The sequence below is a fragment of the Natrialba aegyptia DSM 13077 genome, assembly GCF_000337535.1.
GTDB classification, from domain to species: domain Archaea; phylum Halobacteriota; class Halobacteria; order Halobacteriales; family Natrialbaceae; genus Natrialba; species Natrialba aegyptia.
In genome coordinates this window covers 1-55551 of sequence record NZ_AOIP01000008.1, presented here as the reverse complement: position 1 = coordinate 55551, position 55551 = coordinate 1, and the positions used below count along the sequence as shown (strand labels likewise).

The window sequence follows — 55551 nt, the reverse complement described above, 5'->3', positions numbered from 1 at the left end:
ATCAATTACGCCCGTCCTTCGAGAGCACGTTGGAGACGATACGCTCCTCGAGTTCCCCGAAGGGCGATACTACATGGACGAACAGCTCCGGTTCACTGGATTCGAGAACGTCGGTTTCGTGGGGGAGGACGCGACGCTCGTTCCGGCAAACTATCACGAGTTCGACGGCCCACAATACCGACTATTCCGACTGGGAACACACGAGGTTCCCGGCAACGATCTTCGGTTCGAAGGGTTCGACGTCGACCAGACCGCATCGGAAACGGGTATTCGAGTTATCAACGCGGAGGTCGAGGACGGCCTTATCGTTCGAAACGTGACAATTGATGGCGTCCACGACAGCGGAACCTGGGGTCCGGGCCTGTTCAACGTGCTCGACCCCGATGGCGAGGGGCTCGTCAATTGTTTCCACGCGCCCGACGGGGCCGTCCACGTCGACGAGACGCCGAACGAGGGCAACATGTGGCGCGGCGCGACCGGCATCCACGTCAACGGGAACCACCGCGGGACGCTCGTGTTCGAGAACTGTATTCTGGGCGGCTTCCCGGATAACGGATTGTACTCTTCGAACCAGACGGGTCGAGTCGGCATCAGTGGCGGCTACTTCCGAAACAGCGGGACCGCCTCGATCCGGCTCAACGGCTCGACCGCGGCGGTCAGCGGCGCAACGGTCGTCGTCGACGACGACCCGCACGGCTCGGCGGGCCAACACGCGATTCGACTCGACGGCGGCGATCGGTTTACCATCGAAGACGCGACGATCGCCGTCCCGGAACCAAACGGCGACGCCATCAGAGTCATGAGCGACGTCGACGAAACGACCATTTCGAACACCGATATCAGCGTCGGTGCACAACCCGCAAACGGGATCCGACTCGATTCCGGCAACGGGCCGACGACCATCGAAAACGTCACCGTCGACATGGCCGGGAGTGCAAATGCCGTTCGCATCCTCGGCGAGGACGGCGGCGGCGTCGACCTGTCGAACGTCCGCGTCACCGGCGATGCACCCGGGACCACGCTTCGGCACGCAATCTTCTGCCAGCGCCACAATTGCCAGTTCACCGGGCTCGACATCGACCAACCCGGCGACACCAAACGGCGCGGCATCGAACTCCGCGGCGAGAACTACACCATCTCCGACAGCGAGTTCGAAACGCGAGACACCCCGATCGTCGTCAACGGCGCGGCCGACGTGACGATCGAAAACTCCGCCGCCCAGCCGATCGCGAACGCCAACTCGCTTCGCATCACGAGCGACTCCGGTGCCGTGGAGTTATCGGGCAACGAGTTCCCCGCCGGCGTTCGAGACGACCGGTAACCGGCCTTCGGAACTCGATTGACAGTCCGCTCGATTTTTTGAACTCGAAGTGAGTGGCGACAGCAGAACTATATTCTTGCGTGTCGCTGGTAGTGCGTTGAGCGCGATGCGGAATAGTGTGTCCGGGCTATCAACGTTGGCTCGTTCGCTCCGCTCGTTCACGGGCTGGGACTCGTCTCCGTCAACTCACGCCAGCCGCATCGCTCCTCGCGCGATTGCTCGGAGCAAAAGCGGGCCGGGCGCGATTTGAACACACGGTCGGACGTGCTCGCTCCGCTGGGCGCGACCTCCCTGCGATTCACATCACGCTAGTCGCGTTGCTCCTCGCGTGATTGCTCGGAGCAAAAGCGGGCCGGGCGCGATTTGAACACGCGACCGTCTGATTAAGAGTCAGACGCTCTGCCGGACTGAGCTACCGGCCCTTCACTCCCGAGTTTTTCTCGGCCGGTAAAATACGTTTCCCTTGAGGACCGTTATGACAGAGGGGCCCACGCACGTCCCACCACCGGTTGCTCGATAGCGGCCCACATCGTCTCGTCTCCACTCACACGAGTTCCACCCCCTCTGCTCCGAGCCGAAAACCAACCCGGAAACGCGTTCCGTCACACGCCACAGTCACGACACCCGCTACAATGCTATAACGAACACCAACTCACGATCGGAGAACTATCCACCGTACCATAACGTCACACTCTTCGGGAAGGTTAAGTGCGGTCGGTCCGACCACACGTTCACATGAGTACGGGGGTAACCATTTCATCGATCTCTGACTACGCTATCTTAGGCTGCGGGAGCGTCGGGTACGCCGTCGCAGAAGAACTCGTCGAACAGGGCAAGGACGTTCTGATCATCGACCGCGACGAAAGCCGCGTCGAATCCCTCCGCGATCAGGACTTAGACGCACGTACCGCCGACATCCGCGAACCCGAAGCCGCCGATCTCGTCGCCGATCGCGATGTCGTCCTCATCCTCGCGTCCAACGTCGAAGCGAACAAACAGGCCGTCGAACACATCCGCGCCAACAACGACAACCAGTTCCTCGTCGCCCGCGCGAGCGATCCCGTCTCCGGCGACGAACTCGCCGACCTCGGCGCTGACATCGTCATCAACCCCTCCTCCGTCATCGCCGAATCCGCACTCCGCGCTCTCGAGTCAGGTGAACTCGAGTACAACGCGGGCAAACTCGCCCAACTCGTCGAAGAAACCGGCACGCGGCTCGGGATCATCACCCAGGACAGCCCCGATCCGGACTCCATCGCGAGCGCCGCGGCATTACAGGCGATCGCCAGCCATCTCGGCGTCGAATCCGACATCATCTACCTGGGCGACGTCGGCCACCAGGAAAACCGCGCGTTCGTCAATCTCCTCGGCATCGACCTCGTCCAGTGGGACGAAATCGAGGACCACTCGGTCTACGACACCGTCGCGCTGGTCGACCGCGAAACGTCGACCGCACTCGATCTCTCCGTCGATGCCGTGATCGACCACCGCGAGGCCGAACAAGAGTTCGAGCCCGAGTTCGTCGACATCCGGCCGAACATGTCCTCGACCTCGACGATCATGACGAAGTACATCCAGGAATTCGATATGAACGTCTCCGAGGAGGTTGCGACGGCCCTGCTCTACGGCATCCGCGCGGAGACGCTGGATTTCAAACGCGACACAACCCCCGCCGATCTCACCGCTGCGGCCTATCTCTATCCGTTTGCCAATCACGACACCCTCGAACAGGTCGAATCACCGTCGATGTCCCCGGAGACGCTGGACGTGCTCGCCGAGGCGATCACCAACCGCGATGTCCAGGGGAGTCACCTCGTCTCTAACGCCGGTCTCGTCCGCGACCGTGAGGCGCTGACGCAGGCAGCGAGCCACCTACTGGATCTCGAGGGCGTCACGACGACGGCCGTCTTCGGCATCGCCGACGAGACGATCTTCCTCGCGGGCCGTTCGAAGGACATCCGGATCAACATCGGTAAGGTGTTAGACGACGCCTACGGCGAGATGGGTGAAACCGCCGGCCACTCGACCCAGGCCAGTGCGGAGATCCCGCTCGGCATCTTTACCGGCATCGAAATTTCGGAGGACACGCGGGATACGCTGCTCGAGTTGACCGAGGAAGCGGTCAAGCGAACGCTGTTCGATGCGATGGGCGTCGACGGAACGGAAGGATCGAACGGCAGCTAACGACCCAACTCATACGGATTGCTGTCACTGTTTCCCGGAGCGACCGCAGGACGGCTCCCGGTCGCTCCGAAAATGACTGACAGCAGTCCGTATCAGGCCACCAGTTCCGACTCCTCTTCGTCCGGGTCCCGAACGTGCTCGACAACTTCGTTGATGAGAATCACGTCACCGACCGCCCGAACCCACCGGTAGGGCACGATCACGCCCTGTCCAGTCGTCGACTCCTCGGCGAATAGCTCCGAGTTCAGGCTGCCGAGTGCAAGCCCGGTGACGGTCTGGCCGTCAACGTTCAGTTGCAGGTCTTCGACCTCGCCGACGAAGACGCCGCTGTTCGAGTAGACCTCGCGGCCGACGAGGGAGGTGATCTCCTGGGGTGTGTCGTCCATGTCTGGGTCCATGCGCGGCTAACTCTTAATTGTTGGTCAGACGCGACAGTCACTCGTTGACGGACTCGTGCTAGTGACCCACACTCGTCATTCCGGAGCGGGCGCTGATAGCGGTTGTGCCGCCTCTTGCATCGACGCGATCAACTCCCGAGCCCACGTACACGCCTCGTGAGTCGTCGCGACGAGCAAGCCCTCGAGTTCGGTGTCGGGGCAGACGAGGAGGATCACGAGTTCAGCGGCTGGCGACGGTGAGCGGGTGGCCGACGCCGGTGAGGAGGGGCCGCGAGCGGGGGACGGACTGCCGGCGGTCGGGTCGGTAGTTACGGATGTTTTGGATGTCTCGGGTGTCTCAGGGGTCTCGGATACCCCGGTGGCAGTCGCTGTCTCCCACGTGATGACGACCAGCCCGTACGGTGGTATCTGTGCTGAGTCGAGTTCGTGAAGGGAAAGGTCGCCCCTCGAAAGGGCGTCGGCGGTGGCTTCCCGGAACTCGGTGAGCAGGCCCTGGATGACTGCACTGGGGCCGATAATCTCGAATTCACGACGGGAGGGGTCAGCGTCGTCGGAAGCGGCTGCGTCCGGGGTCGGAGGAGCCGTGGCGCGGTAGGCGCTGGCGAGACAGGGCATGGGGCCGGGGACGAGCACCTGATGGTGTGGATTGCGTCCGAGGTCGAGCAGCGCTTCGAGCGTCCGGGTTGGAAGGTCGCTCTCAGTCGTGCTCTCTCCATCCGACTCGCCAGTACAATCAGCACGAGTTCGCAGCGTCTGCCGGTCGATTCCCGCCGGAAGCGACGCTGCAAGTCGTGCCGGATCGCGGGCGTTCGTGACGACGGTCGCCGCGTCGAGGAATTGCCACGGCAGCCGGCAACCGCCGTCAGTCGACAACGATGCGAGCAGGCCGCTCGCAGACGCCGTTCGCTCGAGTCGCGTCGAAAACTGGCCGAACTCTTCGAGTGCGAGTTCACCGGCGACGGTGAGGTGATACGAGTCCCGATCGGGGTCGCGTTCGACCAGGGTGGCGTCCTGGAGTTCCGAGAGGGCTCTGTCGACCGTCGAACGGGAACACTCGAGTGCAGCGGCGAGGTCGCTGGGGCGAGCGGGAGTGGTTGCGAGGTGGCGGAGTAGCGATTCGCGTCGGTCCACGAGGGCGAGCAATCGCGGCGCTCCGACCATAGGGAGTCGTCGGGTGACAGCGGTATAAGGCTGGTGACCGATTGCGGTCGGTGCTACCAGGCAATGTTTGAAGACGGCGGCGCAGTCGGGTGAATCGTGGTCCGCTGGAACGAGGTATCTGAACTCGAATCGCCTACTAGTATATAAACCACAGAAACAGTTAAGTTGAAGAAGAATGATCTGGGTCAGATTTCGACAGATGAAGGGATAAGAGTTCGAGGACAACGGTCAGTGCCGGGGTGCCTCTGACAAACCGGCAGATCCTGGCGTGTGGGCTGCCCGACGACGCGCCAGGGATTTTCCTCACAGGATGGCTTACATCGAGTCGAGTAGCGACGTAACTGTGGTGTGATCGGCGAGCAGCGTCTCCATCCGGTCGACCGTCGTGGCATCGCGGGTTCGACCGCTTCGGACGATATCTTCGGCGCGTTCGACGGTCGTGAGGGTGTCGGTCTGGACGGAGATGATCGGGATCTCTCGCTCGGTCGCCTCGCCGACGATAGCGCCGGATGGGCGGTGGCCGCCGGTCAGGATGAGACACTTGACGCCGGGTGCTTCGAGCGCCGCGGTGTGTATTTCGGCTCGGTCGCCGCCGGTGATGACGGCGGCGTCTTTCGTTCGCCGGAAGTATCGCAGGGCGCTGTCGGCACCCATCGCACCGACGGCGAAGCGCTCGACGTAGCTGTCGGTGCCGGCTTCGGCGACGAGTGTTCCACCGAGTTCGTCCGCGAGGTCGGCGACGGTGACGCCGGAGAGGGACCGTTCGCTGGGGATGATTCCGACGACGGGAACGCCGCGACCTTCGAGGAAGGGGACGACATCGGTTTCGAGTTGGTCGTAGGCAACGTCAGAGACGCGGTTGAAGACGACGCCGGCGAGGCGATCACCGAACGCGTCGGCGGCGGTAAGAACGGTGTCGATGTCGCCGGGTTTCTGGTAGGGAGAGACGAGGACGACGCGGGCGTCGAGGGTCGCCGAAATATCGGCATCGGTGAGATCGACGATTCCGCCGAGGTCGTACCGGCCGCCGCCCTCGAGAAACATGCGATCGCAGTCCGCGGCGAGTGTCTCGTAGGCTTCGACGACCCGCTCGCGCAATTCGGCGGGGTCCTCGCGTCCCCGAATGGCCTGCTCGATGAATGTCGGCGAGTAGACGACGGGTTCTAAGTCGTGCATCTCGGCGTCGATGTCGAGGAGTTCGCGCGCGAGTAACGGATCTTCGTCGAGGGTCTTGCCGACGTTGCTCTGCAGACGAGTGCCCTTCGGCTTCATGTAGCCGACCCGCTCGCCGCGATCCCGTGCGAGGCGGGCGAGGGCCAGCGTGATCGCGGTTTTGCCGGTGCTTTCCTCGAGCGAGGCGACGAGGAGCGTCTCGGTATCGGTCCCGGCTTCGGTCGTCGTGGCGTCCGTGTCGAGTTCGGTTTCAGTTCCGGTGTCGGTGCCGGATTGAGTGTCGGTATCAGTGTTGGTGTCGGTATCGGTATCAGTATCAGTCATCGGAGTTCCTCCGTGTCGACGGTCAATCGCAGGTCGATCGCCTGTACGCCGTCCGGGCCGGCGACGAGCGGGTTCACGTCGAGTTCGAGAATCGCCGGGAAGTCGGTCACCAGCTGGGAGAGTCGCTGGATCGTTTCGACGATGGCGTCGGTTGCTGCCGGCTCGCGACCGCGCGCCCCGCGCAACAGCGGGGCAGCCCGAATCTCGTCGATCATCTCGCGGGCCCCGCGCTCGCCGATCGGTGCGACGCGAACCGACGTATCCTCGAGAATTTCGACGAAGATGCCGCCGAGACCGAACAGCAAGAGCGGGCCGAACTGCGGATCGCGGTTCATCCCGACGATGGTTTCGGTCGTCTCCTCGAGATCGAGCATCGCCTGGACCTGCACGCCGAGGATCGTCGCATCGGGCTGGTAGTTGCGCGCTCTGGCGACCACGTCTTCGTAGGCGTCGTACACCTCGTCGTCGCTCACCCCGACTTTCACGCCGCCGATATCGGACTTGTGGGTGATGTCCGGGCTGACGATTTTCATGACGACATCGCCGTCGATGCCCTCGGCGACTTCGCGAGCGCGGGCCGGATCGTCGACGATCTCTCCCGGTGGCGTCGGGATGCCGTAGGCCTCGAGCAACTCCATCGATTCGATTCCGAGGCGGTTGTCGTCTCGCCGCTCGACTCGCTCTAAAATCTCTCGGGCTCGCTCGCGATCGACGTCGAACCGCTCGGGGTCGTCGGCCGTTCGGTCGCGAATATCCCGGTACCGCGCGAGCGCGTCGAGTCCGCCGACCGCCCGGGCCGGGTCGAAGTAGTTCGGAATCCCGAACTCGCGAAGCACCGACTCGGCGTTTCGGGCCCGTTCGCCGCCCATCATACAGGTAACGACGGGCTTGTCGAATTCCTCGCACTTCTCGATGACGACCTCGGCGAGTTCGTCGTACTCGATCACCGCCGTCGGTGCGCTGACGACGACCGCACTCCCGACGTTCGGATCGTCGAGCGCGAGTTCGAGCGCATCGCCGAAGCGGTCGGTGTCAGCATCCCCGATCGCGTCGATCGGGTTGTAGACGTTCGCCTCATCGGGCATCGCCTCGGTCAGCGCCGCGATCGTCTCGTCGCTGAACTCGGCCATCCCCAGCGTCGAGTCGCCGACTGCATCCGTGGTCAACACGCCCGGCCCGCCCGCGTTCGTCACGACGGCGACCCCGTCGGTGTCGGGCTCCGGCAGTCCCGAGAGCGCCCGCGCCGCATCGAACAGTTCCTGGACCGAGTTCGCTCGCAGGACGCCGGCCTGCTCCAACCCGGCCTCGTAGGCCCGCTCGCTCCCGGCGATCGCGCCCGTGTGCGAGGAGGCAGCCTGCGCCCCCGCATCGGTCCGACCCGACTTGACGAGCACGATCGGCGTGTCGTCGGTGACCTCGCGGGCCGTCCGGATGAACTCGTCGCCGGCGTCGATGTCTTCGAGATAGCCGATGACGACGTCCGTCTCCGGATCGTCGCCCCACTCGCGGACGAAATCCGTCTCGTCGAGCACCGTCTTGTTGCCGAGCGAGACGACGTCCTGAAAGCCGATCCCCTGCTCGTTCGCCCAGTCGAGGACGGCCGTGATGAACGCCCCCGACTGGCTCATAAACGAGATAGATCCGTCCAACGCGCCCTCCGGCCCGAACGTCGCGTTCAGGTCGATCGGCGTCGACATCACGCCGAGACTGTTCGGGCCGACGATATTGAGGTCGTACTCGGCGGCGATCTCGCGGAGTTCTCGCTCCCGGTCGGCTCCCTCGCCGCCCGTCTCGGCGAACCCCGCCGTGATGACGACGACGTGTTCGGTCCCCGACTCGCCGAGTTCACGAAGCGTCTCGAGGACGACGGGCGGCGGGACGACGACGACCGCGAGATCGAGTGCCGGCGCGCTCTTTACATCCGGATACGCGTCGATCCCGAGCACCGTGTCGTGGCTCGGATTGACCGGCACGACCTCGCCGCTGAACTCGTCGCGCAGGTTTTCGAGGATCGCGCGGCCGACTGCGCCCTCGCGGTCGGTTGCGCCGATCACGCCGACGGTATCGGGTGCGAACAGCTCGGATAACCGTCCCATCGTGAGTGAATTCGCCGAGAGTCGTGTTAAACGTAGGGTGACGTTCCCACGTGCTGGCGATGAACGATACCGAATTAGAAGACGACCATGGCTGCTGACGAGACGAACCGGTGGTGGATCGACGATCGTGCCGAGCGGGAAACGGAAGGAGGGCCGAGCGGTCAGTGAACCGACACCGCAGCTGCGGATTGGTCCGAAACGAGAACGGCGAGCAGGTAGGCGACGATTCCGACGACGACGATCGAGCCGCCGGCGGGAAGGCTCTGGGAGATCGAGAGCGCGAAGCCCCCGATGATCGAGACCTGACCGAAGAGGATCGAGAGATACAGCGTCTCGCGGAAACTGTGTGCGAGTTGCGTTGCGGCTGCGACGGGAATGACGAGCATCGCCGCGACGAGGATCACGCCGAGGACCTGCATCGCGCCGACGACGACGACGGCCGTCATCACGATCAACAGCGTGTTGTACCAGGTGACGTTCAGCCGGGCGACGCGAGCGGCCTGCTCGTCGAACGTGATAAAGAGCAGTTGCTTGTACGTCACCGCGACGACTGCCACGACGACGACGCTCAGAATTCCCATCAGCCGCGCTCCGGAGGGCGTGATCACGGAGAGATTGCCGAAAAGAAAGTTCTGGATGTTAAGCCCCGTGAGTCCGCGTCCGTAGCTGATGATGAGCGTGCCGACGGCGAAACTGCCGGTGAGCATGATCGCGATCGGCACGTCGCCGTACGTGTCCGTGCGTTCGGTGAGCCACTGCACGCCGAGTGCACCGAGGATTCCGACGACGAGCGCGACGAGCAAGAGCGAGCCGCTCCAGTCCGTCGTCGAACTGAACAACAGTCCGATCGCGACGCCGGCGAACGCCGTGTGCGCGAGCGTTTCGCCGATCAGTGCCATCTCGCGGTGGACGAGATAGGTCCCGACCAGCGGCCCGACGACGCCGATGAGAACACCCGTCGCCATCGACCGCCACAGGTAGGGGTGAGAGAAGACGTTCGTCCCGAGGTAGTAGTCCAGTAACCGTCCGGCGATCCGGAACTGCTCGTACAGCGCCGACGCGTACGGATACTCCTGTAGCCAATCGAGGGTGAGAAATCCGAGCATCGCGACGGCGAGCAAGCCGGTCAGCGCGATTCCGCCGAGTTCGAGTCGTCGTCTGGTGTCGTGCATCCGTGTGTGGTGTGTGTCAGTGGTGTTGGTGGTCGTGTCGGCGTCGGTGTCGGCGTTGGCATCGGCACTCGTCTCGGTGCCGATCTCGCTGCCAATGAGCGACGTGAGGTCCCGCATTCGTTCGACTAATGATGGTGTTCGACGACGTGTCCGGTCGTCCCGTAGGCCTCCGTGAGCGCGTCGCTCTCGACGAACGATTCGGTATCGCCGTGGTGGTATAGCTCCGTGTTGAGACAGGCGATACGATTTGCCCGGTCGGTGACGACGCCGATATCGTGTTCGATGAGGATGATCGTGATGCCCGAGTCGTTGAGCGAGTCGAGCAACTGGTAGAACTCGTCACGGGACTCAGCGTCGACGCCGACGGTTGGTTCGTCGAGCGCGAGCAGGTCGGCCTCGGAGGCGAGCGCGCGAGCGATGAACGCCCGCTGGCGCTGGCCGCCCGAGAGCTGCGTGACCTGTCGATCGGCGAGCGCGGTGATGCCGACCGTTTCGAGGGCGTCCGTGACGATGTCGTGATCTGCCTCGGTCAGCCGACCGTGGCCCACGTGGGCGAACCGGCCCATCGTCACGACCTCGCGAACGGTAACGGGCATCGTGCCGCCGCGGCTGGTCGCCTGCTGGGAAACGTAGCCGATCCGTTCGCCCTCGGAGAACGCCGAGGCGGGCTCGCCGAAGAGTTCGATCGAGCCGCTGTCGGGACTGTGCAGACCGAGCATGAGATGCAAGAGCGTCGTCTTTCCGGAGCCGTTCGGGCCAATAAGACCGAGAAAATCGCCCTGATCGACGGTAAGGGACACGTCGCGGACGGCCGGCTGCTCGCCGTAGGCGAACGTCACGTTCTCGAGAGAGACGACTGCAGTCACTAGTGATCCGCTCCAAGTGCTTCTCTGAACGCGGGAACGTTTAGCTCTTCCATTTGTTCGACGTACCCCCAGCCCGATTCTTGCCAGGCCCGGAGTGTCCCCTCCCCGGACGTGACCGGAACCGCGTTCGTCGCGGTGCTCTCCGCCAGGATCGTCTCGGCGAGCGGCGGGAGTTCATCCTCGGACGTGACCTCGAAGCGATCGTAGAGAATCGTGTCGATGTCGTGGTCCTCGATGCGGTCGATCGTCTCCGAAATATCGGTAATACTCGGTTCGTCCTGCGGTGACACGCCGGACGGCGTGTGCACCTCGATATCGTAGCGGTGTTCGAGGTACTGATAGGAGTTGTGTCCGGCGAGGATGGCGACATCGTGCTCGGCTTCCCCAGTGATGGTGCTGAACTCGTCGTCGAGTTCGGCGAGCCGGTCGGTGTACGTTTCGGCGTTCTCCCGGAACGTCTCTTCGTTGTCGGGGTCGGCGTCGGCGAGGCCATCCGCGATAGTCGTGACGATACGCTGGGCGAGGACCGGGTCGACCCAGGCGTGGGGATCGATAGCGCCGTGGTCGTGCCCATCGTGAGATCCTCCGTCGTCGTGGTCGTGGTCATTCTCAGCGTCGTCTCCCTCACCGGTAGCGTGGTCGTGGGAGTCCTCCTCGTGTTCATGGTCGTGATCGTGCCCGTCGTGTTCGTCGGAATCGTGTTCGTGATTCCACGCCAGTAACTCGTCGTCGAGTCCCTCGAGCGCATCGATTACGGCTACCGTCTCGTAGTCCGACTCGAGCGTCGCCGCCGCCTCCTGCGCCCAGGCGAACTCCGGCAGATCGAGGTAGACGAACGCGTCACTCTTTGCAATCTCCGCGAGCAAGTCCGCTTCGGGCTCCCAGCCGTGCCCAACCTCGCCGGTCCCGACCGGGTTTTCGAACGTCACCGAATCGCCACCAATGGTATCGGCCCAATCCCACAGCGCAAAAAATGCGGCATACCCCGACTCGATCCCATCGCTCCCGCGAGCCACGTCATCGAGACACCCCGCCAGTGCCCCGGCCGCGAGTGATCCTGAACTCGCCGCCAAAAACGTCCGTCGTTCGAGTTCCATATCCGAACCAATTGCCCGTCGACTAAATATGTTATTATACGGCACCTTGTTGTTAATAACTCAGCCATCACACAGCACGGTAGATTAATAACTACTCGGCGGTAGCTCACCAGGAGGCCCCATCGGTGACGACGAAAAACTGAACCGTCGCCTACTCACTAACAGCCACCGGCTCTGCATCTGCATACTGTTGCAACGCCGTCGGATCGATCGAAAACACCGCCTCCGGCGTCCCCGCAGCCGCCCAGACCGTCTCGAACGTGAGCAACGTCTCGTCAAGCACGACCGGGACCGTCCGCTCGTGACAGAACGGCGGCACACCGCCGATCGACCAGCCGAGTTCAGTTCGAATCCGCTCGGCATCGGCCATCGACACCGCGGCCGCCGACGCGTCGAAGACCTCGCCGAGCGCCGCCTCGCTGACGCGATTCGCGCCGCTCGTCACCGACACCACCAGCGAGCCGTCCACGTCGAAGACGAGCGAACTCGCGATCTGGGCTTTCCGACAGCCAACTGCCGCCGCTGCGTCTGCCGCCGTCTTCGTTCCCTCCGGGAACTCCTCGACCGTCGGCTCGAAACTGAACTCGTCGCGCGCCCGATCGGCGAACGCCCGTGCGCGTGGGTGCATGTTTGACATTCGATGGCATCTTTCGACTGCACCGTAAAAACGCTGACTCGTCTCCGACTTACTTTCCGTTGTGATCCGTTCAGTGTTCGAGCGAAACGTGCAGCCGAACGCCGTCTACGCGGTGGTACTCCGGTCGATGACCGGCACCGTCAGAGCGGACGATTTCGAAAACATCGAATCTGATGACGAGTCGCCCGGGATCGATCGTCGCCCGAAGGAGCGGCCCGCGACTCGTTACGACGACGTACGGCGCTGCAGGGACGGGGCTTGCCTGCAGGTCCGATGCTGTCGCATCGACGGCCGCTTCCAGGACCGCCGGAAGTCGATCGAAGATGCCTGCGGCCACGAGTTCGGCGCGCAGGGAGTCGACGAGTGCGTCGCGGTTCGTCGTTCGAGCGGTGTCCCAGGAGGTAGTGACGCGATCCGCACAGTCGTCGATCGCTGCGATAGTATCTGCGTGGTCGTCACAGAGCCGTCGCCTGGCGGCCCGTACTGGGTGAGACACGATGTGTGGGGTGTCGGCGGGGAGCGTAATAAGCGCTCTCGAGTACGACTCCCGTGTCCGGTCGCGCGGTCGCAGTCGTGGCCGCCGTCAGTCGCCTCGATCTTCGACGACACCGATACGGATGGTCTCGACGTGTGAGAGGGCCGTCTGGAACTGTTGTTTCCACGGCGGGTCCTCGTGCTGGTCGAGTTCGCGCTGGAGGGTCGCGGTCTCGTCTTCGAGATCGCGAGTGAGCGTTTCCAGGTGGGTGACGCGATCTTCGAGGCGGTATCGCCGTGCGCGCTGGGCGGCGAGGTCGTTTCGAAGTTGGTCGCGTTCGCGTTCGAGGCGGTCGATCCGATCGAGGAGACGGGTCCGGTCGCGCTGTGCGTCGTCGACGAAGGACGGACGGTCCGTTGCGGTAATCGACGTCTCCAGGACTGGATCGTCCGCGTCCGACTGGTCGAAGTGACCGCTTCTGACGGCATTGACGACGGCACCGACGAGCAAGATGAGTCCGCCGAAGTAAAGCCAGGTGAGCAAGAGCAAGATCGCACCCACCGGGCCTGCAGAATCCGAACTCCCCGCGAACGAGACGTAGACCTGAAAGAGCGACTGGAGCACCGTCCAGCCGACCGCCGCGACGACGACGCCGGGAAGCACCTGGCGGGGAGAGACGTCGACGTCCGGGAAGTAGTAGTACATCGGCAGGAACGCGATCGTGAGCACGATCACGAGAAGGATCGGGTTCACCAACTCGAGGAGGGGAACGTCCGGGAAAACCGCGACGACGAGACTCGCCGCGCCTGCCGCGATCAACGCACCACCGATCGCACCGAGGACGATCACCGCATCGCGAAGTTGTCCGACAAATGAACTCTCCGCGGCCGAATCGTAGATTTCTGAGAACGCGGTATCGAGTCCGCGAAATATTTTGAGCGCCCCCCACACGAGAACGACGACGCCGATGAGCGTCGATCCCGCCGTTGCCGGCGATTCGGAGATGGCGTTCTCGACCATGACCTGACCGCTCTCGGGCAGAAAGCCACTCGTTGCCGTTGCGACCTCGGCCGCGAACTGCTCGTCGCCGACGACGGTGACGACGAAAAAGACGAGGACGAGAAGGGGAAGCAGCGAGATGAACGCCTGATAGGCGATTCCAGCGGCCATGAAGGAAACGTTTTTCTCCTGTATGCCGGCGACTACGGTCTTGCCAAACGAGGCGACACCGCCGTCTTCGCGTTCGGTTGCCATAGCGAAGCCACACCGTCAATCCAGATATGTGGTTCGCCTGGATGTGCCCAATGCGTCGTCGGTGCTATCGCCACCGTCTCGAACGGTGCACCGCGGTCTGCCTCTCGAAGCGGGGTCTACGAGCGCTCTCGGCGGAACGCCCGTACCGTCTCGCGGTCCGGCAACGCGGTCATCGCACCGGTTTCAGTTGTCGTAATCGCGGCGATAGCGCTGCTACTAGCGAGCGTTTCGGACACCGATTTGCCGCCCTGAAGCGCCGTGATTATGCCGGCGACGAACGCGTCGCCCGCCCCCGTCGTATCGACCGTCTCGACGGTGTAGCCGTCGGTTTCGACGACGGCCAGTGACGACGCTCCCGCGTGTCCGCTACCCCACGGTGCATCCGGCCCGGCGACGGCCACGGCCCCCTCACTGCCCCGCGTGACGAAGGCGGTGTGGGGACCCGCCGATCCAGCGACCACCGCTTGCCCGAGTTCAGTCGGCGTCGCCCCGGTAAAGCCGAGCGCCTCGAGTTCACCCGCGGTTGCCTTGCAGACGTCGACGCCCTCGAGCGCGTCGCGACAGACGCTTGCAAACGTTTCCTCGGCGTGCCACAGCTCCGGTCTGGCGTTCGGGTCGAACGAAACCGTACAGCCGGCCTCGCCGGCCCGGTCGATGAGGTCGCGCGTCGCGGCCCGGGCGGGGCCGCTGGCGAGCGTGACGCCCCCGACGTGAACCCACTCGAGCGCGGCGAGCGTCTCGTCGTCGATCCGACCCGGTTCGAGTCGCGTGTCCGCCGTCCCGTCGCGATAGAAGGTGAACTCGCGGTCGCCGTCCGAATCGTGGGTGACGAACGCGAGCGTCGTCTTCGCCGCGGGATCGAACTCGATGTACCGGTCGGAGAGGCCGGCATCGGTGAGCGTCTCCCGGAGATAGTGGCCGAACGGGTCGTCGCCGACGCGGGTCCAGAACAGCGGTGTGGTTCCGAGTCGAGCGAGGCCGACGGCCACGTTTGCGGGTGCGCCACCGGGGCGACGGTCGAAGCTATCGACCGCGGTGAGCGATCCGGGCCGTTCCGGCAGGAAGTCGATCAGCGTTTCGCCAGCGACGAGGATGGACGGATCAGTACTCATAGAGTAGGACGATCGGATAGATACAGCCTCCCGTTCGCTCTTTTTCTCTCTTGCTCGCGTTCGAGGGCCGCGTCTATCCGCAGAGACTGATCGTGGATTATATCCTGTTATAATTATAATTTGTGGAAGCAGAGATGACTGACGAGTACTCGCGTCGCCGATTGTTGGTGACGACCGGTGGGATCGGCAGTATCGGTGCTCTCTCAATCAGTGCAGGCTGTCTCGGCGGTTCCGAGTCGGGGACGCCAGCAGAGTCCGACTCGAACGGAACGACGGACGACGCGAACGGGACTGGATCCCTCGAGACGGAGATCGGGGCTAGCGTTGACGTCTCCGCACTGGCACGATGGGTTCCCAGTTCGCTCACGTCGGACGAAACGACCGGCGACGACGAGTTCGTCTTCCACTACGCGGACCTCGACGCGCTTCGCGCGCACGACGCCGAGTTCAGTCCCGACGTTCGCGAGTCGACGGCGTTCAGCCTCGACGATCTCGGCGTGTCGGCTGCCGACCGGTTCGCCGACGCTGAACTCGACGCCGCGCTCTCGTTCGGCACCGGAAGCGGGAACGACAACGTCGCTATCGCCGGCTCGTTCGACCGGGACGGGGTCCAGACGGAGCCGACGTGGTCGGTCGACGAGTTCGCCGTCTACGAGGGCGAGGACGGCGCAGTCGCCGTCTCGACGGAGTGGCTCCTCGCCAGTCGAGCGGCGGGGGTCGGCGTCGATGCCATCCTCGACGCCGGACGAAACGACGCGGTGCGGCGCGTCGCAACCGACGCGGACTTCGAGACGGTACTCGATCGACTCGAGACGACGGCGATCGCGGTCGGGCGAGTGGGAGACGGCGGCGAGTCGGACCCTGCGGCATACAGTCACGCCGTTTCGGTATCGGGAGAAACGTCGACGGTGTCGTTCGTTGCGGTACCCGGGGACGGCACCGACCCCGCTGCGCTCGCCGACCAGTTCGAACGGAGTTCCCTGGCGGACGAGTTCGAGACGCTCTCGGTCGAGGCGCTGCACTCGGTTGCCGTGGCGGAGACGACGGTTCCGACCGCCGAAATTGAACTTCCGTCCCTCTCGAGTTGGGGCGGAGAGCGGGTCGAACAGGAGGCACAGGCGGGAGTCACCATCGATGTCGATAGCGTGGACCGGCGCGTCACGACGATAGTCACATCGCTCGGGAACGCCGACCGGGTCGAGATCATCGACGGGGCGGGAAGAAGCGACGCGATCGCTGCGGTCGGCGAGAGCGTGACGTTTGCGTACGACGAGGGCGACGAAACGACGGTACGGGCGATCGCGGTCGCCGGTGAGACTGAAACGGTCGTTGCCAGCCGATCGGTCGCGTTCTAGATCGCTCTGTAGCGATCGCCGTTCCCGTGTGGCAGGCGGTTGAGACGTACCCGTGAGTGCGACCTGGTCCGAGAGGAACTAACAGCTAAAAGACTACAAAGAGCCGGAGAGCCGAGCAACGCGGGGCTGTCGCGTTGGCTACAGAATGATGCTCTTCTTGCGCATCATCTCGTGGATCGAGGCGTCGAGGCCCTCGCGACCGATACCCGAGTCCTTGTTGCCGCCGAAGGGAACGTCGCCGAGGCCGTGGGAGGGGGCGCCGTTGATGCGGACGGCACCGGCGTCGATCAGATCGGCCAGTCGCATCGCGCGATCGTAGTCGGAGGTGAAGACCGCGGCGTCGAGGGCGAGATCCGAACCGTTGGCGAGTTCGATCGCTTCGTCCTCGTCTTCGAACGTCGTGATAGCGGCGACGGGGCCGAATTGCTCCTCGTCGACGATACGGGCGTCGTGGGGGACGTTGGCGAGCAGGGTCGGTTCGAAGAACTGGTCGGCGAGTTCGTCCGGTACGCCCTCGGGGGCCCGTCGCTCCCCGCCGCGGACGAGGTCTGCGCCCTTCTCGACGGCGTCGTCGACGAGTTCCTGGACCCACTCGGCCTGGTCTTCGCTGATGAGCGGACCGAAGGCGGTGGTTTCGTCGAAGAGATCGCCGGCCTCCCAGGCGTCCATCGTGCGGTCGATCTGCGAGACGAGATCGTCGTGGACCGACTCGTGAGCGAGCACGCGGGAGACGGCCGAGCAACGCTGGCCGGCGTATTTCAGCGAGCCCTTGACACAGTTGCCGGCAACGTCCGTGAGGTCGGCGTCGTCGAAGACGACAGCGGGTGCATTGCCGCCCAATTCCATGTGAAGATTGACCATGCCGCTCTCGCCGGCGACGTGTTTCCCCGCGCCCGAGGAACCGGTCATCGCGATCGCGTTGATGCGGTCGTCTCCGGACAGGACGTCGCCGATCTCGCTCGCGTCACCGGGAACGAAGTTGAACGCACCGTCCGGGATGCCGTCGACGTCGGCGATGACATCGGCGAGTATCGCAGCCGAGACGGGCGTCTTGCTTGCGGGCTTGAGCAGGACGCTGTTACCCGCGGCGAGTGCAGGGGCAACCTGTAATGCCGTCGTCGCAAGTGGATAGTTGTACGGCGTGATACAGAGCACCGCACCGATCGGCTCGTGTTTGACGATCGCGTTCCAGCCCTCGTGGCCCGCGGTCGATCCCTCGCGGAACTCGCCCTTGCTGACGATGTTTCGGGCCTCCTCGGCGGCGCGATCGAAGCGCTCCGCCGCCTGGCCGACCTCGCCGCGAGCCGAGGAGATCGGCTTGCCCGCCTCACGAACGATAACTTCGGCGAGTTCTTCCTCGCGCTCGCGAAGACCTTCGGCGATCGCTTCGCACCACCCGGCGCGTTCGACGACGGTCGTCTGGCGCAGTTCGGGTTTGATCTCGTGGGCCGCTTCGAGTGCCGTTCGCGCTGCGGCCGGCCCGGTCGCGCCGACCTGAGCGAAGGTTCCGCCGTCGGCGAGGTCCGAGACTGCGATGGTCTCGTCGGTTTCGAGCCAGTCCCCGTCGACGAAGATCCGCTCTCGCCGCTGTGCCGCTCTTGTTGCCATACGTTCCCTTTCGACCCCCACACTGAAAATGTTTACTCAGCCCCGAAAAAACGGCACAATTTTTGACCGTAGTGGCGAACGATACGTCGGTTCCACTATAGCAAATAATAGCGCCGCTGCAAGAACTCTGTTTTCGGATAGCCAAAAAAATGTTCTGTGTTGGGGAAACCTTTAAGTGGAAAGCGCGTGTATCACCGAATGAGATGAGCACTCAGAAGACCGTCCGTCAATCGGCCGATACCGTCGAGGAGAACGAACTCCGCCTCGAACAGGACAAAGCCGAGCAGATCGTCGACGCGTTGAACACCGAACTGGCGAACTCGTACGTCCTCTACCACCAGCTCAAGAAGCACCACTGGGTCGTCGAGGGCGCCGAGTTCCTGCCGCTCCACGAGTTCTTGGAAGAGTCCTACGAGCACGTCGAAGAGGGTGCCGACGAGATCGCAGAGCGCGCGCAGGCCCTCGGCGGCGTCCCGGTCTCCGGGCCATCGAACCAGGAAGAGCGGGCAACCGTCGAGTTCGAGGGCGAAGACGTCCTCGACATCCGGTCCGCGTTCGAGAACGACCTCGAGATGTACGGCGACATCATCGAGTCGATGCGTGACAGCATCGAACTCGCCGAGAACCTCGGCGATTACGCGACTGCGGAAATCCTCCGGGACATCCTCGTGACGCTCGAGGACGACGGCCACCACTTCGAGCACTACCTCGAAGACGACACGCTGGTGCTCGAAGAGGCGACACACTAAGGAATCGGGAGCCGACCGCGCCGACGGTGGATTATTTTTGTCCGTTTATGTGCCTACAATAGACGACGGACCGTCGACACGGCGACATCCAGTATCTACTGAAGGAGAGATCTTGTCGCGGTGTCTGGGGCCACCCGGTAGAGAACGTTGCAGAAACGAAGGCGATAACTGAGTCCAACCAGCGGTACCAGATCGTCGAGCGTATCTGACTGGGACAGACTTACGGCTCGAGATCGACGGTTAGGTCCGTCGCGATCCACCCGTCGTTGTTGTCTTGCTCAGTGAAGACGATCTTGCCGGGCCGGGTTTCGTGACAGGAGACGGCCACAGCGGGGAGATCGAGTTCATCGTCGGTCGTCGGGTCCACGTTACGGGCAGGCACGTCCATTACGAGGGATTAGGTGGGCCTAAATCTAAAAGGGTTTTGGTCGCCTTTCGAAATGGGATCTTTTTTCATGGTTGGTTTCGTTCGTTTGGCTATGAGTTCCCATGATGGCTGCTCACAGGGGTCGGGCAGTCGACACCGCGGACGGGCAGCGATCGCCCAGGTGTTCGGAATCGATCCCGAAAACATCGAATCGCTGAGTTGGTCCCTCGGCACTCGTGTGACCACTGACGACGACGCCTCCCGAGAGTTCACACTCGAGTGTCGTGGTTCGAATCGGGAGATTACCGCGTTCGCCGTCACCGAGTACACCATGGTACTGCGACTCCGGACGCCGGTCGGCCGCGAGAAGTTCTACGGCGTCGCCAACGACGACATCGACGACCGGCAGGCGGCCGGGAACTGGATTCACACGGCGTAAGCGGACCGGCTACTCGCCGGCGAGAGTACTGTTCTCGAAGCGGAAGCGACACCCGGATTCATTGGCCTCGGTCCGGATACGTACTGTATGGAGTTCGACGTGATCCAGGGCGACATCGCCGCACAGTCCGCAGACGCACTGGTCAACGCGGCCGGCACCAGCCTCCGGATGGGCTCCGGCGTCGCCGGGGCGCTCCGCCAACGTGCGGGCGAGAAGATTAACGACGAGGCGATGGAACGCGGGCCGGTCGAGCTCGGGGCAGTCGCAGTCACGGACGCTTACGATTTAGACGCCGAGTACGTCATCCACGCCGCCGCGATGCCTCACTATGGCGACGGGGAAGCGACCGACGAAAGCATTCGCGATGCGACCCGAAACGCGCTCGAGCGAGCGGACGAACTCGGCTGCGAGTCGCTCGTGATCCCGGCGCTCGGCTGCGGCGTCGCCGGGTTCGATCTCGCCGACGGCGCAGCGATCATCGGCGACGAAATCGCCGTCTCCGACCCGAACTCGCTGACGGACGTTCGATTCATCGCGTACGGCGACGCGGAGTACGAGACGATCCGCGCTGCGACCGGGACGGCAGAACAGTCCGAAATGAACGATACCGGGGCTGCCGATCGATAGCGAGTACCCGCCCAGACCGCTCAGGACAGCGATAGCCCGCGAATGTCGACCGTCTTCCCTTCCGCAACGCGGCCGATAATCCGACCGTCCGTCTCGGCCGCGAGTTCACTCGCCGCCTCCTCGGGAAGTGCGACGACGAACCCGGTACCCATGTTGAAGGTGCGGTGCATCTCCGCGTCGGTCACCGCGCCCTCCCGCTGGATGAACTCGAAGATGGGCTGTGCCGGCAGTGGCTCGTCGATCACGTACCGTCGGTCGCCCATGCGCAGCAGGTTCGTCCAGCCGCCGCCGGTGACGTGGGCGGCCGCGTGGACGCCGTGGTCGCACATCGGTTCGAGGAGGTCCGTGTAGATCCGGGTCGGTCGCAGGAGTTCCTCGCCGATGGTTCGCTCGGGAGCGAGCGGGAACTCGTCGTCGTAGTCGTGCTCGCGCGTGACGGCTTCGCGGGCGAGCGTGAGGCCGTTCGAGTGGATACCGTTCGAGGGGAAGCCGACGAGCGCGTCCCCGACCTGTGCCTCGCCGTCGAAGACGGCGTCCTTGTCGGCGAGTCCGACGCAGGTTCCGGCGAGGTCGAAGCCCTCGACGACGTCGGGCATGACGGCGGTTTCGCCGCCGAGCATGGTGAGGTCGGCCCGTTCGAGGCCGACGGCCAGTCCCTCGCCGATCTCGTTGGTCAGCGTTTCGTCGGGGTCGTCGATCGCGAGGTAGTCGACGAAGCCGACGGGGTCGACACCTGCAGCGACGAGGTCGTTTACGTTCATCGCGATGCAGTCGATGCCGATGGTCGAAGCGTCACCGACGGCTTCGGCGACGAGGAGTTTCGTGCCGACGCCGTCGGTGGCGAGGGCGAGGTATCGGTCGCCGATGTCGAGCAGGCCGGCGTACTCGGTCGTGAGGTCGCTGCCGAAGGCCTCGAGCAGGGCCGCGGTCGCGTCCTCGCTGGCGTCGATGTCGACGCCGGTGTCGGCGTAGGTGAGCCGTTCTTCGTCGTCGTGCTGGTTCCCGTCGTCCGCGGACTCCGTCATGTGGGAACGACCGCGCGGGGCGAGCAAAAGATCACCGGTCCGTCGAAGCCACAGCAGGAAAGTGGAAGAATCAAGGCCGGCGCAGATCAGAACAGCCCGACGAACAACACGACGTACCCCGCGAGCAGAATGCTCGGGATGAAGACGAGTGCGAAGACGCCCTTGTTCCAGTTGTAAATTGACTTGCCGTCGAGCGGGCCGAACGGAATCATGTTGAACGCGGCCAGGAAGAGGTTGATCCAGACGCCCATCTGGCCGATCGTCCCGAGAAGATTGGGGAAGATCATCAGCGGGAGGAACAACAATGCGAGCAGGAGGTTCGTGACCGGGCCCGCGAGCGAGATCATCGCGTTCTCGCGCTTCGTGATCCGGCCGCGATGGTAGACGGCCCCGGGTGCAGCGAAGAGAAAGCCGATCAGGGCGCTCATGATCGCCATGAAAAGCATCTGGTAGTCGGCGCGAAACTCCGCAATCTGGCCGTGTTCGATGGCGACGACCTTGTGTGCGAGTTCGTGAAGCAGGAAGGCGACGCCGACGGTGACGAAGCTCAGTCCGACCATTAGGATGAAACTTCCCATGGTGGCCCCGCGGTGGATCGGGGCGAGCATGAGCGCGAACGCGACGCTGAGCGTGATCCAGGAAAGCGCCAGGTCGAGCAGTTCCTTGTCGCTAAAGGAGAGTTCGGGTTCGGACCGACGACCGGTTTGAACGCTCATGGGAGCAACCCTCGAAGGAGTTCGAGGCTGTTTTCGGCTCCGTGAAGCAGTTCGGCAAGGAGGGCGTCGACGCCGCCGATACCCGGGGCCAGCCATTCGAGGACGACGAACGGGAACAGGATGGTCGCGATCAGGCTGCCGATGTTCGTCAGCGCGACGATCATGATCAGTCGAAATAGCGGCACGTTGAACATGTCATCAATCGCCTCGGAGATCGGGCGGTCGGCGTCGCCGACGATTTCGTTCAGCGTCTGGATGTCGCGAACGTTGACCGGGCGGTGTTTGAGTTCGACGTAGCCGGCGAACCAGCCCGGCGCAAGCAGCGGATTGATGCTGGTCAGCCACGCGACCGCGCCGCCGACGCCGGCGCTGGTCCAGCGTGCGCCGGCGAGTCGGGCGAGCGTGAACGCGAAGATGCCGTTGAACAGGAACCACGCCGCAAACAGCTGGAGCAAGAACGTATCTTGCACGCCAGCCATCATCAGCAGGAAGAAAAAGCCGACGAAACCGACCATAGCCAGGTAGCCGAGTATCTTCAACGGCGAGAAGCGTCGACTTGAGGCAGTCCCGGTTATCGACTCCATGGGCGGGAGTTCGTCCGGGTGCTCGAGGTATCGCTCGATACCGGCTCTGTGGCCGGCACCGACCACCGCCAGCACGTCGTACCCGTGTTCGCGCAGCGTATGCAGGTTGTGTGCGATGTAGGCGTCCCGTTCGTCGATCAGTGCGTTCGCCCCGCGCGGGCTGAACTGGCGGAACTCCTCCATCATCGCGGAGACGACGTCGCCGTCGGTCATCTCCTCGATATCGATCTCCTCTACCTCCTCGACATCGCCGCTAAGCAGGCCGAAGAGAACTCCGAGGAGAGCCCCGACCGAGACGCCGACGCCGAGCCCGGTGAGCGCGCCGACCACGCTACGGAGCGAGTAGCTGCCGGCGTTCTCGAACAGCGTCGCCGAGATCGGGCCGACGAACGTCCCCGTCTCGACGAGCGCCAGCGACCCGCCGACCCCGATTACGATGCCGACGAGCGTGCGAGCCGAAACGCCGTTTACGAACTCGCCGCCGTAGCGGTCGGCCGCCTTGATCGAGGGAAGGAAGAGGAGACCAACGAACGCACCGGCGATCGTTCCGAGACCGAGCGCACCGACGGTCTGAAGCGCCGCCGATTCGGTGAACCCGAGCAAGAAGAAGTCACCGAGACCGACCATCGGGGCGATAAAGATGGCAAAGAGGAGGCCAGTAAGGAGGCCGACGACGGCCCCGAAGGTGAGACCGATCGTTCGGGGATCGGTGATACCGAGGGCGAGACCGCCAACCATCTTCAGTTTCTCCGTAAACGAGAGGCCGTTCCAGAATCGCTGGATCGTCACCTGAATGTCTCGGTCGACGAGCGAGACGCCGCTCCCGTTGCGTTCGGCCGCATCGATCGCGGCGCGCATGTCGGCACCGGGTTCGATGTCGAACTGATCGCCGAGCCGTGACTGGACGTACGAGAGCATCCAGTAGGCCAGGAACTGAAAGACCGTGTTTCCCGAGAGGAGGTCCTGGGATTCGATGTCGTCGGGAGCGCCGCCTTGCATCTGATTGTACCGGCCTTCGTCGAGTTCGACGGCGACCACGTCGGGTTGCTCTTCCGCGACGGCGTCGCGAACGTCGTCGACGCTCGCCTGCGAGACGTGAGCAGTTCCGAGAACGGTGACGGAACCGTCCTGCGACGTATCCGTCTCGCCGGCCGCGACGGGATCGGGGAGGTCCGGCGCGTCGGCGTCGCCTGCATTACTCATTACCGGATCAACTCGGCCACGACTTTTACCAGTATCGAACTGCGCGATGGTAGCGCGTCCCAGCCGTGTACGGCGACGGCAAGACTGATTGTCGTCGTGGGGAAACTGCGGGCAATGACCGATCTGATGGAGACGCTCGTCGAGAACCGAGAGATGGTACAGCCGAACCACGCCAACATGCTCGACTCGGCCCACGGCGGGAACGTCATGAAGTGGATGGACGAAGTCGGCGCGATGTCGGCCATGCGGTTCTCGGGCGAAACCTGCGTCACCGCCCGCGTCAACCAGATGAACTTCGAACGACCGATCGCCGTCGGCGACACGGCACACATCACGGCTTACGTCTACGATGCGGGCGAATCGAGCGTCCGCGTTCGCCTGATCACCGAGCGCGAGGACCCCCGAACCGGCGAGCGCGAGAAGACGACCGAGTCGTACTTCGTCTACGTCGCGATCGACGAGGACAACGAGCCGACAACGGTTCCCGAACTCACGGTCAGTACCGACGAGGGAGCGCGGCGGCGCGAACGGGCGCTTGCGAACGAACAGCGCGAGTATCGGAACCGGGACTGACAGCACCAAACCGAAGCCAACTCTCTTTCATACTGATACTGAACTCGGTTGCGGTTCTTCGGCCACCGAAACTCGAAATCCCGGTATTGCCTGAGATGCTCGTTGAGAGTCTTACGAGAACCGAACCGTCTCGGTCCCCGGCTCGAGTTCAACGCGCGCACCGATCGGAATCGGCGTCGTCGGCCAGGTGTGCCCGAAGTCGACGTTGAAGACGATCGGGGCGGTGGGATTGTACCGATCGAAGGCCTCCGTGATCACCGTCCGCTGCTGGGTGCGGTACTGCGTGCGGCGCTCGGCCGGCCGATCATCGAGATGCGACCGCGCCGGCGGTCGCCCGACGAGAACGCCGTCGAACCGCTCGAGCAGTCCGCGCTCGCCCAGCGCCCGAAGGACGCCCGCGACCCAGGATGATTCGGGCAACTCCTCGGAGGTTTCGAGCGCGAGGATCGTTCCGTCGAGTTCGGTCTCGTCCGGCAGGTATCGTCCCGCGAGAAACTGCTGATCGAGGATTTCGAGACAGCCGCCCCAGAGTCGCCCCGCGGCGCGCTCGTCGCCGCCGGCCCACCGCCAGCCGGGATTCGGCTCGGTCTCGCGGGGCTCGTCGAGCAGTTCGGGCGTCGCCCAGTCGCCGGGTTCGTCCGTGAGCGCCCCGGCGGGGCGGATCTCGCCGACCGACTCCTCGAAGAACGCGCGCTCGGTGAACTCGACGGTGTGCTCGAACAGGTGCCCGTCCATCGCGAGTTCGGCCATCACGGTCGGGCCGTAGTAGGAGACGATGCCGAGGTTCCAGAGGTAGAGCGCGAGGTTCGTGTTATCGCTGTAGCCGTAGAACCGCGTCGGATTCTCCCGGAGAACGTCGGGATCGAGGTGTTCGAGAACTCGAATCTGGTCGTTCCCACCGATCACGGCGATAACGCCGCTGATATCCGGGTCTTCGAACGCGTCCATGATGTCCCGTGCACGGGCTTCCGGGTGCTCCAGCAGGAACTCGTCATCGTGCGATACCGTCGGGAACTCGACCGGCTCGAGGTCGAACACCTCGCGAAGGCGTTCGAGACCGAGTTCGTAGACCTCGCTGAACTCGGTCGTCGGGTTCGACGACGGGGCGATCACCGCGATCTCGTCACCGCGTTCGAGCGGCGGTGGGATTACAAACGACGGCATGGCGACTACTGCTCAGTAGAATTGTATAATGCTACCGCACCATTGTTCCGTGTTCACACTGTTTATCCGGAGCGCTGCGCCGACGCGCGAGGGTCCGCTAGCCGCCACTCGATGACGGCGTCGGCGAGCACGATGAGGGCGAGGAAGACGCCCGCCCCGAACGAGACTACCCCGCTGATGCCGCCGATTCCGGACACAGCGACACTGCTATAGCCAGCCCACAGCGAGACGCAAAGACACGGCACCGAAAGCGCCGCAAACACCTTCTCGACGGCGCTCCCACCGACTGCCGCCCAGGCGACCAACGACAGCGGAAGCAACGCTGGCACCACGACAAACACGATGGGCGTCACCGTCTCACCATCGATCGGGAGGCCAGCGAGCGACCAGCCGAAGAGTCCTACTATCGACCCGAGGACGATGCTCCCTGGAATCACACCCACCAGGAAGAGTGCAAGCGCGTACGAACTCGTTCGGATCGTGCGGGCGAGCCGTTCCATACTTGCGATTCGTGTCACCTACTCATAAATATTAGCAGGATTCTACGTGTCGTCGGTCGAAACGGATACCCCGTCGTACCCCTGTTACGACGAGCGCTCGAGTTCGAGATCGGCAGTATCGATGTCCGCGTCGGCCGCGCGCTCGTTCGCGTCGAGAACGCGATCGAGTCGGCGCTCGAACTCGGCTTCCGTCAGTTCGCCCTCGGCGTACCGGCGCTGGAGCGTCGTCACCGGATCGGTTCCGGTGGGCGAGTCGGCGTCCTCGCTCGTCTCGCGGTCGGTGGACCGACCGATCTCGGCCTCGCGGTCCTGTTTGGACGCCTGTCGCGCGAGAAACCAGACGAGAAATGCGCTGGCGACGAGCAACACCGTGAGAACGACCGCATACAGGGGACCGGCAAACAGCGCCACCGCGATGACGATCACGTCCGCAAGGACGAACGTAATTGCAAAGATTTCCGGGAGGCTGTAGCCGTAACCTCGGCTCCCGGTTTCGGGGGCCCGCTCAGCGCCGCGCCCGCTACGATTGCCCATACGGGAGTGTCACGGGCGAGCCGAATAACTGTGGGGGAAACCAACGCCCGGGCTGCCGAACGAACCCATCGAACGAACGTCGAACTCGTCGAACGACCGATGGTATTTACCCCTCGGCAGTCCGAGCGTGACGTATGACACTCGCGGTCGACCCCCCAGAACCGCCGACGCTCGATTTCGTCGATCCCAACGAGTACGAGGACGCGACGATCAGCGGCGGCTCCGAAGAGATCGACTACCGCCGCGAAGAACTCCAAGAGTTCCTCGAGAACGGTGCCTGGGAGGACGCCTTCGAGGAGTGGCGAGCCGACACCGACCTCGATCAGCGCGAGTTCGGTATCGCTCGCGACCTCGATCTCTTCGCGGAATTCGACTTCTTCTGGGACGACTTTGCCGACCGAGTCGGCTACCACGCACCCGGTATTCCGGAGGACTGGCAGGCGCGGGAGTACCATCCCGAACTCGATACCTGGGGCACCGTCTCGGCGATCAACGCCGCGCTGACCGAGTTCGGACAGGTCGTCTCGGTGATCTTAAAAGCAGAGTACATCGACTGGGAGGCGGCGTACGAACCGCCGGAGGACCTGCCGGATTTCGACTGACAGCTCGGTGGTTTGTCGTCGGTCCAGTCTCGGCTTAGCCCGCCCACTCTCCCGCTAGGTCCCCGCTTACGTTCTCGCGCCAGAACGTGAACTCGTCCTCACAGGCTTCGTTCTCGTGGATGTGATCGACGAAGCCAGCGCCCGGCGAGGCGAGCTCGTCGCCGCAGAACGGGCACGAAACGGGATCGGACCAGTCGGTTGTAGTTACTGCCATGCGTAGAGCGGAGTACGGCGAATCCGTATATAAATGCTGCCTGCTAGGGGAGAATACAATAATATGTGATTTAACCACATTCTCATTTCAGATCGAGTGCCGATCGCGATGCGTCCATGTCTCCGTGGCGGTAGCCAAGAGATCTGCCGGGACCGGAGGCTTCTCGTCGGCTGCCCGTCCTACGGGAAACGAGAACCGAATGTCGGTTAGGACGGCGGTACGACGAGTCGGCCACTTCGATGCGCTGTTACTGACGGCCGGAATCTGGTTTCTGGCGAAGTTTCTGCGATACGTTTTCCCGCCGCTTTTCGGTTCGTTTCAGGAAACGTATCACGTCTCGAACGCCGCCCTGGGGACGGCGTTTTCCGGATTCATGCTGGTGTACGCGGCGATGCAATTTCCGTCGGGCGTGCTCGCCGACCGCCTCGGCTCGGTGACGGTCATCACGACCGGGGTGTTCGTCGCCGCGGGGTCCGCACTCGCCCTCGTCGTCGACTCGTCGTTTCTCGTCCTCGTCGGCGTGATGCTCGTTATGGGCGCGGGGACTGGCGCGCACAAGACCGTCGCCGTCAGACTGCTCTCGCGAGCGTATCCGGCGCGAACCGGCCGCGCGCTCGGGGTTTTGGATACGTTCGGTGCGTTCGCCGGCGTCGTCGCGCCCTGGGCCGTCGTGCTCGTTGCAGGCGTGCCGTTCGTGCTCGGGGCAAGCTGGCGGCTGGTCTTCCTGAGTGCCGGGCTCTGTGGACTCGTCCTGGCCGCGCTCTTCTGGACCCGCGTGCCACAGCGGGTCCCGGACGAAACGACGGACGGCGGCACGACCAGTGGCGTCAGTCTCGACGAGTTCAGGGAGTACGCGTCGCTCTTTCGCGACCCGCGGTTTGCGGCCTTCGCACTGTTGACCGTGCTGTTTTCGTTTACGTACAACGGCCTGGTCTCGTTCGCACCGCAGTATCTAACGACGGAAGCCGGATTGACCGACGGGATGGCGAACGTCCTCTTCAGCGGGCTCTTTCTGGCGAGTCTGGTGCAGTTGGTGACCGGCGATCTGAGCGACCGGGTCGGCCGACTGCCGCTTATTACCGCAACCCTTGGTCTCGCGTCGCTTGCGCTGATCGCGTTCGTCTCGCTGACGAACGCCGCCGGTCCGATCGTACTCGGCGGCGCGCTCATCGCTGCAGGCATCGGCTCGCACGGGTTTCGGCCTGTCAGGGGCGCGTATCTGATGTCGGCGATTCCGGACGACGTGGCCGGCGGAGGACTCGGCGTCGTCCGAACGCTGCTCATGGCGGCCGGTGCGATCTCGCCGGCGATCGTCGGCGTGATTTCGGACGCCGCCGGCTTCCAGCCGGCGTTCTGGCTGCTGACCGCCTCCATTATCGTCGCGACGGGTCTCGCCATCGTTCTCTGGCATACTGACCGACCCGCACATCACGAAAAGAGTTAACACACCTCAATCCCTACGGGTGGTATGACACTCGTCGAACCGGTCGAGTTCGAGTGCGTCCAGTGCGGCCGCCGGGAAGCGGTTGCCGACGCACTCGTCAGTACCTGTCGACAGTGCGGGGGCGAGATGCGAAACGTCGAACCGATCCACGACTGAGTAGACTCCTGTCCCTGCCGCGGTTTTTTGCCCCCGGTCGTCGACCTATCGTCCATGTCGCTGTACTCGGTTGCGTCCCTCGATACCGTCGAGTCGCGCGAACTGGACGAACTCGAACCGACGCTGTTTCCCGTCGGACTCGACCTGCAACCCGAGCAGATGCGGCCGAGCGTCTGGCACTACGACCGCGGCGAGGAAAGCACCTACCACCGGCAAGACGAGCAGGAGGAACTGTACGTCGTTCTCGAGGGAACCGTCGATGTGACGGTCGAACGGGAGACCGAACGCGACGTCGTCACGCTCACGAAACACGAGTTCATGGTCGTCCCGCCCGAGTCCTGGCGGCAACTCGAGGCCGTCGAGGAGAGTCGCGTGCTCGCGATCGGTGCGCCGAACGTCGCGGACGATTCGATCGTCGAAGACGAAACGACGGCTCGAAGCTGAGAGGAAGCGACCACCCGCAGCCGGAACGGGAGCCGTCTACCGAGTCACCGCGACGGCGGCCGCGAGCAACGCGACACCGATCGCGGCTGCGGCGACGCCGACCCCGCCCGTTCCGGGTACCGCGAGTGCGACGAGCGCGCCAGCGACGACGCCAGCGCCGCCGCCACCGGCGAGCAGCGGGCCGCCGAGTGAACTCGGCGACGGCGCCCGTTCCTCGCGGTCTTCGAGTTCCGAACGGAGCGCGGCGAACTCGTCTCGGCTCACGGTGTCCTCGAGGGCGGTGTTCAGTTCGTCGAGTCGCTCCTCGAGTGCGGTCTGCTCGGAGTCGACTGCCGAGACGGTTTCGCGGACCGCGTCGATATCGGCGGCTACCCGGTCCGTCTCAGCGGCGAGGTCGTCGACCGTTGCGGCGTCAGGGGTGGATTCGACGGCAGCCGAGAGCGTCTCGAGGTCACTCTCAATGTCGTCTACGTCATCGGTAACGCCCGTCACGTCCGCTTCGACGGAATCCGCGTCGGCGGCGACGGATTCGAGGCGGTCGCTGGAGTCGGTCACTCGCTCGTCGATCGCGTCGAGTCGGTCGGCCAGGGCCGCGAGTCGGTCCTCGAACGCCGCGTCTACGGTTTCGCTGGCCGCTTCGGCCGCTGCGACGCGATCCTCGAGTTCCTCGAGCTCTTCGAAAGTCGTCCGAACGGATTCGAGTTCGTCTTCGAGCGCCGTAACTGCGCTGCGGGTTGCGAGTTCACCCTCCGGACAGCGATCGGCAAGTGCGGTGAACTCGTCTGCGAGGCGGTCGGTATCGGCCGCGATGTCGTCGGTCCTGGTTTCGACTGCACCGAGGGCCGTCGTCGTTGTCTCGAGAGTCTCGTCCAGGTCGTCGACGCGCTCCCGATGGTCGTCGAGATCGGTTCTGCACTCGTCGACGCGGGCTTCGAGGTCGTCGAGAGCCGTCGTCGACGTGTCCGCTTCGAGTCGGTCGACCGTTGCTTCGAGCGTCTCGAGGGAGTCACGATCCGTTTCGAGCGCCGCCGTCGTCTCCGCGAGTTGCTCTTCGATCGCGTCGAGGTCCGCGGCGAGTTCATCGCGCGCAGCGTCGGCGTCGTCGATGCGCGAGTCGGTACGGGCCGAGAGTTCTTCGATCCGTCCGGAAACGGCGTCGAGTCGGGTCGCCTGTTCTTCGAGCCGACCGGCGACGCCGTCCACGCGCGTTTCGGCGGTTTCGAGCGCGGTGTCGATCTCGTCTTCGCGGTCCGAGGCACGCTCGGAGAGCGATTCTACTGTCGATTCGAGGGCGGCGACGGTGTCCGCCTCGGCGCGGTCGTCACTCGCGGCTTCGAGGTCGTCGATGCGCTCCCGGACGCGCTCAAGTTCGATTTCGACGGTGGTTTCGAGCCCTTCGAGGTCGGCCGTGAGGCCTTGAATCTCGTCGTCCCGGTTCGCGAGTCGGTCGAACAGGGTGTCGATAGCGGCGTCCGCGGCATCTCCGACGGCGGCGCTATCGGTGCCCGTATCGTCGAACGACAGCGTCGCGTCATCGGCCTGTGCCGCCGGCGCTGTGCGCTCGCTTTCTGGGACCTCGGCCGACGGTCCGTCCTTCGGCCCATCGTCCCAGATTACGTCCTCGTAGGGCTCGACTTCGTCCGCAGCGGCTGCGAGCGCGCCGCGCGCCGGGCTCGACTCGGGATCGTCGGCGAGTCGCACGCCGCGGATCGAGAGCGGCAGTCCCGCCGCATCGAATCGACCGCCCAGCAGGAACTCGAGCCCTTCGACGGCACCTGAGCCTGCGACTGCGATCGGCACGGCGACGCCCCGCTGAAGGTCGGCCTCGGTCGCCTGCACACCGAGTGCGTCGCCGAGTTCACCGACGAGGTCGTCGAACGCCGCGGCGAGTGCACGCTCGATCGGGCCGGTGTCCGCGTCGGGGTCGAGTTCGAACGTTTCGAGCACGCTGTGGACCCGTTCGGGTGTGTGACCGGTTTCATCGGCCGCCCGGTCGACGATCCAGTCGGTGCCCCGCGGAACGGCGAACGCGAGGACCGGGACGCCGTAGTACGCCAGCGCGACGCTCGTCGTCTGCGGTCCCAGACAGATGCCGAGTCCGGTGTAGTTGTCCGCAGCGAACTGGTCGTAGACGACCGCAAAGCCCCGGCTGATCGGCGTCACACCGACACCGAACTCGTCCTCGTTCCTGTCCCCGCCTCCGCTCTCGCTCTCATTCTTGTTCTCGTCACCGTGACGATTCACGACAGTTTCGAGCGTCGAGGCGACGGTCTCTCGGTGGGCGTCGGTCGGTGCGCCGGCGTCGACGAGCGTACCCGGTATCGTGTAATAGAGTCGACCGCCGGTTTCGGCCGACTGTGCCTGTGCCTGCCCCTGGGTCTCCTGCTCGGCGAAGACGCTCTCAACGAGTGCGGCAAACGCGGCGTCGCCGTGAGGAGCAGGCGGGAGCACGCCGTTCCGGAACAGCGACTCGGGTTCGTCGTCTTCCGCCTCCGCCGCCGCGAGTGCGTCCGAGCCGACGCGATACGCCGCGTCAGCGGTTTCGACGAGTTCAGCATCGCCCGCTGGCGGCGTCGCTTCGAGTGCTGAGGTCGCAAGCACGAGTGCGGGTGTCGACGCGACGGACGGTGAGGCAGGCTGGCCGCTCGCCAGTCGGATCGCGTCCGCACCGATATCGAGACCGTAGTCCATGCGACGACAACCCAGGGGTTACTCTTGGTACTTTGCCCGTGAGTACCAGATGTGAAAACGGGCGCGGGGCTGCTGACGGAGTTACTGCGGAACGCGCTGTCGCTCACCGACCGAAACCGCGTCCCCGGTCTCGATCGCTGTTCCCCACGACGACTCGGAGACGGTCGTGTTGACCATCAACCGGAAGTAGTGATCGAACCACTCCTCGCTCGCCCAGTCCGGCAGCGTCTCCCGGCGGCGCTCGATGAAGGTCTCTCGAAACCCGTCGGTCTGCTCGCCGGTGTCGGGGTTTCGCGTCGGAACCACGCACCGCTGGCATGGGTTGATCCCCTGGAACGTGGCTGCGCCGATAGTGAACGAAACTCCCTGTCCGGGAGGGCCGTAGAGGCGGTCCTCCCAGAACGCCGGAACGCCCTCGACCACGAGGTTCGGCCGAAGCCGACGACACAGCTCCGCCGAATCGATATCGTCGTACCACGATGCAACCGTCTCGAGCGTCGCCCTGGCGATTACGGTCGGGCCGGACGCGTCCGTATCGTCCGGAAATCCGCCCGCCTCGTTGCGAACGAGTTCAACGGGATAGCCGAGATACTCGGAGAGCCACGAGGCGAGACAGTCCCGGTCGAGTTCGAGGTGAAACGTATCGCCGTCTGCAGGCGGGTCGCCTGTATCCGAGAGCGACACCGTCTCGCGCTCGAGATCGTACTCAATGTGCAGTCCGTGAACCGCCGGTTCGCGCTTGCCGTTGACGTAGGTATCGCTTGCCTGCAGAGCGTGATCCGAACTCGAAATCGGTGGCGTATCGTCGAGGGGTTCGTTCTCACCGTTTCGCTTGACGATCGCGTAGCGCCGATCCCACGCCAGACCACCCCCAGTCTGAATTGTGGCTGTCTGAAGCGTCACTGCATCGAGGGACTTGATCGGGTGAATACGGATTCGATCCAGGGAGGCCATCGCGCGTAGTAACGAGATACTATCGTTTATGTATGCCCATTAGTTTCAGTTGGTGGTTGACAACTCACCACAGGCTAGAACGCACGGGTTACTGCCGAGGAAAACACAGCAGACCGCGAAACAACGGCACGTCTTTCCCTCGGAGTTAGAATTATTTCTGATGTGAGTTCTCATCGGAACACCTCTGATATCAGATGATTATAACGCTAGGAAGGGAGCGACTATATATCGGTCGTAGAGACGTATGAGACACCAAACACTGAATCCCGGTTCGGGAAGTCATGACACACTCAGCGCAAAATCCTCCACGTTTATACATCAGGATGATGGTGGGTTATGTATATGTCCGAAACCGGGACGGAACCCCGTCCGCTGGATCAACAGCTTCCCGACCCAGTAACAGCGTCGAACGTTCGGCACAATCCATCGCTCACCGAACTTCGCGACCTCGCCTCCCACCAAGAGACGACCACCGAGTTCGGATCGCCATCCTACGTCAGCGACGTCCGCTCGCGGAGCGCAGACCGGACGAAAAACGCCGTCGACCACGAGTTCACCGCGGCCGACGACGCGCTCGTCGAGGATGCAGTCGAACTCGCGGGTGAGCGCGAACTGGTCTGTGTCGACCGGCTGATGGGGCGACATCCGGAAGCGACCTTCTGTTGCCGACTGTTCGTCCCCGTCGAACACGCCCGTCTCGCACTGGGCTGGGCAAACTTATTCGAGCCGTCCGATGGGCGCGAGCCCGATCTGTACACCGTCCACCTGCCGGACTACGAGGAGCGAGCGATCCGCGTCCTCCCCGAAATCGGCTTTACCGCCGTTCTCGGAACCGATTACATCGGCGAGGCCAAGAAGTCGTTCCTCCGCCTGTTCATGTACCGGATCAAACAACAGGGCGGGCTCGGCCTTCACGCCGGCAGCAAGCACGTTCGCGTTCGCGACGAAGACGGCGACCTCCAGAGCGTCGGCCAGGCGTTCATGGGCCTCTCCGCGACCGGCAAGTCGACGCTTACCTCCCACGGCTGCTGGCTCGACGACCCCGAAGACGCCTCGATGCGCCAGGACGACGTCTGTGCGCTCCTCCCCGACGGCTCGGTCGCCGGTAGCGAGGCCACCGGTCTCTTCATCAAAACCATCGGCCTCGACGAGGACGAACAGCCCGGCCTCTACCGCGCCGCCACCGACGACTCCGCCATTCTCGAGAACGTCGCCGTCGACGACGACGGCACCGTCCACTTCGACGAGGACCGATACACCACGAACTCGCGCGCGGTCGTCCGCCGCGACGAACTCGAGAGCGCGGACGACGAGATCGATCTGGACGACATCGACCAGGTCTTTTTCATCACCCGAAACCCGTTGATGCCCCCCGTCGCGAAGCTCAGCAACGACCAGGCCGCCGTCGCGTTCATGCTCGGCGAATCGATCGAAACCAGCGCCGGCGATCCCTCGCGGGCCGGCGAGTCGATCCGCGTCGTCGGGACGAACCCGTTCATCATCGGCTCCGAGGGCGAGGAGGGCAACATCTTCCACGACCTGATCGACATCCTCGACGTCGACTGTTACGTCATCAACACCGGCTACCTCGGTGAACAATCCAAGGACATCGGCGTCACCGAATCGGTCACGATCCTCACCGAAGCCGCCCGCGGCACGATCGAGTGGACCGACGACGACCGAACCGACCTGACCATCCCCGAATCCGTTCCCGAACTCGATATCGAGGACTACTACGTCCCCGATCACGTCGACGACTACGACGAAGCAATCGCTGAACTCCGCGCCGAACGACGGGAGTATCTCGCCCAGTTCGAGGACCTTCGCGACGACATCGTCGACGCCGTCTACTGAGCGTTGAACAGTCGAACGGTCGGTCGGTGTCGGAGCCCGAATGGAATCCGGGAATTCCAGTATCCGGAACGGCATCAGAAACGTGACGATCGATTTCGAAACCCGGCGTCGAGTTCACGAACGTCGAAGGCAGACCTTGCCGGACAGCCATACTGTTATGTGCGTCCAGTTCCCATCACCGGCCATGAGCGTACAGTTGCGAAAACCAACCGCACGAATCTGTGAGTCGTGCGGGCGCGCTGAGCACTGGGACGACGACCTCGAAGCCTGGCAGATCGCCCGCGAGAGCGGCACAAAACAGGTCGGCAGCCCGCACTGTCTCCACGAGTGGGACATCAACGGGAACTTCAACCCGGTCGCGACAGACGAGTAACGGGAAAACGGCTGCAGAAGGCGACAGCCGATCGCTGCCACTCGACAGCCAGCAGCAAGCGAGTTCTCCAGGGGCGCTATTCAGTTCGGGGACACTCGAACAGCGCGCCCGTCGATGCCCGTCGGTCGCTCTCGCGCCGACCCGGCCGTCTCCGTGGCTCCATCTTTGTATCCCGACGCCGTACAGGACGCTCGATGCCAACAGTCTACATCACCGCACCGCCCGAATCGGCCACTGAACTCGCCGAGATGCTCGTCGATGAGCGCCTGGCCGCCTGCGTCAACCGACTCTCGACGACCTCGACGTACCGCTGGGACGGCGACGTGCACCGCGACGAGGAGACCATCCTCCTCGCGAAGACCACCGACGACGCCTACGATGAACTCGTCGCCCGCGTCGAGGACGCCCACCCCTACGATGTTCCGTGTATCGAACGCTTCGACGAGACGGCTGAACTCGAGTCGTTCGCGGCGTGGCGTGCGGAGAGCGTCGAGTAGCACCGTCGCGTGTCCGCGGTTTACTGCGAGGCGTGCGTCAGACCGTCACAGACGAGGACTGCCCGAAAAAGCAACCCTTAAAACTCGCGCACGGGTTGTGACGGGTATGGCTGGAACCATCGAAGTGCTCGTTCCGGGTGGCCAGGCCAACCCTGGCCCACCGCTCGGTCCCGAGCTCGGACCGACCCCCGTCGACGTGCAGGCGGTCGTACAGGATATCAACGACCAGACGGAAGCGTTCGACGGCACTGAAGTGCCCGTCACCGTCGACTACGAGGACGACGGCTCCTTCGAAATTGACGTTGGTGTCCCACCGACGGCGGCACTCGTCAAGGACGAGGCTGGCTTCGAGACAGGGAGTGGCGAACCCCAAGAGGACTTCGTCGCGGACCTCTCGATCGACCAGGTCAAGACGATCGCCGAGCAGAAACATCCCGACCTGCTCGCGTACGATACGAAAAACGCTGCAAAGGAAGTCGTCGGCACCTGCGCCTCCATGGGCGTGACTATCGAAGGCGTCGACGCCCGCGAGTTCAAAGCGAAAGTCGACGACGGCGAGTACGACGACGCGCTCGCCTAATCGGGATATCGCTGACCGCTAATAACGGCGCGTGATGGCGGGCCGTGGTCACGAGTTATTTCATTTTTCACCCGTCGATATCGAGGATCGAGACCCGTCTGTCACGGCCACCCACGTCGCGGATGTAAATAGCTGAAATACCGCCGTAGCGGGCGGTAAGTGATGGGGCTGCAGAACACAGGTGTCTGGAAAGAGGCGGCAATTAGTTTTTAAATCTTGTTCGCGGGCGGAACGGTGCGCTCATCCGGAGCAGTCGTGCCGCCGGCACTCATCAGCACGCGAACGAACGCGCCGATACCGAGCGAGGCAACCAGGACAGCGAGGAGGATGGTGATCCCTATCGAGAACCCTGCGACGCCACAGAGCGCTCCCCCAGCGAGAATTCCGGAGCCGAGCCGGTCTCGGCCGAGTCGGGCCATCGTTGCCCGTCCGACAGCAACGAATCCGAGCACCAGGAGTATCGGGAGGGTCGTTCCCCCGAGGAGAACCAGTGGAATGCCAAAGAAGATCCCGACGCTCTGTCCGACGAGAACATAGCCGGTGCTTGCGAGCCCGGCGAGGACGAGCCCGCTCGGAAGGCCGATACAGATCGAAATCACGGGACTTCGTCGCGCCGTTTCGACGGTCCGCGTGCCGTATCCCTGAACCAATCCCAGGACGACCAACGCGAGAACGACCGTTGCGGCGAACTGAAACCCGACCCGCCCGAGCGACCCGAGTGATCGATACGCCTCAACCGCTGCCCCCGACGTGAGCACCTCAATGACCGCGGACTTGGACCCGGACTCGGATGCACCCATCCCCACGTATAAATCTGCTGGCCACATATTCGAATTCATCACTGTCACTCTTCATAGAACTTCTGGTCGGTGCACGCTCTGCGGAGACCGAGAGTCGAACACTGAACCGGTCGGGACTCCAGTTCGACGGGTTTAAGTTCGACATGGCACTTCTCTCAACAGAGACAGGCATTGCCTGTTTCACTGACCCGTAGGAGCACTCCTGCGTACTACGGAGGTGAACGATGGCAGATTCGGATATCGAAACCGCAGTGGATCGCGCACTCGAGGACGCGCCCGATCGGAACTTCACCGAGACGGTCGACCTCGCGATAAATCTGCGCGACCTTGACCTGAACGAACCGTCGAATCGTGTTGACGAGTCCGTCGTCCTCCCGTCCGGCACCGGACAGGAGACGCGTATCGTCGTTATCGCCGAAGGAGAGACCGGTGTCCGCGCCGAAGAGGCTGCGGACGAGGTCCTTTCGGTCGACGACGTCGCGGATCTGGACGACGACGACGCCAAAGATATGGCGGACGAGACCGACTTCTTCATCGCCGAAGAGGCGATGATGCAAGACATCGCCCGGCATCTCGGTACTATCCTCGGTCCGCGAGGGAAGATGCCGGACCCGCTCTCGCCCGACGACGACGTCGTCGAGACCGTCAACCGACTCAAGAACACCGTGCAGCTTCGCTCCGGCGACCGGCGGACGTTCCACACGCTCGTCGGCGCCGAAGATATGGACGCCGAAGACATCGCCGACAACATCGACGTTATCCTGCGTCGCCTGCACGCCGACCTCGAGAAGGGGCCCCAGAACATCGATGCCGTCTACATAAAGACGACCATGGGCCCATCCGTGGAGGTGGCCTAATATGAGCGCCCAGGCAGATCGCAAAACGGAGAACCTTCCCCAGTGGAAGCAAGAGGAAGTCGCCGACCTCGAAGCACTCATCGAGAACTACGAGAGCGTCGGCATCGTCGGCATCGCCGGCATTCCCTCGAAGCAGCTCCAGGACATGCGCCGTGATCTCCACGGCACCGCAGAGTTGCGCGTCAGCCGCAACACGCTGCAGGTCCGTGCGCTCGAAACCGCTGGTCTCGACGATCTCGTCGACGACGTCGAGGGCCAGGTCGGCCTGATCGGAACGAACGACAATCCGTTCGCCCTCTACAAGGAACTCGAGGCCTCGAAGACGCCCGCCCCGATCAACGAGGGCGAGGTCGCCCCGAACGACATCGTCATCCCCGAGGGTGACACCGGTGTCGACCCGGGACCGTTCGTCGGTGAACTCCAGAGCATCGGCGCGAACGCACGCATCGAGGACGGTTCGATCCAGGTCATGGAGGACTCGACGGTCTTAGAGGCCGGCGGGGAAGTCTCTGCGGATCTGGCGAACGTCCTCAACGAACTCGGCATCGAGCCCAAGGAAGTCGGGCTCGACCTTCGCGCAGTCGTCGCCGAGGGCGTGCTCTTCGACCCCGAAGACCTCGACATCGACATCGAGGCCTACGAGAGCGACGTGCAGACGGCCGCCGCTCGCGCCCGGAACCTCTCGCTCAACGCGCCGTTCCCGACCGCGACGACGGCTCCGACACTCATCGCCAAGGCCACGGGCGAGGCCAAGAGCCTCGGCCTGCAGGCCGCCATCGAGGACGAAGACCTCATGCCCGACCTCGTCAGCAAGGCCGACGCACAGCTTCGTGCGCTCGCCGCCCAGATCGACGACGAGGAGGCCCTGCCTGACGAACTGCAGGACGTCTCCGCACCCGCCGCAGGCGCGGCCGGCGCGGACGATGAGGGCGAAGATGCAGACGAATCGGTAGACGACCAGGACGCCGAGGCCGACACCGACGATGACGATGATGACGACGAAGACGACGGTGACGGTGCGGAAGGACTCGGCGCAATGTTCGGCTAATCAACACAACTGGAGGATACACCAATGGAATACGTTTACGCTGCACTCATCCTGAACGAATCGGACGAAGAGATCAACGAAGACAACCTCACCGACGTACTCGACGCCGCCGGCGTCGACGTCGAAGAATCCCGCGTCAAGGCACTCGTCGCCGCACTCGAAGACGTCGACATCGACGACGCCGTCTCCGAGGCCGCCGCCGTCCCCGCCGCCGGTGGCGCTGCAGGCGGTGCCGCCGCAGCCGACGAGGCTGCTGACGAGGGCGAAGACGAAGCAGAAGAAACCAGCGACGTCCCGGACACCACGGACGAAGACGACGAAGACGACGAGGCAGACGGCGAAGGCCTCGGCGAACTCTTCGGCTAAGTCGGCCCGCTATCGCGACGACACGGTCAATCCCGATTTCTTTCGACGTCCACCGCCGACAGTTACTTCTCGGTCTCGCGTAACGGCGTACTCGTGACAACCGCAGTGTACTTCGATCTCGACGGGACGCTCTGTACGTACGACGAGTCGTTCGAGTCGCTGTTTCGACGGGCCGTCTCCCCCCACGGAACGCCGACCGACGCGGCGTACGAAGCCTACGTCGAGCGCCTGCTCACCGCGCTCGATCGTTGCGAACCCGACCCCTACCGTCGCGGGTTCGAAACCGTCGCAGAGGAGATCGACCTCGACGCGACGCCGGCCGCGCTCGCCGCCGACTACTGCGACATCGAAGTCGACGCGACGGTCGTGACGGCGGATGCGAAACGCGTCCTCGATACTGTCGCCGCGACGAATCCGACCGGCATCATCACCAACGGCGACGGCGAGCAACAGCGAGCGAAACTCGAGTTCCACGGGCTTGACGACCGGGTCGACGAAGTCCTCGTCTCGAACAGCAACGGCGTGCGCAAACCCGACCGCGAACTCTTTGAACTCGCGAAAGCCCGCCTCGATGCGGACGAGTTCGTCTACGTCGGCGACAGCTACGACGAGGACATCGTCGGGGCTCGCGAGGCCGGCTTTCGGACCGTGTACGTCGACGGCGGCTCGATCGCCGCCGAGGACGCCGCCGCTGCGGACGGCATCGTCTCGAGCGTCGGTGAGTTGCTCGACGACGATTCGCTTCCCGCGGCGCTCGAGGGGCCGTTCGCATCGCAGGCGTAGGTGGGTCGGGACGAGCCGAACGGAAGCGAATCGGCGAGAGCGCGCGCCGCGGGCGCGAGTTTAAATCCGAAGACGCGGCCAGATGAAGCGATGGCTGTTGCCCCGGTCGAGTTCGTCGCGGACCCAGCCCTGACCCTGCAACTGCTCGCGTGGACGGTGGCGGGGGCGAGCCTGGGGAGTCTGAGCGGACTGATTCCCGGGATCCACGCCAATAACTTTGCGCTCCTGCTTGCCGGCGTCGCGGTCTCGGTCCCTGGACCGCCGTTGTTCATCGGCTGTGCGATGCTTGCAGCCGGCGTCGTCCATACCTTTCTCAACGTTGTTCCGGCGATGGCACTCGGCGTGCCGGATGCAGAAATGGCGGTGACGGCGCTACCGGGACATCGAATGGTGCGTGACGGACGCGGATACGAGGCGATCCGGCTGTCGGCGCTCGGGAGCGTGCTCGCCGTCCTCGTTGCGGTGCCGCTCGCGATTCCGGTCACACGGGTGATGACGGCGGTATATCCGACGATTCGAGCGAATCTGTCGCTCGTGCTGGCCATGGTCGTCGTCGCGCTAATTGCCTCGGAGTTCACCTGGCGGGCTCGCCTCGCCGGCTTGCTTTCGTTTTCGCTCGCGGCGGGTCTGGGACTATTGACGCTCGATCTCTCGCCGGACGCACCGCTCGAGGCGGGTGGTACCCTCGCACCGCTGTTCGCCGGCCTCTTCGGAGCGCCGGTGTTGATCGATGCACTCGTCGGGTCGGGCATTCCACGACAGCACGACGGCGAGATTGCGATGTCTCGTCGACTCGTCGGTGCGACGGCCCTCGCCGGTGCGCTGGCGGGTGCGATCGTCGGCTACATACCGGGAATCTCGGCCGCTATCGCCGCCGTTGCAGTGCTCGTCTTCGTTCCTGGAAACGCCGGCGATCGCGGCTACATCGTCGCGACGAGCGGCGTCGACACCGCGAATACGATCTTCGCGCTGTTCGCACTGGTCGCCATCGGCCAGCCGCGCACTGGCGTCATGGTCGCCTTCGAGAACGTGAACGCGCCGCTCGAACTACCGATCCTCCTTGTGGCTGTCGTCCTCGCCGGGCTGATCGGGTTCGTCCTCGTGATCGTCGTCGGCGAGACGTATCTCGAACTCGCCGGCCGCGTTGCGTACTGGAAGATTTCGACGGCCGTCCTGGGACTGCTGCTCGCGCTCTCGTATCTGTTCACGGGGCCGCTCGGCATCGCCATATTCGTCGGCGCGACCGTGGTCGGGCTGGTCCCGGTCCGGTTGCGCGCCCGCCGAGTTCACCTGATGGGCGTTCTGATCGGCCCGTTGGTGGTCGGTTTCTGAGACGGTCTGCGGTACCGATTTGTCAGTTGCCGGTGCACTCGCAGACGGGCGCGACGGTCGCGGCTGTTCGGAACTGACTGCCGGTGCTAGCAGTCCGTCTGAGCGGCTAGGGGTTACGTGCGGCCGTGACGACCGCTTCGACACGATCCGTCGACACGGGGTTGGTCGTCTCGCCGTCTTCCTTGAGCGCCGTGCCGACGATAGCGCCGTCCGCGCCGGCATCGAAGTACGTGGCGACGGTGTCTTCGGTGACGCCGCTGCCGACGAAGACCGGCGGCCGGGCGTGGCTATCCCGTGCCGCGAGTTCAGTGGCGGCGCGTTCAATGTCGCCGCGATCGGTCTGGGAACCGGTCCCTGACCCGGAGACGATGACGCCGTCGGCCTTGCCGCGGTCGACGGTTTCGCGTGCGACCCGCTCGAGGGAGGGCGTGCCAACGGGCGTGGCGTGTTTGACGTGTACATCCGCGAGAATCGTCACGGCAGGTGCGATTCGGTCGCGGAGTCGGACGGTCTCGTGCGCCTGTCCCTCGAGAACCCCCTGGTCGGTCGCGGCTGTGCCGACGTGGACGTTGACGCGAACGAAGGCGGCGTCGACTGCGGCCGCGATCGAGAGCGCCGCGTCTGCGTCATTCCTGAGGACGTTGATTCCGAGCGGCACGTCGACCGCGCGCCGAACGACCGACGCCAGCGCGGTCATATCGGCGACGACGTGAGCGGGTACGTCGTCGGGATAGAACGGCGCGTCGCCGAAATTCTCGACGAGAATCGCATCCACGCCGCCCGATTCGAGCCGTCTCGCGTCCTCGAGTGCGCGTTCGCGGATCGCATCCCGATCCCCGCTCGAGTCGGGAGCGCCGGGGAGCGCTGGGAGGTGAAGCATGCCGATCACCGGCCGGTCGCTGTCGAACCGGTCCGAAAGCGAAATCCGTGGTGCCATGTTGCAGACTCCGTCGCGGGACCGATAAAGGAGGCACTCTCAAGCGTGCGCCATGCCGACGTGATCGCGAGTCGGCAAGGCCATCGCCGTCCCCGGGCGTTTTCTTCGCGCCATCGCTAGACCCGTCGATGGCAACCACCGACTCCGATGTCGACGATGCCGATCTGCGATCGTCGCTTTCGCTCCGCGAACTCGACATTCCGAACCGAATCGCCGTCTCGCCGATGTGTCAGTATTCCTGCGAGACCGACGGCCTCCCGACCGAGTGGCACCGCGTCCACCTCGGTAGCCGCGCCGTCGGCGGCGCGGGCATCGTCATGACCGAGGCCACCGCCGTCGAACCGCGCGGGCGGATCACCCCCCACGACCTCGGCATCTGGACGGACGAACACGCCGCCGAACTCGAGCCGATCACCCAGTTCATCCGCGAGCAGGGATCCGTCCCGGCGATTCAACTCGCCCACGCCGGGCAGAAGGCGAGCAAGGCAAAACCGTGGGAGGGCAACCTGCCGCTCCAGCCCGACGACGGCGGCTGGGAGGTGCTCTCGCCGTCGCCCGACGCCTACCCCTCCTTCCCCGGCGATCGGCCGGCGATGCGAAAGGCGACCGTCGAAGACATTCAGGGCGTCATCGACGCCTACCGCGACGCCGCAGAACGAGCGCTCGACGCCGGCTTCGAAATCGCCGAGGTCCACGCCGCACACGGCTACCTGCTCCACGAGTTCCTCTCGCCGGTGACGAACCACCGCGAGGACGACTACGGCGGCAGCTTCGAGAACCGCACGCGGTTCGTCCGCGAAGTCGCGGCGGCCGTCCGCGAGGTCTGGCCGGACGACAAGCCGGTCTTCGTCCGCATCTCGGGAACCGACTGGCTCGACGACCGCGAGTCGTGGGACGCCGAGCAGTCCGCCCGCCTCGCGGCAGACCTCGCCGAAATCGGGATCGACCTAATGGACGTTAGCTCCGGCGGCCTCCACCCCGACGAGCGAATCGATGGCGGGCCGAACTTCCAGGTGCCGCTGGCCGAACGAGTCGATGAGGGCGCGGACCTCGCCGTCGGCACCGTCGGCGGCATCACCGAACCCGAACAGGCGGACGCGCTCGTCCGCAACGGGCGCGCCGACCTCGTCTTCGTCGGCCGCGAGTTCCTGCGCGATCCGTACTTCGGCCTGCGGGCCGCGGATGAACTCGATGGGGAGGGTGAATCGGCGTGGCCGATTCAGTATCGCCGGGCGGTTCAGTAAGCCTGCGACGCCGGCCACGCTCCAAGTGAATAGACGTTTCATGTTTCAGATCTCAGAGGGCAGGTTTCAGTGAGTGAGAGTGTCCACTGCGCTTCAACTATCTCGGGCGGATACTCGAAGACGACACGATGAGCAATCGAAATCAGCGCCGGCGGACCGTCCTGCGGACCGTGGGTGCGACGGCGGGAACCGTCCTCGCGGCCGGCTGTCTGAGCGGGGCTGACGACGGGAACGGAACCGAAAACGAGACCGAAACCCAGAACGGCGGCGAGAACGGCACGACCGACGACGATGCGGACGCTGAAGACGAGGGCGAAACCGACCAGCACGTCAACCCCGAGGCGTGGACGGACGTCGAGACGATCGAACTCCGCGGCGTCATGAACGGCTGGGAGGGCGTCGCCCCCGACCCGATCGCCGGCGAGACCAACCCCACGCTCGTCCTCTTTGCCGGTCGGGAGTATACGTTCACCTGGACCAACGCTGACGGCCGCCCGCACAACATCGAACTCTGGGACGAAACCGGTGAACTCGTCGATGACGACTACGGAACCGATCTGATGCAAAAACAGGGCGAAACGCAGACGTTAGACGGCGTCACGGCGAGCGAGGAGATCGCCACCTATCGGTGTAAGCCACACGACACCATGGAAGGGGACGTTCGGATCGTGAGCGAGTGACGCCGCGGACCCAGTTCTCAGCTACTCGTCTTTCCACTTGATCGAACAACCGCGGGAGGGCTGCCACTCGAGTTCGACCTCCTCGCCGGCGAGGACCGAGTCGATGGCTTCGCGGATGTGAAAGCGCGTCGGCTCCTCGTCCGGGTTCAGGGCGTCGTCGAGTCGACCCTGATAGGCGAGACTGAATGCGGTGGTACCGTCGCTGCTGCTGTCGCTCCCGTCGCCGTCGGTCCGACGGAAGAGGAACGGATCCGGCGTGCAGGCCGCACCGTAAGCCGCGGCGACATCCTGGGACTCGTCGCGGAGGTAGGCGTCGTACCGGACCGTTCCGTCGTCGACGAGTTCCTGCATGCGTTCGAAGGAATCATCCGGATACTCCACCTCGTCGTTGGGGTTGATGCCGACGACGGCGACCTCGTCGTGTTCGGCGGCGAGGTCGTTCAACAGGTCGAACTTCGCCTGCGCGTACGGGCAGTGGTTACAGGTGAAGACGACGAGCAGCGCCTCGTTGTCGGCGAACGACTCGAGCGTGTACGTCTCGCCGTCCGTGCCCTCGAGTTCGAACGCGGGGGCGGTATCGCCGGCCGCGAGTTCGGTATCGGATTCTTTCGCCATACGAATCGTTTTGTCAGGTTCCGTCATATAACTCCCGACGCAAGGGCGCGAGTATGAACGGGGGACCGCGCAGGCGAGCGGAGAGACGAGGTTCCGTGCCGGGAGAGTGAGCGAAACGAGAGTACGCGCGAGCGACCGGTCAGCGCTCGTGTGTTCCACGACAACCTACATATTTGTACCCGCCGCCGCATCGATGGGGTATGCAAACGCTCGAAGTTACCGACGAACAGTACGAGTTCATCCAACGACTCCGCGAGGAGATCTCTCGGGACGTTGTCGGCCGGTACGGGTTCGTTCGCGAGCGGGACGCGTTACAGTTCCTGATCGACAACATCGACGAAGAGGTTGCGGACGCGATCGACATCGACGCGGAGTTTTCGGCGACCGAGGACGTGGCGGCGTCCGTCGGCGCGGCGATCGACGGCGAGGCAGATCCCCACGCGCTCGAGGAGATTTCCTACGACGAGTCTGGTGAACTCGGCGGTGACGACGATGACGATGAGAGCGATGGCGATACCGCTGCAGATTCGGCCGACAGTAGTGATGAGACGGGCGGCGACGCCGATAGCGACGCGGAAGACGGTGGAGACGACGAGGGAGAGAGCGAGAGCGAGGACGGCGGTGACGCCGACGACGACGAGATGTTAGACGAGATGATGAGCCTCCTCGAAACCCACGACGACAAGTGGGAGGAGTCGTCTTCGTCGGACTACCGTTACACCGTCACCCTTCCCGACGGGTCGACGGAGGACGTGCAGACGAAAGACGACGTGCGGGCGCTGTTGTTCAAGAATTATCGGTAATCTGCCGGATCGCAGTTCGCGATCCTCGTCCGCCGCGACCACTATAACGAAAAACGACAAAGAACAACGTTTTTACTCGCGGTCGCGCTTCGCAGTGGTATGAGCGAACGCGAGGTGCTCGAGTTGCTTCGTGAGAACGCGCGCTATTCGACGGCCGATATCGCGCGAATGACCGACCTCGAGGAGGACGAGGTCGCCGCCGTAATCGACGATCTAGAGGCAGCAGGCGTCGTCCGCGGCTACCAGGCTGTCGTCGACTGGGACGAACTCGAAACCGAGCGCGTCCGAGCCGAAGTCGAGTTGAACGTCCGCCTCGACCGCGAAACCGGCTACGACGACATCGCAGAGCGCCTCGCCCGATTCCCAGAGGTCAAAGCCCTGAGACTCGTCAGCGGCGACTACGACTTCGACATGGAGGTCGAGGGCGACTCCATCCGCGAAGTGTCGCAGTTCATCAGCGAACAGGTCGCGCCCGTCCCCGAGATCACCCAGACGGTCACCCACTACGTGATGACCTCCTACAAGGAACACGGGATCGAGTTCGGCGACGGCGAGGACGACGACCGACTCTCGTTCTCTCCCTAATAGTATTAGTATGCCTATCGAACTCTCAGACCGCGTGCAGACGGTTCCGCCCTCCGGTATCCGGCGGTTCTTCGAAATCGCCGAGGAACGGGACGACGTGATCTCGCTCGGCGTCGGCGAACCCGACTTCGCGACGCCCTGGGCCGCCCGCGACGCCGCGATCGCTTCCTTAGAGGCGGGGAAGACCTCCTACACCGCAAACCGGGGCAAACGCGAACTCCGGGAGAAGATTTCCGACTACGTCGCGGACCGCTTCGACCTGGGCTATGACCCCGCCGAGGAGATCATCACCACCGCGGGTGCGAGCGAGGCCGTCGACCTCGCCTTCCGCGCGCTCGTCGATCCCGGCGACACGGTCGCGATCGCCCAGCCGTCGTACATCTCCTACGAACCCGGCGTGATCTTCGCCGGCGGCGAGGTGCTGTCGGTCCCCACCAGGGAAGCCGACGAGTTCAAACTCACGGCGGAGGGACTCGACGTGGCCGGGGCCGCCGACGCGGACCTGCTCGTCCTCTGTTATCCCAACAATCCGACCGGGGCCATCATGAGCGAGGCTGAACTCGAACCGGTTGCCGAGTTCGCCCGCGAGAACGACCTGACGGTGCTTTCGGACGAGATTTACGCCGAATTGACCTACGACGGGGAACACACCTCGATCGCGACGCTCGAGGGGATGCGCGAGCGCACCATCGTCTTCAACGGGTTCTCCAAGGCCCACGCGATGACGGGGCTGCGGTTGGGGTACGCCCTCGGCCCGTCGGCGGCGATCAACGCGATGAACAAGATCCACCAGTACACGATGCTCTCGGCACCGACGACGGCCCAGCACGCGGCGATCGAGGCGCTCGACTCCTGTGCGAACGACGTGGTCGAGATGGTCGGTCAGTACGACCGCCGCCGCCAGTTCGTCCTCTCGCGCTTTCGCGAGATCGGGCTGGACGTCTTCGAGGCCAAAGGCGCGTTCTACTGCTTCCCCGAGGTCCCCGACGGCTGGACCGCGGAGGAGTTCGCCGAGGACGTGCTCCGCGAGCAGGGCGTGGCAGTCGTGCCGGGAGACGTCTTCGGCGCGGGCGGCGAGGGTCACCTCCGGGTGTCCTACGCGACCGGGCTGGGTGACCTCCGCAAGGCGTTGAACCGAATCGAAGCGTTCGTCGACGAACACGTCTAGACGGGCGGGCCACGCACCCACACACCACAGGAACGTTCTTCCCGGTCGCCCCCGCTTGCGTTCGTATGGTCGATTACCGCCCTCTTTCGGATCAGCGAGCCGTCTTTCACGAGTTCAGAAGCTACGCGTTCAGACCGGATTCGGGCGTCTCGCCGTACGAACCGGACGAGCACGACACGCCGCGTGCGCTGCGCGGCTCGCGCCGCGGGATCTACGAAAGCGCGGACGCGGCCGACGACGATCCGCGGAGCGTCTGTCGGCACTACTGGCTCGACGCCACCGTCCGCGGCGAGACGCATCCGATCGCCGGCCTCGCCTCCGTCGCGACGCCGCCCGAGTTCCGCCGGCAGGGGTACGTCCGCGAACTGCTCGCGAACTCGCTCGCCGAGTACCGCGAGCGGGACCGTCGGTTCTCCGTCCTGTGGCCGTTTTCCTACGGTTTCTATCACAAGTACGGCTGGGAGACGAGCAACCGGATCGTCACCCACGAGTTCGATCCCGAGGTGTGCTCGTTCGCGACGGCGGCGGACGCGGCGTCGGTGGGCTCGTTTCGGCCGGTCGAGGCCGACGAGTTCGGCGAACTCGTGCCGGTCTACGAGCGCCACGCCGAGCGGTACGCGCTCGCGATCGATCGCGACGAGGACTGGTGGCGACACCGCACCTTCGGCGGTCACGACGTCGATCCCTACGTCTACGCCTTCGAGCGCGACGGCCGCGTCGCGGGCTATCTCGTCTACACGATCGACGGGGACCGAGGCGACTGGACGATGGCCGTTTCGGAACTCGTCGCCGCGGACCACGAGGCGTTCCTGGCGCTGCTGTCGTTCTGTCACACGCACGATTCGCAGGTCGAGCGCGTGCGGCTTCGGCTGCCGGCGGACGCCCCGTTCCGCGAGGCGGTCCGGGCTCCCGACGAGGTCGAGACGACGGTGACGAACGGGCCGATGGTTCGGATCGTCGACGTTGCAGAGGTGCTGTCCGCGCTTTCCTACCCGACGAGTTCAGAAACCGCGCTCACGCTTTCGGTGACGGACCCGCTCGCGGATTGGAACGACGGGCTGTTCGAGCTGACGGTGGCCGACGGCCGCGGTCGCTGTGAGCGTGTGAGCGAAACCCGCGACAACGACGCGACGGCCGATGCGACACTCGACATCGCCGCGCTCTCCGAACTCGCCGTCGGCACCCGCTCCGCGACCGACCTCGCGCGGACGAACCGACTGGAGGCAGCGGACCGAGAAGTTGTGTCGACGCTCGCTGAACTCGTGCCGAAGACGCCCGTCTACCTCGGCGAGTTCTTCTGAGCTGACAGCAGGGCTCCTTCCCGACGTTCAGCGGTAGATATAAGTCACTATAGGTTACAAATTAGAACGGAAGCCACAACGGACACGAAAGTGTCCCGGATGTAGGAGCATCCGAGACGTGGCTTCCAAACGCGGCTCGCGTTGAAGCCATGTTTGCGTACATTCTCACGGGATATAAACATCCCGCACGACTGATGTATCGTGCGATTCGACCAGCAGCGAGCTTCTTCCGCGCGATTGCGGGTATAACGGGTGGCAGTTGGGATGAGTGACAACGCTGACGCCGACGGCGATACCGGCAGCAGTGCGAACGACACCGACCATCCCAGCCGTTCCGAGCCGTTCGAACCGCCGCGCTGTCCCCGCTGTGGGACGCCGATCGCACAGAAAACCATGATCGGCCCCGGCGAGGCCATCGCCGGTCCCTGCGGCTGTCGCGTCGCCCCGCCGGACCCCGATCCCGATCTCACCTCCAACTCAAAATCAGACTTAGACTCCGACACCGACACCGACCCCGCCCCCGACCGATCCGGGCCGGACTAAGCCACCGCGAAACGAGTTCACCCGAACTGAACTCGCGTCGCGGCGGCCAGCCGAGTGCCGGCGGGTGTTCGAGACGATCACCACCACCGCCATCACCATCGAACCCACCACACTCGCACCCGTCGATGCACTCGGCCCGGAATCGCGACGCGAGCAACTGGGCGACCTCGAGTCTGTAACTGTGAACTGTGATTGTGAACTCGCAGTACGGTAGACGCCATTTCGGCCCGTGTTCTCTGCCCACTACTCACTAGAGCGGCGGTTACGCCTCGTCCGGTTCGAGCCGTTGGACGCTGATCGCGATGAAGTAAACGAACATGAACAGGAAGAAGCCGGCGGTGAGCGGAATCAGTCGTCTATCGATAACGGCGAGTTCCAGAACCGCCGCCGCGGCGATGCCACCGAGATAGACCAGAATGATGAACATTCCGATCGCGTAATAAAAGCGGATATCGGATTCAAAGTGTTCTTGAAGGCCCATAGCGCCCTGTTTCGAGACGGACGAGAAAAGGATGCTGGTCCCCTCTAGTAACCGCTGCAAAAGGACGCCATAACAGAAGAGACCGGTGCACTGAACAGCAGAGGAAAACCTATAATGTTTCACGAGAAGCATTAAATATGGAACATAACTTCGTAGAGCGGAATTTCGCTGTGAGATTTCTCCTCGGATTCGGCGTCATCATGGCGATGGCAGTTGTTGGAGAACGACTCGGTATCGGCCTGTTAGAATACGGCGTTCCATACGGAGACTGGATTGGTGTCGCTGTCGGAGCAATCGGCGTCTTCATCGCATTTGCGGCAGTATACACTCGCTTCGATTCAGTCTACGAGGATCGGCTGTAACTATTACTCGTCTATACAGAAAGCGACACGACCGGAGTCAGCGCTCGGTCGCCGACTCGATCCGGTACCGGAGTTCGACGAGACCGCCTCCGCGGGTCGTCGTCTCGAGTAACTCCAGGTCGCGTCGCGGCTCGTCCGTCCCGAACAGCGAGATCCCGCCGCCGAGTATCACCGGAACGAGGTGCAATCGAAGTTCGTCCACGCAGTTCGCACGCAGCATCGACCGGACGAGTGCGCCACCGCCGACCAGCCAGATTCTGTCGTGGTTCGCTCGGAGGTCGGCGACGAGTTCAGCTAGCTCCCCGTCGACCAGCGACACGGCGTCGCTGGCGAGGGGCAACTCGCGGCTCGTGAGAACGTACGTCGGCCGGTCTTCGTAGGGCCACGCGCCGAATTCGAGCACCTGTTCGTAGGTCCGCGATCCCATGACGAGGCAGTCGACGCTCGCGAAGAACTCGTCGAAGCCGTCGTCGTCCGAATTCGCGACGTCCGACTCCTGTTGGAACTCGTCGAGCCAGTCGACGCCGCCGTCCGGCGTCGCGATGAAACCGTCGACGCTCGCGGCGATGTAGAGGAGCAGTTCGCTCATCGTCTCAGTTGACGTAGTCGCGTTACCCGATGGCCGCGCTCAGACGACATTGCGCTCCGTTCGTTCGGCAGCCCTCTCCTCGTCCGTCCCCTCGAAGCGGTCGCTCGAGAGCGCGTCGATACCGAGCAGCGACGCCTCGCCGTCGACGGCGAGTTCGGCGACGAGTTGGCCGGTCGCGGGGGCGTGCTGGAAGCCGTGCCCGGAGAAGCCGGCCGCCGTGATGAAACCGGGAACCGTCTCCTCGACGATGGCCGTATCGTCGGGTGTCACGGCGTACAGGCCCGCCCAGCCGCGCTTGACCGCGGATTCGGGGCCGAAGTAGGTCGTCCACTCGGCGGCGGCTTCGAGCGCGTCGATCGACCACTCGAAGTCCATGGACCGCGGATACCCGTCCGGATCCGACGCCGGATCGTTGTCGGCGAAATGCCCGCCGACGAGCGCGTCGCCGTCGCGGTCCGGCCGGAAGTACGAGCCGCTCTCGAGGTCGATCGCCAGCGGGTCGGTCTCGGGGACCGGCGTCTCCGGCTGGACGACGGCGATCTGCCGGCGCTTGGGCGTGATCGGCAAGAATACGTCAGCCATCGCAGCGATTTCGCGCGCCCACGGCCCCGCGGCGTTGACGACGATGTCGGCCTCGAGGCGTCCGTCAGGTGTTTCGACACCCGTTACCCGCGCCCCGCCAGTACCGTCGCCGGGGTCGCGGTCGCCGGCTCGAATCACGTCGGTAACGGGCGTCTGCGTCCGAACATCGACACCCGCAGCAGCCGCAGCCCGGGCGTACGCCTGCAGCGCCAGGTGCGGATCGGCGAAGCCGTCCGTCGGCGAGTACGTCGCCGCGACGAACTGGTCGGGATCGATCCCGGAACAGATTTCACACGCCTCGGACGGATCGAGAACCTCGCTCGGAACCCCGCGGTCGTTTTGCATCGCGACTCGCTCTTCGAACGCCGCGGCCGTTTCTTCGCTTCGGGCGAGGAAGAGATACCCCGTCTTCCGGTAGTCGATTTCGGCGTCGAATCGCTCCGTGAACTCGTCCCAGACGCGCATGCTCTCGCGGGAGAGTTCGACGTTGATCGGCGACGAGAACTGTGCGCGGATGCCACCGGCGGACCGTTCCGTGCTCCCGGTGCCGATCGATCCCTGCTCACAGACGGTCACGTCGACACCGCGTTCGGCGAGTTCGAGCGCGCTCGAGAGGCCGACGATTCCACCGCCGATGACGACTCCCTTCATTGTACGCTGTTGGTTACCGCCACGGTATCAATAAGCGTTCGGCTGCGATCGATCTTTCCCGCTGTTCAGAATCGGGTCGCCTCAATCGGCAACATAGACTGAAGTAGCCGCCGACCAACGGTCGAGTAGAACAGCGCAATGGTTCGCGTACTCTCTGCCGATAACGTCGCGTCGGTGCTCGATATCGACGCGCTCCTGCCCGTCGTCGCCGAGGCGTTCGAAAAGCAACACGCGGGCGCGGTCGAACGACCCGATCGACCGCACTATCCGTTCGGGACCGGTCTCGACCCCGACGCGCCCGCGGAACCGACCGGCACCGGACTCTGTATGCCGGCGTACGTCCACGGTGCAGACTACGTCGCGACGAAACTCGTCGCCGTCTGCAAGGACAACGTCGCTCGCGGACTCCCGACCGTCACCGCACAGCTCGCCTTGACGGACGCGGAAACCGGACAACCGGTCGGCTACCTCGCCGGCAACCGCATCACCAACGCCCGCACCGGCTGTATCGGCGGGGTCGCCGCCCGCGAACTCGCCGTCGACGACCCCATCGACCTGGCCGTCATCGGTGCCGGCAAGCAAGCCCGCTGGCAGACCCGCGCCATCGCCGCCGCGACCGACGCCCTCGAGTCGATCCGCATCTACGCCCCCAGCGACTCCCGGGTCGACTGCGCCGCCGAACTCGAGGCCGAACTGGACGTTCCCGCACATCCAGTTTCGAGCCCGCGCGATGCAGTCGCTGACGCGACCGTCGTCGTCACCGCCACGACGAGTTCGGAACCGGTGTTCCCCGGCGACGAACTCGCGCCGGGGACGCTCGTGATCGCCGTGGGGGCGTACACGCCCGAGATGCGTGAACTCGACGACGAGACGGTCGAGCGCGCGGCCCGGATTTTCGGGGACGTGCCCGAAGAAGCCGCGGAAACGGGTGATCTTCGAGGCCACGTCGACCGCGAGGTCGAACCGGTCGGAGCCGTCATCGCGGGTGATCGCGGGCGCGAGGCGGACGAGGAGATACTCGTCGTCGAGAGCGTCGGGTCGGCGGTGCTCGATGCGGCGAGCGCCGAGGCGATTTTCGATCGAGCGGTGTCGCGCGACGTTGGGACGAAAGTTGCACTCTAACCGGTCTACCCTGTTTTGCGTTCTCGGCCGCGACACTGAAATACGGGCTTCGATAAGTATCCCTAGAGTAGCTGGTAATGGCTATCACGAGAGCCAATTCCCTCGGGGGAGGGTCCGACGTGGACGTAGCGGTGACGATGGGTGAGCGACCGTGACACTGCGGTCTGTGCCGGTCGTCGACCGTATCACGGACGCGTTTTTCGCGCTCGATACGGACTTTCGGTTCACCTACCTCAACGACCGAGCCGAGACGCTGCTGGAACGCTCGCGGGCGGATCTGATCGGGCGCGTCATGTGGGACGAGTTCCCCCAGACCGTCGAGACGCAGTTTCCGGACGGATTTCATCGCGCTATGGATACCCAGACGCCGGTTTCGTTCGACATCTATCACGCGCGACTCGAAACCTGGTTCGAGGCGACGGCCTACCCCTCCGAAACCGGGCTCTCGGTGTACATGCGCGATGTGACCGAACGCAAACAACAGGAGCGGACGCTCGCCCAGCACGCGGCCGCCGTCGAGGCGATTTCGGACGGCGTCGTCACGCTCAACGGCGACCGAGAGATCGTCTCGGTCAACGAGGCCATGGAGCAGTTCCTCGGCGTCGATCGAGCGGTGCTGCTCGGCGAACACGTCGAGATCATTCCGGAGCGAGCCGCAATCAACGACGACGACGCCGTCGAGATCGGGCGCGCGATTACCGACGTAGACATCGGTACGGCCGAGACGCGCCGGGTGGAGGTGCCGTTTACCGACGCCAGTGGAGCGGATCGAGTGGGCGAGTTCAGATTCGTCCCCGTCGAGGACACTCGGGCGACGATCGCCGGGATCGTCCGCGACGTCACCGATCAGCACGAGTACGAGCGCGTCGCGGCCTCGCTTCACGAGATTACCCGGTGGTTGCTCGAATCGGACGATCCGGAGGAGATCTGTTCGATTGCGGTCCACGCCGGCAGCGATCTGCTCGATCTGCCGATCAGCGGCGTCTGGTTGCTCGACGACGAACAGGGGTATCTCGATCCCGTGGCCGGCACCGCCGGGGCCTACGAAGAGTTCGGTGGACTCCCTCGGTTTACCCCGCCCGAGGGGCTCATCTGGGACGTGTTCGAATCCGGCAGCGTCGAGCGGTTCGACGACCTCTCGGCAGTCGAGGGTCTGTACAATCCCGACTCGCCGATCCGGTCCGAAATCATTGCCCCGATCGGCACCCACGGCGTCCTGATGACCGGTTCCCTCGAACCCGAGCGATTCGACGATACCGATGTCGAACTGCTCTCGACGCTCGTCGAGAACATCCGCGCAGCCCTCGACCGGGCCGACCGCGAACAACTGCTTCGCGACCGTACAACCGAACTCGAACGCCAGACCGAACGCCTCGAAGGCATCGCCGAGGTCCTCTCGACCGACCTGAAACGCCAACTCGACGCCGTCGCCGACGCACTCGAGGACGAACGAGCCCGGACCGGTAACGACACCTGGGAGTTTCCCCTCGCCGAGGACTCAGTCACGACGATGCTCGACCGCACCGAGCGCCTCGTCGACGACGTGCGCGAGTTCGCCCGGAACGCGACCGCCGTCGGCCCGCGAAACCGCATCCTCCTCGAACGCGCCATCCGAGACGCCGCGGCGAACTCGCGACTCGACGAGTCGACGCTCGAACTCGAACTCGAACTCGAGTGCGCGGCGGCGCTCCGAGCCGACGCCGAGCGGTTCGGCCACCTGCTGGAAACGGCGTTCGACGACATCGCGGCCCGCGCACAGGCATCGGAAAGTGAGGGGGCAAGCGAGACGAGAGGCGAAGTCGGGGCCGAAGACGGGGCCGAGGCCGGCGGTGAGGGTCCCGACGACACTACCGACCCCGTTCGCGTCAGCGTCGGACTCCTCGGAATCGACGACGACCAGCCGACACACGAGGAAACGCAGGCCGTCATCGGCACCGAGACGGGCCGCGAACAGTCCCGCGGGTTCTACCTGCTCGATACCGCCGCAGAACGGCCCGCAACGCTGGACGAGCGCGCGTTCGATCCGACGGCCGCCGACGAACGGGGAATGGACGGCCTCGGCCTCACGCTGGTCCGTGCCATCGCCGATGCGCACGACTGGACGCTCTCGGTCGACGACGCGACGAACGGCACCCGAATCGAAGTGCGAGACGTAACGACTGTCTCTTATACACATCTC

58 protein-coding genes and 1 tRNA gene (1 of these 59 only partly in view) are annotated in these 55551 nt (G+C 64.2%); 30 read left to right on the top strand and 29 right to left on the bottom strand.

All coding sequences use genetic code 11. The features are described from left to right. A protein-coding gene (locus C480_RS01285) for a right-handed parallel beta-helix repeat-containing protein (RefSeq protein ID WP_006663812.1) crosses the window boundary here: on the top strand, positions 1-1321 show its 3' portion. 113 nt of this gene lie to the left of the window's left edge; 1321 of the gene's 1434 nt are visible here — the last part of the coding sequence; its start codon lies off the left edge, out of view; the stop codon is at positions 1319-1321. Between the two features lie 348 nt (positions 1322-1669). Here the strand turns inward: C480_RS01285 and C480_RS01280 are convergent. Continuing rightward, positions 1670-1743, bottom strand: a tRNA-Lys gene (locus C480_RS01280). Between the two features lie 313 nt (positions 1744-2056). Here C480_RS01280 and C480_RS01275 point away from each other — a divergent pair. Beyond that, positions 2057-3505, top strand: a complete 1449-nt coding sequence (locus C480_RS01275; RefSeq protein ID WP_006663811.1) for a DHH family phosphoesterase — start codon at positions 2057-2059, stop codon at positions 3503-3505. Positions 3506-3597: 92 nt separating this feature from the next. Here C480_RS01275 and C480_RS01270 read toward each other — a convergent pair whose 3' ends face one another. From C480_RS01270 to C480_RS01220, 11 genes are all read right to left on the bottom strand, one after another. Next, positions 3598-3903, bottom strand: coding sequence for a PRC-barrel domain-containing protein (locus C480_RS01270; protein ID WP_006109231.1), 306 nt, complete (start codon positions 3901-3903; stop codon positions 3598-3600). A 75-nt stretch (positions 3904-3978) separates the two neighbouring features. Beyond that, entirely contained in the window at positions 3979-5064 is a 1086-nt protein-coding gene (locus C480_RS01265; RefSeq protein WP_006663810.1) for a helix-turn-helix domain-containing protein, read from the bottom strand. Positions 5065-5379: 315 nt separating this feature from the next. Next, on the bottom strand, positions 5380-6561 hold the full coding sequence (locus tag C480_RS01260) for a phosphotransacetylase family protein (protein WP_006663809.1): 1182 nt from the start codon (positions 6559-6561) through the stop codon (positions 5380-5382). Next, positions 6558-8657, bottom strand: a complete 2100-nt coding sequence (locus C480_RS01255) for an acetate--CoA ligase family protein (protein ID WP_006663808.1) — start codon at positions 8655-8657, stop codon at positions 6558-6560. The genes C480_RS01260 and C480_RS01255 overlap by 4 nt, the downstream gene beginning before the upstream one ends. A gap of 161 nt (positions 8658-8818) precedes the next feature. Beyond that, a complete protein-coding gene (locus C480_RS01250) occupies positions 8819-9829 on the bottom strand; it encodes a metal ABC transporter permease (protein ID WP_049903038.1) in 1011 nt (336 codons plus the stop codon). Positions 9830-9954: 125 nt separating this feature from the next. Beyond that, entirely contained in the window at positions 9955-10695 is a 741-nt protein-coding gene (locus tag C480_RS01245; RefSeq protein ID WP_006663806.1) for a metal ABC transporter ATP-binding protein, read from the bottom strand. Beyond that, entirely contained in the window at positions 10695-11792 is a 1098-nt protein-coding gene (locus C480_RS01240) for a metal ABC transporter substrate-binding protein (RefSeq protein ID WP_006663805.1), read from the bottom strand. Before C480_RS01240 ends, C480_RS01245 begins: the two co-directional genes overlap by 1 nt. A 151-nt stretch (positions 11793-11943) precedes the next feature. Continuing rightward, a complete protein-coding gene (locus C480_RS01235) occupies positions 11944-12420 on the bottom strand; it encodes a YbaK/EbsC family protein (RefSeq protein WP_049903016.1) in 477 nt (158 codons plus the stop codon). A 79-nt stretch (positions 12421-12499) separates the two neighbouring features. Further along, on the bottom strand, positions 12500-12925 hold the full coding sequence (locus C480_RS01230) for a hypothetical protein (RefSeq protein WP_006663803.1): 426 nt from the start codon (positions 12923-12925) through the stop codon (positions 12500-12502). An 87-nt stretch (positions 12926-13012) separates the two neighbouring features. After that, positions 13013-14158: a YhjD/YihY/BrkB family envelope integrity protein gene (locus tag C480_RS01225; RefSeq protein ID WP_006663802.1), complete on the bottom strand. Its 1146-nt coding sequence runs from the start codon at positions 14156-14158 to the stop codon at positions 13013-13015. Between the two features lie 116 nt (positions 14159-14274). Further along, positions 14275-15270 (bottom strand): carbohydrate kinase family protein, encoded by a 996-nt coding sequence (locus C480_RS01220; RefSeq protein WP_006663801.1) that lies wholly within the window; start codon positions 15268-15270, stop codon positions 14275-14277. A 134-nt stretch (positions 15271-15404) separates the two neighbouring features. Between C480_RS01220 and C480_RS01215 the strand changes: the two genes are divergently transcribed. Further along, positions 15405-16625, top strand: a complete 1221-nt coding sequence (locus C480_RS01215) for a hypothetical protein (RefSeq protein ID WP_241433773.1) — start codon at positions 15405-15407, stop codon at positions 16623-16625. A gap of 138 nt (positions 16626-16763) precedes the next feature. Here C480_RS01215 and C480_RS01210 read toward each other — a convergent pair whose 3' ends face one another. Continuing rightward, on the bottom strand, positions 16764-18233 hold the full coding sequence (locus tag C480_RS01210) for an aldehyde dehydrogenase family protein (protein WP_006663799.1): 1470 nt from the start codon (positions 18231-18233) through the stop codon (positions 16764-16766). Between the two features lie 203 nt (positions 18234-18436). Here C480_RS01210 and dpsA point away from each other — a divergent pair, with 203 nt between their 5' ends. Further along, positions 18437-18982: a DNA starvation/stationary phase protection protein DpsA gene (dpsA, locus tag C480_RS01205; protein ID WP_006663798.1), complete on the top strand. Its 546-nt coding sequence runs from the start codon at positions 18437-18439 to the stop codon at positions 18980-18982. Positions 18983-19202: 220 nt separating this feature from the next. Here dpsA and C480_RS23685 read toward each other — a convergent pair whose 3' ends face one another. Next, positions 19203-19370: a hypothetical protein gene (locus tag C480_RS23685; protein ID WP_006109216.1), complete on the bottom strand. Its 168-nt coding sequence runs from the start codon at positions 19368-19370 to the stop codon at positions 19203-19205. A gap of 91 nt (positions 19371-19461) precedes the next feature. Here C480_RS23685 and C480_RS01200 point away from each other — a divergent pair, with 91 nt between their 5' ends. Both C480_RS01200 and C480_RS01195 read left to right on the top strand, forming a co-directional pair. Next, entirely contained in the window at positions 19462-19788 is a 327-nt protein-coding gene (locus tag C480_RS01200) for a hypothetical protein (RefSeq protein ID WP_394296349.1), read from the top strand. An 87-nt stretch (positions 19789-19875) separates the two neighbouring features. After that, a complete protein-coding gene (locus C480_RS01195; protein ID WP_006663796.1) occupies positions 19876-20415 on the top strand; it encodes a macro domain-containing protein in 540 nt (179 codons plus the stop codon). Positions 20416-20435: 20 nt separating this feature from the next. Here C480_RS01195 and purM read toward each other — a convergent pair whose 3' ends face one another. The 3 genes from purM to C480_RS01180 all read right to left on the bottom strand — a co-directional run bounded on the left by purM (position 20436) and on the right by C480_RS01180 (position 23943). Further along, entirely contained in the window at positions 20436-21440 is a 1005-nt protein-coding gene (purM, locus tag C480_RS01190; protein WP_006663795.1) for a phosphoribosylformylglycinamidine cyclo-ligase, read from the bottom strand. 86 nt (positions 21441-21526) lie between these two features. Continuing rightward, complete coding sequence (locus C480_RS01185; protein WP_006663794.1) at positions 21527-22156, bottom strand: zinc metalloprotease; 630 nt, start codon at positions 22154-22156, stop codon at positions 21527-21529. Next, positions 22153-23943 carry a TraB/GumN family protein gene (locus C480_RS01180; protein WP_006663793.1) on the bottom strand — a complete coding sequence of 597 codons (1791 nt, stop codon included), beginning with the start codon at positions 23941-23943 and terminating at the stop codon, positions 22153-22155. The genes C480_RS01185 and C480_RS01180 overlap by 4 nt, the downstream gene beginning before the upstream one ends. A gap of 114 nt (positions 23944-24057) precedes the next feature. Between C480_RS01180 and C480_RS01175 the strand changes: the two genes are divergently transcribed. Continuing rightward, a complete protein-coding gene (locus C480_RS01175; RefSeq protein ID WP_006663792.1) occupies positions 24058-24516 on the top strand; it encodes an acyl-CoA thioesterase in 459 nt (152 codons plus the stop codon). A gap of 111 nt (positions 24517-24627) precedes the next feature. On the opposite strand, the gene C480_RS01170 is transcribed toward C480_RS01175, so the two are convergent. The 3 genes from C480_RS01170 to C480_RS01160 all read right to left on the bottom strand — a co-directional run bounded on the left by C480_RS01170 (position 24628) and on the right by C480_RS01160 (position 26714). Continuing rightward, positions 24628-25680 (bottom strand): S66 family peptidase, encoded by a 1053-nt coding sequence (locus tag C480_RS01170; protein WP_006663791.1) that lies wholly within the window; start codon positions 25678-25680, stop codon positions 24628-24630. Between the two features lie 62 nt (positions 25681-25742). After that, positions 25743-26180: a hypothetical protein gene (locus C480_RS01165; RefSeq protein WP_006663790.1), complete on the bottom strand. Its 438-nt coding sequence runs from the start codon at positions 26178-26180 to the stop codon at positions 25743-25745. 84 nt (positions 26181-26264) lie between these two features. Then, complete coding sequence (locus C480_RS01160) at positions 26265-26714, bottom strand: SHOCT domain-containing protein (RefSeq protein WP_006663789.1); 450 nt, start codon at positions 26712-26714, stop codon at positions 26265-26267. A gap of 134 nt (positions 26715-26848) precedes the next feature. Between C480_RS01160 and C480_RS01155 the strand changes: the two genes are divergently transcribed. After that, positions 26849-27316, top strand: a complete 468-nt coding sequence (locus tag C480_RS01155) for a hypothetical protein (protein ID WP_006663788.1) — start codon at positions 26849-26851, stop codon at positions 27314-27316. 34 nt (positions 27317-27350) lie between these two features. Here C480_RS01155 and C480_RS01150 read toward each other — a convergent pair whose 3' ends face one another. After that, a complete protein-coding gene (locus C480_RS01150) occupies positions 27351-27530 on the bottom strand; it encodes a DUF7501 family protein (RefSeq protein ID WP_006663787.1) in 180 nt (59 codons plus the stop codon). A 199-nt stretch (positions 27531-27729) separates the two neighbouring features. Here C480_RS01150 and C480_RS01145 point away from each other — a divergent pair, with 199 nt between their 5' ends. From C480_RS01145 to C480_RS01140, 3 genes are read left to right on the top strand one after another with little or no spacing between them, the layout of a single operon-like run. After that, positions 27730-28974, top strand: coding sequence for an MFS transporter (locus C480_RS01145; protein ID WP_006663786.1), 1245 nt, complete (start codon positions 27730-27732; stop codon positions 28972-28974). 24 nt (positions 28975-28998) lie between these two features. After that, positions 28999-29130: a rubrerythrin-like domain-containing protein gene (locus tag C480_RS22885; RefSeq protein WP_006663785.1), complete on the top strand. Its 132-nt coding sequence runs from the start codon at positions 28999-29001 to the stop codon at positions 29128-29130. A gap of 54 nt (positions 29131-29184) precedes the next feature. Beyond that, positions 29185-29574, top strand: a complete 390-nt coding sequence (locus C480_RS01140) for a cupin domain-containing protein (RefSeq protein WP_006663784.1) — start codon at positions 29185-29187, stop codon at positions 29572-29574. A gap of 36 nt (positions 29575-29610) precedes the next feature. Here the strand turns inward: C480_RS01140 and C480_RS01135 are convergent, their stop codons facing one another. Both C480_RS01135 and C480_RS01130 read right to left on the bottom strand, forming a co-directional pair. Next, a complete protein-coding gene (locus C480_RS01135) occupies positions 29611-32265 on the bottom strand; it encodes a disk-shape morphogenesis protein volactin (RefSeq protein WP_006663783.1) in 2655 nt (884 codons plus the stop codon). An 81-nt stretch (positions 32266-32346) separates the two neighbouring features. Then, complete coding sequence (locus C480_RS01130) at positions 32347-33219, bottom strand: MOSC domain-containing protein (RefSeq protein ID WP_006663782.1); 873 nt, start codon at positions 33217-33219, stop codon at positions 32347-32349. Between the two features lie 342 nt (positions 33220-33561). Here C480_RS01130 and C480_RS01125 point away from each other — a divergent pair, with 342 nt between their 5' ends. The 4 genes from C480_RS01125 to C480_RS01110 all read left to right on the top strand — a co-directional run bounded on the left by C480_RS01125 (position 33562) and on the right by C480_RS01110 (position 36523). Then, positions 33562-35073 (top strand): phosphoenolpyruvate carboxykinase (ATP), encoded by a 1512-nt coding sequence (locus tag C480_RS01125; protein WP_049903010.1) that lies wholly within the window; start codon positions 33562-33564, stop codon positions 35071-35073. Positions 35074-35257: 184 nt separating this feature from the next. Next, a complete protein-coding gene (locus C480_RS01120) occupies positions 35258-35446 on the top strand; it encodes an HEWD family protein (protein WP_006663780.1) in 189 nt (62 codons plus the stop codon). Positions 35447-35640: 194 nt separating this feature from the next. Next, positions 35641-35943, top strand: a complete 303-nt coding sequence (gene cutA / locus C480_RS01115) for a divalent-cation tolerance protein CutA (protein WP_006663779.1) — start codon at positions 35641-35643, stop codon at positions 35941-35943. Between the two features lie 106 nt (positions 35944-36049). After that, the gene (locus tag C480_RS01110) at positions 36050-36523 is read left to right on the top strand and encodes a 50S ribosomal protein L11 (protein ID WP_006109197.1); all 474 of its coding nucleotides are present in this window, start codon (positions 36050-36052) and stop codon (positions 36521-36523) included. 209 nt (positions 36524-36732) lie between these two features. Here C480_RS01110 and C480_RS01105 read toward each other — a convergent pair whose 3' ends face one another. Continuing rightward, on the bottom strand, positions 36733-37323 hold the full coding sequence (locus C480_RS01105) for a hypothetical protein (protein ID WP_006663778.1): 591 nt from the start codon (positions 37321-37323) through the stop codon (positions 36733-36735). 224 nt (positions 37324-37547) lie between these two features. Here C480_RS01105 and C480_RS01100 point away from each other — a divergent pair, with 224 nt between their 5' ends. The 5 genes from C480_RS01100 to C480_RS01080 all read left to right on the top strand — a co-directional run bounded on the left by C480_RS01100 (position 37548) and on the right by C480_RS01080 (position 41709). Further along, positions 37548-38180: a 50S ribosomal protein L1 gene (locus C480_RS01100; RefSeq protein WP_006109195.1), complete on the top strand. Its 633-nt coding sequence runs from the start codon at positions 37548-37550 to the stop codon at positions 38178-38180. Between the two features lies 1 nt (position 38181). Further along, positions 38182-39228: a 50S ribosomal protein L10 gene (locus tag C480_RS01095; protein WP_006663777.1), complete on the top strand. Its 1047-nt coding sequence runs from the start codon at positions 38182-38184 to the stop codon at positions 39226-39228. Between the two features lie 24 nt (positions 39229-39252). Beyond that, positions 39253-39594 (top strand): 50S ribosomal protein P1, encoded by a 342-nt coding sequence (rpl12p, locus tag C480_RS01090; RefSeq protein WP_006663776.1) that lies wholly within the window; start codon positions 39253-39255, stop codon positions 39592-39594. Positions 39595-39699: 105 nt separating this feature from the next. Then, on the top strand, positions 39700-40377 hold the full coding sequence (locus C480_RS01085) for an HAD family hydrolase (RefSeq protein WP_006663775.1): 678 nt from the start codon (positions 39700-39702) through the stop codon (positions 40375-40377). Between the two features lie 90 nt (positions 40378-40467). Then, a complete protein-coding gene (locus C480_RS01080; RefSeq protein ID WP_006663774.1) occupies positions 40468-41709 on the top strand; it encodes a tripartite tricarboxylate transporter permease in 1242 nt (413 codons plus the stop codon). Between the two features lie 106 nt (positions 41710-41815). Here C480_RS01080 and C480_RS01075 read toward each other — a convergent pair whose 3' ends face one another. Beyond that, the gene (locus C480_RS01075; RefSeq protein WP_006663773.1) at positions 41816-42646 is read right to left on the bottom strand and encodes a BtpA/SgcQ family protein; all 831 of its coding nucleotides are present in this window, start codon (positions 42644-42646) and stop codon (positions 41816-41818) included. 128 nt (positions 42647-42774) lie between these two features. On the opposite strand from C480_RS01075, the gene C480_RS01070 reads away from it, so the two are divergent. Together C480_RS01070 and C480_RS01065 are read left to right on the top strand one after the other, a co-directional pair. After that, the gene (locus C480_RS01070) at positions 42775-43890 is read left to right on the top strand and encodes an NADH:flavin oxidoreductase/NADH oxidase (protein ID WP_006663772.1); all 1116 of its coding nucleotides are present in this window, start codon (positions 42775-42777) and stop codon (positions 43888-43890) included. 128 nt (positions 43891-44018) lie between these two features. Then, the gene (locus C480_RS01065) at positions 44019-44570 is read left to right on the top strand and encodes a cupredoxin domain-containing protein (RefSeq protein WP_006663771.1); all 552 of its coding nucleotides are present in this window, start codon (positions 44019-44021) and stop codon (positions 44568-44570) included. A gap of 21 nt (positions 44571-44591) precedes the next feature. On the opposite strand, the gene C480_RS01060 is transcribed toward C480_RS01065, so the two are convergent. Continuing rightward, positions 44592-45185: a thioredoxin family protein gene (locus C480_RS01060; protein WP_006663770.1), complete on the bottom strand. Its 594-nt coding sequence runs from the start codon at positions 45183-45185 to the stop codon at positions 44592-44594. 200 nt (positions 45186-45385) lie between these two features. On the opposite strand from C480_RS01060, the gene C480_RS01055 reads away from it, so the two are divergent. The 5 genes from C480_RS01055 (at position 45386) to C480_RS01035 (ending at position 49585) form a co-directional block, all read left to right on the top strand. Next, positions 45386-45988 carry a hypothetical protein gene (locus C480_RS01055; RefSeq protein WP_006663769.1) on the top strand — a complete coding sequence of 201 codons (603 nt, stop codon included), beginning with the start codon at positions 45386-45388 and terminating at the stop codon, positions 45986-45988. A 99-nt stretch (positions 45989-46087) separates the two neighbouring features. After that, positions 46088-46573 (top strand): Lrp/AsnC family transcriptional regulator, encoded by a 486-nt coding sequence (locus tag C480_RS01050; RefSeq protein ID WP_006109185.1) that lies wholly within the window; start codon positions 46088-46090, stop codon positions 46571-46573. A gap of 10 nt (positions 46574-46583) precedes the next feature. Then, the gene (locus tag C480_RS01045) at positions 46584-47741 is read left to right on the top strand and encodes a pyridoxal phosphate-dependent aminotransferase (RefSeq protein ID WP_006663768.1); all 1158 of its coding nucleotides are present in this window, start codon (positions 46584-46586) and stop codon (positions 47739-47741) included. Between the two features lie 65 nt (positions 47742-47806). Continuing rightward, on the top strand, positions 47807-49042 hold the full coding sequence (locus C480_RS01040; protein ID WP_006663767.1) for a GNAT family N-acetyltransferase: 1236 nt from the start codon (positions 47807-47809) through the stop codon (positions 49040-49042). Between the two features lie 264 nt (positions 49043-49306). Further along, complete coding sequence (locus C480_RS01035) at positions 49307-49585, top strand: hypothetical protein (RefSeq protein WP_006663766.1); 279 nt, start codon at positions 49307-49309, stop codon at positions 49583-49585. A gap of 262 nt (positions 49586-49847) precedes the next feature. Here C480_RS01035 and C480_RS01030 read toward each other — a convergent pair whose 3' ends face one another. After that, positions 49848-50066, bottom strand: coding sequence for a hypothetical protein (locus C480_RS01030; RefSeq protein ID WP_006663765.1), 219 nt, complete (start codon positions 50064-50066; stop codon positions 49848-49850). A 137-nt stretch (positions 50067-50203) separates the two neighbouring features. Between C480_RS01030 and C480_RS01025 the strand changes: the two genes are divergently transcribed. After that, complete coding sequence (locus C480_RS01025; RefSeq protein ID WP_006663764.1) at positions 50204-50428, top strand: hypothetical protein; 225 nt, start codon at positions 50204-50206, stop codon at positions 50426-50428. A gap of 37 nt (positions 50429-50465) precedes the next feature. Here C480_RS01025 and C480_RS01020 read toward each other — a convergent pair whose 3' ends face one another. Beyond that, positions 50466-51017 (bottom strand): dihydrofolate reductase family protein, encoded by a 552-nt coding sequence (locus C480_RS01020; RefSeq protein ID WP_006663763.1) that lies wholly within the window; start codon positions 51015-51017, stop codon positions 50466-50468. Positions 51018-51056: 39 nt separating this feature from the next. Then, positions 51057-52250, bottom strand: a complete 1194-nt coding sequence (locus C480_RS01015; RefSeq protein ID WP_006663762.1) for an NAD(P)/FAD-dependent oxidoreductase — start codon at positions 52248-52250, stop codon at positions 51057-51059. Positions 52251-52388: 138 nt separating this feature from the next. Here C480_RS01015 and C480_RS01010 point away from each other — a divergent pair, with 138 nt between their 5' ends. Beyond that, positions 52389-53372 carry an ornithine cyclodeaminase family protein gene (locus C480_RS01010; RefSeq protein ID WP_006663761.1) on the top strand — a complete coding sequence of 328 codons (984 nt, stop codon included), beginning with the start codon at positions 52389-52391 and terminating at the stop codon, positions 53370-53372. Between the two features lie 151 nt (positions 53373-53523). Then, positions 53524-55551: PAS domain-containing protein (locus C480_RS01005; RefSeq protein WP_049903035.1), on the top strand; the 2028-nt coding region annotated here is incomplete at its 3' end.

Coding starts and splice junctions, on each gene's coding strand:
- C480_RS01275 (WP_006663811.1), top strand. CDS start 2,057: ATGAGTACGGGGGTAACCATTTCATCGATCTCTGACTACGCTATCTTA.
- C480_RS01270 (WP_006109231.1), bottom strand. CDS start 3,903: ATGGACCCAGACATGGACGACACACCCCAGGAGATCACCTCCCTCGTC.
- C480_RS01265 (WP_006663810.1), bottom strand. CDS start 5,064: ATGGTCGGAGCGCCGCGATTGCTCGCCCTCGTGGACCGACGCGAATCG.
- C480_RS01260 (WP_006663809.1), bottom strand. CDS start 6,561: ATGACTGATACTGATACCGATACCGACACCAACACTGATACCGACACT.
- C480_RS01255 (WP_006663808.1), bottom strand. CDS start 8,657: ATGGGACGGTTATCCGAGCTGTTCGCACCCGATACCGTCGGCGTGATC.
- C480_RS01250 (WP_049903038.1), bottom strand. CDS start 9,829: ATGCACGACACCAGACGACGACTCGAACTCGGCGGAATCGCGCTGACC.
- C480_RS01240 (WP_006663805.1), bottom strand. CDS start 11,792: ATGGAACTCGAACGACGGACGTTTTTGGCGGCGAGTTCAGGATCACTC.
- C480_RS01235 (WP_049903016.1), bottom strand. CDS start 12,420: ATGCACCCACGCGCACGGGCGTTCGCCGATCGGGCGCGCGACGAGTTC.
- C480_RS01225 (WP_006663802.1), bottom strand. CDS start 14,158: ATGGCAACCGAACGCGAAGACGGCGGTGTCGCCTCGTTTGGCAAGACC.
- C480_RS01220 (WP_006663801.1), bottom strand. CDS start 15,270: ATGAGTACTGATCCGTCCATCCTCGTCGCTGGCGAAACGCTGATCGAC.
- C480_RS01215 (WP_241433773.1), top strand. CDS start 15,405: ATGACTGACGAGTACTCGCGTCGCCGATTGTTGGTGACGACCGGTGGG.
- C480_RS01210 (WP_006663799.1), bottom strand. CDS start 18,233: ATGGCAACAAGAGCGGCACAGCGGCGAGAGCGGATCTTCGTCGACGGG.
- dpsA (WP_006663798.1), top strand. CDS start 18,437: ATGAGCACTCAGAAGACCGTCCGTCAATCGGCCGATACCGTCGAGGAG.
- C480_RS23685 (WP_006109216.1), bottom strand. CDS start 19,370: ATGGACGTGCCTGCCCGTAACGTGGACCCGACGACCGACGATGAACTC.
- C480_RS01200 (WP_394296349.1), top strand. CDS start 19,462: ATGAGTTCCCATGATGGCTGCTCACAGGGGTCGGGCAGTCGACACCGC.
- C480_RS01195 (WP_006663796.1), top strand. CDS start 19,876: ATGGAGTTCGACGTGATCCAGGGCGACATCGCCGCACAGTCCGCAGAC.
- purM (WP_006663795.1), bottom strand. CDS start 21,440: ATGACGGAGTCCGCGGACGACGGGAACCAGCACGACGACGAAGAACGG.
- C480_RS01185 (WP_006663794.1), bottom strand. CDS start 22,156: ATGAGCGTTCAAACCGGTCGTCGGTCCGAACCCGAACTCTCCTTTAGC.
- C480_RS01180 (WP_006663793.1), bottom strand. CDS start 23,943: ATGAGTAATGCAGGCGACGCCGACGCGCCGGACCTCCCCGATCCCGTC.
- C480_RS01175 (WP_006663792.1), top strand. CDS start 24,058: ATGACCGATCTGATGGAGACGCTCGTCGAGAACCGAGAGATGGTACAG.
- C480_RS01170 (WP_006663791.1), bottom strand. CDS start 25,680: ATGCCGTCGTTTGTAATCCCACCGCCGCTCGAACGCGGTGACGAGATC.
- C480_RS01165 (WP_006663790.1), bottom strand. CDS start 26,180: ATGGAACGGCTCGCCCGCACGATCCGAACGAGTTCGTACGCGCTTGCA.
- C480_RS01160 (WP_006663789.1), bottom strand. CDS start 26,714: ATGGGCAATCGTAGCGGGCGCGGCGCTGAGCGGGCCCCCGAAACCGGG.
- C480_RS01155 (WP_006663788.1), top strand. CDS start 26,849: ATGACACTCGCGGTCGACCCCCCAGAACCGCCGACGCTCGATTTCGTC.
- C480_RS01150 (WP_006663787.1), bottom strand. CDS start 27,530: ATGGCAGTAACTACAACCGACTGGTCCGATCCCGTTTCGTGCCCGTTC.
- C480_RS01145 (WP_006663786.1), top strand. CDS start 27,730: ATGTCGGTTAGGACGGCGGTACGACGAGTCGGCCACTTCGATGCGCTG.
- C480_RS22885 (WP_006663785.1), top strand. CDS start 28,999: ATGACACTCGTCGAACCGGTCGAGTTCGAGTGCGTCCAGTGCGGCCGC.
- C480_RS01140 (WP_006663784.1), top strand. CDS start 29,185: ATGTCGCTGTACTCGGTTGCGTCCCTCGATACCGTCGAGTCGCGCGAA.
- C480_RS01135 (WP_006663783.1), bottom strand. CDS start 32,265: ATGGACTACGGTCTCGATATCGGTGCGGACGCGATCCGACTGGCGAGC.
- C480_RS01130 (WP_006663782.1), bottom strand. CDS start 33,219: ATGGCCTCCCTGGATCGAATCCGTATTCACCCGATCAAGTCCCTCGAT.
- C480_RS01125 (WP_049903010.1), top strand. CDS start 33,562: ATGTCCGAAACCGGGACGGAACCCCGTCCGCTGGATCAACAGCTTCCC.
- C480_RS01120 (WP_006663780.1), top strand. CDS start 35,258: ATGAGCGTACAGTTGCGAAAACCAACCGCACGAATCTGTGAGTCGTGC.
- cutA (WP_006663779.1), top strand. CDS start 35,641: ATGCCAACAGTCTACATCACCGCACCGCCCGAATCGGCCACTGAACTC.
- C480_RS01110 (WP_006109197.1), top strand. CDS start 36,050: ATGGCTGGAACCATCGAAGTGCTCGTTCCGGGTGGCCAGGCCAACCCT.
- C480_RS01105 (WP_006663778.1), bottom strand. CDS start 37,323: ATGGGTGCATCCGAGTCCGGGTCCAAGTCCGCGGTCATTGAGGTGCTC.
- C480_RS01100 (WP_006109195.1), top strand. CDS start 37,548: ATGGCAGATTCGGATATCGAAACCGCAGTGGATCGCGCACTCGAGGAC.
- C480_RS01095 (WP_006663777.1), top strand. CDS start 38,182: ATGAGCGCCCAGGCAGATCGCAAAACGGAGAACCTTCCCCAGTGGAAG.
- rpl12p (WP_006663776.1), top strand. CDS start 39,253: ATGGAATACGTTTACGCTGCACTCATCCTGAACGAATCGGACGAAGAG.
- C480_RS01080 (WP_006663774.1), top strand. CDS start 40,468: ATGGCTGTTGCCCCGGTCGAGTTCGTCGCGGACCCAGCCCTGACCCTG.
- C480_RS01075 (WP_006663773.1), bottom strand. CDS start 42,646: ATGGCACCACGGATTTCGCTTTCGGACCGGTTCGACAGCGACCGGCCG.
- C480_RS01070 (WP_006663772.1), top strand. CDS start 42,775: ATGGCAACCACCGACTCCGATGTCGACGATGCCGATCTGCGATCGTCG.
- C480_RS01065 (WP_006663771.1), top strand. CDS start 44,019: ATGAGCAATCGAAATCAGCGCCGGCGGACCGTCCTGCGGACCGTGGGT.
- C480_RS01060 (WP_006663770.1), bottom strand. CDS start 45,185: ATGGCGAAAGAATCCGATACCGAACTCGCGGCCGGCGATACCGCCCCC.
- C480_RS01055 (WP_006663769.1), top strand. CDS start 45,386: ATGCAAACGCTCGAAGTTACCGACGAACAGTACGAGTTCATCCAACGA.
- C480_RS01050 (WP_006109185.1), top strand. CDS start 46,088: ATGAGCGAACGCGAGGTGCTCGAGTTGCTTCGTGAGAACGCGCGCTAT.
- C480_RS01045 (WP_006663768.1), top strand. CDS start 46,584: ATGCCTATCGAACTCTCAGACCGCGTGCAGACGGTTCCGCCCTCCGGT.
- C480_RS01040 (WP_006663767.1), top strand. CDS start 47,807: ATGGTCGATTACCGCCCTCTTTCGGATCAGCGAGCCGTCTTTCACGAG.
- C480_RS01035 (WP_006663766.1), top strand. CDS start 49,307: ATGAGTGACAACGCTGACGCCGACGGCGATACCGGCAGCAGTGCGAAC.
- C480_RS01030 (WP_006663765.1), bottom strand. CDS start 50,066: ATGGGCCTTCAAGAACACTTTGAATCCGATATCCGCTTTTATTACGCG.
- C480_RS01025 (WP_006663764.1), top strand. CDS start 50,204: ATGGAACATAACTTCGTAGAGCGGAATTTCGCTGTGAGATTTCTCCTC.
- C480_RS01020 (WP_006663763.1), bottom strand. CDS start 51,017: ATGAGCGAACTGCTCCTCTACATCGCCGCGAGCGTCGACGGTTTCATC.
- C480_RS01015 (WP_006663762.1), bottom strand. CDS start 52,250: ATGAAGGGAGTCGTCATCGGCGGTGGAATCGTCGGCCTCTCGAGCGCG.
- C480_RS01010 (WP_006663761.1), top strand. CDS start 52,389: ATGGTTCGCGTACTCTCTGCCGATAACGTCGCGTCGGTGCTCGATATC.